The 57,671-nt window shown below is 39.9% G+C and carries 59 protein-coding genes and 3 pseudogenes; 24 read left to right on the forward strand and 38 right to left on the reverse strand.

Annotated elements, in window-relative coordinates; all coding sequences use genetic code 11:
* The 3 genes from J582_RS06855 to J582_RS06865 form a co-directional block, all read right to left on the reverse strand.
* A partial coding sequence (locus J582_RS06855; protein ID WP_000886795.1) for a thioredoxin family protein occupies positions 1–539 on the reverse strand: 539 nt, incomplete at its 3' end.
* Positions 540–721: 182 nt separating this feature from the next.
* A complete protein-coding gene (locus J582_RS06860) occupies positions 722–1,243 on the reverse strand; it encodes a chromate transporter (RefSeq protein ID WP_002049457.1) in 522 nt (173 codons plus the stop codon).
* Entirely contained in the window at positions 1,243–1,803 is a 561-nt protein-coding gene (locus J582_RS06865; RefSeq protein WP_016805788.1) for a chromate transporter, read from the reverse strand. Before J582_RS06865 ends, J582_RS06860 begins: the two co-directional genes overlap by 1 nt.
* 101 nt (positions 1,804–1,904) lie before the next feature.
* On the opposite strand from J582_RS06865, the gene J582_RS06870 reads away from it, so the two are divergent.
* Positions 1,905–2,807, forward strand: a complete 903-nt coding sequence (locus tag J582_RS06870; protein ID WP_017398236.1) for a LysR family transcriptional regulator — start codon at positions 1,905–1,907, stop codon at positions 2,805–2,807.
* An 88-nt stretch (positions 2,808–2,895) separates the two neighbouring features.
* On the opposite strand, the gene arsB is transcribed toward J582_RS06870, so the two are convergent.
* Positions 2,896–3,930 (reverse strand): ACR3 family arsenite efflux transporter, encoded by a 1,035-nt coding sequence (arsB, locus tag J582_RS06875; RefSeq protein WP_032047566.1) that lies wholly within the window; start codon positions 3,928–3,930, stop codon positions 2,896–2,898.
* A gap of 98 nt (positions 3,931–4,028) precedes the next feature.
* Complete coding sequence (locus J582_RS0104365; RefSeq protein WP_016805664.1) at positions 4,029–4,358, reverse strand: ArsR/SmtB family transcription factor; 330 nt, start codon at positions 4,356–4,358, stop codon at positions 4,029–4,031.
* An 84-nt stretch (positions 4,359–4,442) separates the two neighbouring features.
* Here J582_RS0104365 and arsC point away from each other — a divergent pair, with 84 nt between their 5' ends.
* Positions 4,443–4,871, forward strand: coding sequence for an arsenate reductase (glutaredoxin) (gene arsC, locus J582_RS06880; protein WP_016805662.1), 429 nt, complete (start codon positions 4,443–4,445; stop codon positions 4,869–4,871).
* Positions 4,872–4,938: 67 nt separating this feature from the next.
* Here the strand turns inward: arsC and J582_RS25770 are convergent, their stop codons facing one another.
* The 3 genes from J582_RS25770 to J582_RS06895 form a co-directional block, all read right to left on the reverse strand.
* Positions 4,939–5,100, reverse strand: coding sequence for a DUF1427 family protein (locus J582_RS25770; protein ID WP_000784879.1), 162 nt, complete (start codon positions 5,098–5,100; stop codon positions 4,939–4,941).
* Between the two features lie 56 nt (positions 5,101–5,156).
* A complete protein-coding gene (locus J582_RS06890; RefSeq protein WP_032047567.1) occupies positions 5,157–7,031 on the reverse strand; it encodes an amidohydrolase in 1,875 nt (624 codons plus the stop codon).
* A 109-nt stretch (positions 7,032–7,140) separates the two neighbouring features.
* On the reverse strand, positions 7,141–7,827 hold the full coding sequence (locus J582_RS06895; RefSeq protein WP_003651277.1) for a hydrolase: 687 nt from the start codon (positions 7,825–7,827) through the stop codon (positions 7,141–7,143).
* Positions 7,828–8,022: 195 nt separating this feature from the next.
* Here J582_RS06895 and J582_RS06900 point away from each other — a divergent pair, with 195 nt between their 5' ends.
* Positions 8,023–8,913, forward strand: coding sequence for a LysR family transcriptional regulator (locus tag J582_RS06900; RefSeq protein ID WP_032047568.1), 891 nt, complete (start codon positions 8,023–8,025; stop codon positions 8,911–8,913).
* Between the two features lie 49 nt (positions 8,914–8,962).
* Here J582_RS06900 and J582_RS06905 read toward each other — a convergent pair whose 3' ends face one another.
* Positions 8,963–9,703: a GntR family transcriptional regulator gene (locus tag J582_RS06905; protein WP_080746824.1), complete on the reverse strand. Its 741-nt coding sequence runs from the start codon at positions 9,701–9,703 to the stop codon at positions 8,963–8,965.
* 398 nt (positions 9,704–10,101) lie between these two features.
* Here J582_RS06905 and J582_RS06910 point away from each other — a divergent pair, with 398 nt between their 5' ends.
* Both J582_RS06910 and J582_RS06915 read left to right on the forward strand, forming a co-directional pair.
* On the forward strand, positions 10,102–11,571 hold the full coding sequence (locus J582_RS06910) for an NCS1 family nucleobase:cation symporter-1 (RefSeq protein WP_032047570.1): 1,470 nt from the start codon (positions 10,102–10,104) through the stop codon (positions 11,569–11,571).
* Entirely contained in the window at positions 11,568–12,302 is a 735-nt protein-coding gene (locus tag J582_RS06915) for an aspartate/glutamate racemase family protein (RefSeq protein ID WP_032047571.1), read from the forward strand. The genes J582_RS06910 and J582_RS06915 overlap by 4 nt, the downstream gene beginning before the upstream one ends.
* Before the next feature lie 66 nt (positions 12,303–12,368).
* Here J582_RS06915 and tauD read toward each other — a convergent pair whose 3' ends face one another.
* From tauD to tauA, 4 genes are read right to left on the reverse strand one after another with little or no spacing between them, the layout of a single operon-like run.
* Complete coding sequence (gene tauD, locus J582_RS06920) at positions 12,369–13,250, reverse strand: taurine dioxygenase (RefSeq protein ID WP_032047572.1); 882 nt, start codon at positions 13,248–13,250, stop codon at positions 12,369–12,371.
* Positions 13,251–13,258: 8 nt separating this feature from the next.
* Positions 13,259–14,128 (reverse strand): taurine ABC transporter permease TauC, encoded by an 870-nt coding sequence (gene tauC / locus J582_RS06925; protein ID WP_001092656.1) that lies wholly within the window; start codon positions 14,126–14,128, stop codon positions 13,259–13,261.
* Entirely contained in the window at positions 14,125–14,919 is a 795-nt protein-coding gene (locus tag J582_RS06930) for a taurine ABC transporter ATP-binding protein (RefSeq protein WP_032047573.1), read from the reverse strand. Before J582_RS06930 ends, tauC begins: the two co-directional genes overlap by 4 nt.
* Before the next feature lie 9 nt (positions 14,920–14,928).
* On the reverse strand, positions 14,929–15,969 hold the full coding sequence (gene tauA, locus J582_RS06935) for a taurine ABC transporter substrate-binding protein (RefSeq protein ID WP_000651495.1): 1,041 nt from the start codon (positions 15,967–15,969) through the stop codon (positions 14,929–14,931).
* Between the two features lie 442 nt (positions 15,970–16,411).
* Between tauA and J582_RS06940 the strand changes: the two genes are divergently transcribed.
* Complete coding sequence (locus J582_RS06940) at positions 16,412–17,596, forward strand: hypothetical protein (RefSeq protein WP_032047574.1); 1,185 nt, start codon at positions 16,412–16,414, stop codon at positions 17,594–17,596.
* Between the two features lie 61 nt (positions 17,597–17,657).
* On the opposite strand, the gene J582_RS06945 is transcribed toward J582_RS06940, so the two are convergent.
* From J582_RS06945 to J582_RS06955, 4 genes and pseudogenes are all read right to left on the reverse strand, one after another.
* Positions 17,658–19,124 carry an MFS transporter gene (locus tag J582_RS06945; protein WP_000104664.1) on the reverse strand — a complete coding sequence of 489 codons (1,467 nt, stop codon included), beginning with the start codon at positions 19,122–19,124 and terminating at the stop codon, positions 17,658–17,660.
* 195 nt (positions 19,125–19,319) lie between these two features.
* Positions 19,320–20,711, reverse strand: coding sequence for an LLM class flavin-dependent oxidoreductase (locus tag J582_RS06950; RefSeq protein ID WP_032047575.1), 1,392 nt, complete (start codon positions 20,709–20,711; stop codon positions 19,320–19,322).
* Between the two features lie 177 nt (positions 20,712–20,888).
* A pseudogene (locus tag J582_RS0104370) lies at positions 20,889–22,185 on the reverse strand (acyl-CoA dehydrogenase family protein).
* Positions 22,186–22,303: 118 nt separating this feature from the next.
* A complete protein-coding gene (locus J582_RS06955) occupies positions 22,304–23,122 on the reverse strand; it encodes a hypothetical protein (protein ID WP_032047578.1) in 819 nt (272 codons plus the stop codon).
* A gap of 654 nt (positions 23,123–23,776) precedes the next feature.
* Here J582_RS06955 and J582_RS06960 point away from each other — a divergent pair.
* From J582_RS06960 to J582_RS06980, 5 genes are all read left to right on the forward strand, one after another.
* Positions 23,777–25,222: a cytochrome ubiquinol oxidase subunit I gene (locus J582_RS06960; RefSeq protein ID WP_004709299.1), complete on the forward strand. Its 1,446-nt coding sequence runs from the start codon at positions 23,777–23,779 to the stop codon at positions 25,220–25,222.
* On the forward strand, positions 25,215–26,219 hold the full coding sequence (cydB, locus tag J582_RS06965) for a cytochrome d ubiquinol oxidase subunit II (protein ID WP_032047579.1): 1,005 nt from the start codon (positions 25,215–25,217) through the stop codon (positions 26,217–26,219). The genes J582_RS06960 and cydB overlap by 8 nt, the downstream gene beginning before the upstream one ends.
* 14 nt (positions 26,220–26,233) lie before the next feature.
* Positions 26,234–26,368 (forward strand): hypothetical protein, encoded by a 135-nt coding sequence (locus J582_RS25780; RefSeq protein WP_000749814.1) that lies wholly within the window; start codon positions 26,234–26,236, stop codon positions 26,366–26,368.
* 100 nt (positions 26,369–26,468) lie between these two features.
* On the forward strand, positions 26,469–27,887 hold the full coding sequence (locus tag J582_RS06975; protein WP_032047580.1) for a PLP-dependent aminotransferase family protein: 1,419 nt from the start codon (positions 26,469–26,471) through the stop codon (positions 27,885–27,887).
* A 100-nt stretch (positions 27,888–27,987) separates the two neighbouring features.
* Positions 27,988–28,905 carry a LysR family transcriptional regulator gene (locus tag J582_RS06980; protein WP_032047581.1) on the forward strand — a complete coding sequence of 306 codons (918 nt, stop codon included), beginning with the start codon at positions 27,988–27,990 and terminating at the stop codon, positions 28,903–28,905.
* Between the two features lie 54 nt (positions 28,906–28,959).
* Here J582_RS06980 and madM read toward each other — a convergent pair whose 3' ends face one another.
* The 9 genes from madM to mdcA are packed head-to-tail and all read right to left on the reverse strand — an operon-like array spanning position 28,960 to position 36,302.
* Complete coding sequence (madM, locus tag J582_RS06985; RefSeq protein ID WP_002114328.1) at positions 28,960–29,721, reverse strand: malonate transporter subunit MadM; 762 nt, start codon at positions 29,719–29,721, stop codon at positions 28,960–28,962.
* Positions 29,722–29,765: 44 nt separating this feature from the next.
* Positions 29,766–30,167: a malonate transporter subunit MadL gene (gene madL, locus J582_RS06990; RefSeq protein ID WP_000587899.1), complete on the reverse strand. Its 402-nt coding sequence runs from the start codon at positions 30,165–30,167 to the stop codon at positions 29,766–29,768.
* Between the two features lie 54 nt (positions 30,168–30,221).
* The gene (mdcH, locus tag J582_RS06995; protein WP_032047582.1) at positions 30,222–31,157 is read right to left on the reverse strand and encodes a malonate decarboxylase subunit epsilon; all 936 of its coding nucleotides are present in this window, start codon (positions 31,155–31,157) and stop codon (positions 30,222–30,224) included.
* 12 nt (positions 31,158–31,169) lie between these two features.
* Complete coding sequence (locus tag J582_RS07000) at positions 31,170–31,778, reverse strand: malonate decarboxylase holo-ACP synthase (protein WP_080746802.1); 609 nt, start codon at positions 31,776–31,778, stop codon at positions 31,170–31,172.
* Positions 31,769–32,596, reverse strand: a complete 828-nt coding sequence (gene mdcE, locus J582_RS07005) for a biotin-independent malonate decarboxylase subunit gamma (RefSeq protein ID WP_032047584.1) — start codon at positions 32,594–32,596, stop codon at positions 31,769–31,771. Before mdcE ends, J582_RS07000 begins: the two co-directional genes overlap by 10 nt.
* Positions 32,593–33,444 carry a biotin-independent malonate decarboxylase subunit beta gene (locus tag J582_RS07010; protein ID WP_032047585.1) on the reverse strand — a complete coding sequence of 284 codons (852 nt, stop codon included), beginning with the start codon at positions 33,442–33,444 and terminating at the stop codon, positions 32,593–32,595. Before J582_RS07010 ends, mdcE begins: the two co-directional genes overlap by 4 nt.
* A complete protein-coding gene (locus tag J582_RS07015; RefSeq protein WP_032047587.1) occupies positions 33,437–33,736 on the reverse strand; it encodes a malonate decarboxylase subunit delta in 300 nt (99 codons plus the stop codon). Before J582_RS07015 ends, J582_RS07010 begins: the two co-directional genes overlap by 8 nt.
* 2 nt (positions 33,737–33,738) lie before the next feature.
* Positions 33,739–34,623: a triphosphoribosyl-dephospho-CoA synthase gene (locus J582_RS07020; RefSeq protein ID WP_032047588.1), complete on the reverse strand. Its 885-nt coding sequence runs from the start codon at positions 34,621–34,623 to the stop codon at positions 33,739–33,741.
* Positions 34,623–36,302: a malonate decarboxylase subunit alpha gene (gene mdcA, locus J582_RS07025; protein ID WP_032047589.1), complete on the reverse strand. Its 1,680-nt coding sequence runs from the start codon at positions 36,300–36,302 to the stop codon at positions 34,623–34,625. The genes J582_RS07020 and mdcA overlap by 1 nt, the downstream gene beginning before the upstream one ends.
* 403 nt (positions 36,303–36,705) lie before the next feature.
* Here mdcA and J582_RS07030 point away from each other — a divergent pair, with 403 nt between their 5' ends.
* Entirely contained in the window at positions 36,706–37,893 is a 1,188-nt protein-coding gene (locus J582_RS07030; protein ID WP_032047590.1) for an MFS transporter, read from the forward strand.
* Positions 37,894–37,900: 7 nt separating this feature from the next.
* Here the strand turns inward: J582_RS07030 and J582_RS07035 are convergent, their stop codons facing one another.
* Positions 37,901–38,494: a GNAT family N-acetyltransferase gene (locus J582_RS07035; RefSeq protein WP_032047591.1), complete on the reverse strand. Its 594-nt coding sequence runs from the start codon at positions 38,492–38,494 to the stop codon at positions 37,901–37,903.
* Between the two features lie 42 nt (positions 38,495–38,536).
* Entirely contained in the window at positions 38,537–39,172 is a 636-nt protein-coding gene (locus tag J582_RS07040; protein WP_032047592.1) for an FMN-binding negative transcriptional regulator, read from the reverse strand.
* A 115-nt stretch (positions 39,173–39,287) separates the two neighbouring features.
* On the opposite strand from J582_RS07040, the gene J582_RS07045 reads away from it, so the two are divergent.
* Positions 39,288–40,778 carry a PLP-dependent aminotransferase family protein gene (locus J582_RS07045; protein WP_032047594.1) on the forward strand — a complete coding sequence of 497 codons (1,491 nt, stop codon included), beginning with the start codon at positions 39,288–39,290 and terminating at the stop codon, positions 40,776–40,778.
* 7 nt (positions 40,779–40,785) lie between these two features.
* Here the strand turns inward: J582_RS07045 and J582_RS07050 are convergent, their stop codons facing one another.
* Both J582_RS07050 and J582_RS07055 read right to left on the reverse strand, forming a co-directional pair.
* Positions 40,786–41,475, reverse strand: coding sequence for an LrgB family protein (locus J582_RS07050; protein ID WP_032047595.1), 690 nt, complete (start codon positions 41,473–41,475; stop codon positions 40,786–40,788).
* Positions 41,476–41,488: 13 nt separating this feature from the next.
* The gene (locus tag J582_RS07055; RefSeq protein ID WP_032047596.1) at positions 41,489–41,920 is read right to left on the reverse strand and encodes a CidA/LrgA family protein; all 432 of its coding nucleotides are present in this window, start codon (positions 41,918–41,920) and stop codon (positions 41,489–41,491) included.
* A 110-nt stretch (positions 41,921–42,030) separates the two neighbouring features.
* On the opposite strand from J582_RS07055, the gene J582_RS07060 reads away from it, so the two are divergent.
* The 3 genes from J582_RS07060 to yghU all read left to right on the forward strand — a co-directional run bounded on the left by J582_RS07060 (position 42,031) and on the right by yghU (position 44,577).
* The gene (locus J582_RS07060) at positions 42,031–42,936 is read left to right on the forward strand and encodes a LysR family transcriptional regulator (RefSeq protein WP_032047597.1); all 906 of its coding nucleotides are present in this window, start codon (positions 42,031–42,033) and stop codon (positions 42,934–42,936) included.
* Between the two features lie 120 nt (positions 42,937–43,056).
* Complete coding sequence (gene yfcF, locus J582_RS07065) at positions 43,057–43,683, forward strand: glutathione transferase (RefSeq protein WP_032047598.1); 627 nt, start codon at positions 43,057–43,059, stop codon at positions 43,681–43,683.
* Positions 43,684–43,716: 33 nt separating this feature from the next.
* Complete coding sequence (gene yghU, locus J582_RS07070) at positions 43,717–44,577, forward strand: glutathione-dependent disulfide-bond oxidoreductase (RefSeq protein WP_032047600.1); 861 nt, start codon at positions 43,717–43,719, stop codon at positions 44,575–44,577.
* A gap of 36 nt (positions 44,578–44,613) precedes the next feature.
* On the opposite strand, the gene J582_RS07075 is transcribed toward yghU, so the two are convergent.
* Positions 44,614–45,534, reverse strand: a complete 921-nt coding sequence (locus tag J582_RS07075; protein WP_032047602.1) for a LysR family transcriptional regulator — start codon at positions 45,532–45,534, stop codon at positions 44,614–44,616.
* 125 nt (positions 45,535–45,659) lie between these two features.
* Here J582_RS07075 and J582_RS07080 point away from each other — a divergent pair, with 125 nt between their 5' ends.
* The 5 genes from J582_RS07080 to J582_RS07100 all read left to right on the forward strand — a co-directional run bounded on the left by J582_RS07080 (position 45,660) and on the right by J582_RS07100 (position 51,215).
* Positions 45,660–46,397: an SDR family oxidoreductase gene (locus J582_RS07080; RefSeq protein WP_032047603.1), complete on the forward strand. Its 738-nt coding sequence runs from the start codon at positions 45,660–45,662 to the stop codon at positions 46,395–46,397.
* Positions 46,398–46,634: 237 nt separating this feature from the next.
* Complete coding sequence (locus J582_RS07085) at positions 46,635–47,144, forward strand: rhodanese-like domain-containing protein (protein ID WP_000992245.1); 510 nt, start codon at positions 46,635–46,637, stop codon at positions 47,142–47,144.
* Positions 47,145–47,162: 18 nt separating this feature from the next.
* Positions 47,163–48,104 (forward strand): serine O-acetyltransferase EpsC, encoded by a 942-nt coding sequence (epsC, locus tag J582_RS07090; protein WP_080746801.1) that lies wholly within the window; start codon positions 47,163–47,165, stop codon positions 48,102–48,104.
* Positions 48,105–48,346: 242 nt separating this feature from the next.
* Positions 48,347–49,279 carry a family 2A encapsulin nanocompartment shell protein gene (locus J582_RS07095; protein ID WP_001107594.1) on the forward strand — a complete coding sequence of 311 codons (933 nt, stop codon included), beginning with the start codon at positions 48,347–48,349 and terminating at the stop codon, positions 49,277–49,279.
* Positions 49,254–51,215, forward strand: coding sequence for a family 2A encapsulin nanocompartment cargo protein cysteine desulfurase (locus tag J582_RS07100; protein ID WP_032047605.1), 1,962 nt, complete (start codon positions 49,254–49,256; stop codon positions 51,213–51,215). Before J582_RS07095 ends, J582_RS07100 begins: the two co-directional genes overlap by 26 nt.
* A gap of 262 nt (positions 51,216–51,477) precedes the next feature.
* Here the strand turns inward: J582_RS07100 and J582_RS27225 are convergent.
* Together J582_RS27225 and J582_RS07105 are read right to left on the reverse strand one after the other, a co-directional pair.
* A pseudogene (locus J582_RS27225) lies at positions 51,478–51,598 on the reverse strand (hypothetical protein).
* An 88-nt stretch (positions 51,599–51,686) separates the two neighbouring features.
* Positions 51,687–52,325, reverse strand: a complete 639-nt coding sequence (locus J582_RS07105) for a LysE family translocator (RefSeq protein ID WP_032047607.1) — start codon at positions 52,323–52,325, stop codon at positions 51,687–51,689.
* Positions 52,326–52,416: 91 nt separating this feature from the next.
* Between J582_RS07105 and J582_RS07110 the strand changes: the two genes are divergently transcribed.
* Together J582_RS07110 and J582_RS25790 are read left to right on the forward strand one after the other, a co-directional pair.
* Positions 52,417–53,352, forward strand: a complete 936-nt coding sequence (locus J582_RS07110; protein WP_031960362.1) for a LysR family transcriptional regulator — start codon at positions 52,417–52,419, stop codon at positions 53,350–53,352.
* A gap of 77 nt (positions 53,353–53,429) precedes the next feature.
* Positions 53,430–53,550 (forward strand): annotated as a pseudogene (locus J582_RS25790) (hypothetical protein).
* A gap of 37 nt (positions 53,551–53,587) precedes the next feature.
* On the opposite strand, the gene J582_RS07115 reads toward J582_RS25790, so the two are convergent.
* The 5 genes from J582_RS07115 to J582_RS07135 all read right to left on the reverse strand — a co-directional run bounded on the left by J582_RS07115 (position 53,588) and on the right by J582_RS07135 (position 57,476).
* A complete protein-coding gene (locus tag J582_RS07115) occupies positions 53,588–54,454 on the reverse strand; it encodes a cysteine ABC transporter substrate-binding protein (protein ID WP_032047608.1) in 867 nt (288 codons plus the stop codon).
* Between the two features lie 83 nt (positions 54,455–54,537).
* Complete coding sequence (locus J582_RS07120) at positions 54,538–55,398, reverse strand: transporter substrate-binding domain-containing protein (protein WP_032047609.1); 861 nt, start codon at positions 55,396–55,398, stop codon at positions 54,538–54,540.
* Positions 55,399–55,427: 29 nt separating this feature from the next.
* Positions 55,428–56,159, reverse strand: a complete 732-nt coding sequence (locus J582_RS07125) for an amino acid ABC transporter ATP-binding protein (protein WP_004747520.1) — start codon at positions 56,157–56,159, stop codon at positions 55,428–55,430.
* Positions 56,160–56,161: 2 nt separating this feature from the next.
* Complete coding sequence (locus J582_RS07130; protein ID WP_000418067.1) at positions 56,162–56,827, reverse strand: amino acid ABC transporter permease; 666 nt, start codon at positions 56,825–56,827, stop codon at positions 56,162–56,164.
* Positions 56,817–57,476: an amino acid ABC transporter permease gene (locus J582_RS07135; RefSeq protein WP_032047610.1), complete on the reverse strand. Its 660-nt coding sequence runs from the start codon at positions 57,474–57,476 to the stop codon at positions 56,817–56,819. The genes J582_RS07130 and J582_RS07135 overlap by 11 nt, the downstream gene beginning before the upstream one ends.
* Positions 57,477–57,540: 64 nt before the next feature.
* Here J582_RS07135 and J582_RS25795 point away from each other — a divergent pair, with 64 nt between their 5' ends.
* On the forward strand, positions 57,541–57,645 hold the full coding sequence (locus J582_RS25795; RefSeq protein ID WP_079378143.1) for a hypothetical protein: 105 nt from the start codon (positions 57,541–57,543) through the stop codon (positions 57,643–57,645).
* Positions 57,646–57,671 lie beyond the last annotated feature (26 nt).

Here is a 57,671-nt window from a genome sequence, read left to right on the forward strand (position 1 = left end):
ATGTGTTCATTGTCCTGGAACACCATTGGCACAGCCATGATTTTGCGTTGTTCCACTTCGTCTTGGAAGAATGCACCATCAATCATGGTTGCCGTAGTGTTCGGGTTATAAATGGCAATCAGGTTAAGCGCCTGTACCACGTCAGGACAGTTATGACAGCTAAGTGATACGAATACATCAAAGTTGGCTTTGAGGTTTAAACCTTTAATTTGATTTAAAACCTCATCTGACACCTTAGGTGCATAGCCAGACACTTGTAACAGTGCCAAGATCAAAGATGTAAACTCATGGCCCATTGGTAAGCCTGCAAAGAACACACGAGGCTGTTCACCTGCTTTAGCCACACCAAAGCTTGGACGACGTGTATTGTTACCGTCAAAACGGGCTGTTACCTTGTCAGAAAGCTCAGCGATTTCAGTTACTAATTCTTTAATTTGGGCAGCTTTATCTGATTCATCCAAAGCAGCAACTAATTCGATTGGACTTTCTAAACGTTCTAGGTAAGCTTTTAATTGAGTTTTAATGTTTTGATCTAACATCTGTTTTTACTCCAATGCATCCAAATTCTTTCAATAGATGCATAGTACGTGAAAACAATGAATAGGTAAAACAGTATGTTTTTATGTATTTGATCGGTTTTTTAGATTTTATTATTACTTACTTCAAATTAAAAAAAAGCCAACCTGAACTTATCCCAGCGCAGGTCAGCAAACTGGTTCAACTAGAGCAACATCACACCAAATACAGCCCCAGCAATCAAAACATGCAAGGGATGAACTTTTTTAATTAAAGACAATAAAGTCGCAATGACTACCATAATGATAAGTAAAGTATTTATTGCTGCTGCCTCAGAAATAATCCAAGCACTGGCAAGCACTGTTCCAACTGTCACAGGCTGTAAAGCAAGCTGTAAAACACGGCGCCATTTTTTGTCTTTAAACTTAGACCAGCCTCTCATTACAAATACAGTAATAAGAGATGACGGTAAAAATTTAGCGGTAGAAGCTACAAGTAAACCTGACAATCCCGCTACGTGCCACCCTACCAACGGTACAATCATCATGTTTGGCCCAGGAGCTGCTTGCGCCATGGCAAACAAAGCACTAAATTCCTGCGCAGTCATCCAATGATGAATGTCGACTACTTGGCGTTGCATTTCAGGCAAAATTGTATTCCCTCCACCAAATGCAATAAGAGACAATTGAGTAAAAATGATCGCTAAAGCAAGTAGAACTGCGCCCATTACACACGTCTCCAAATAATAGATGAATAAAGTGCCAATAAAATCAACATAGTCAAAAGTAAAGGAACTTTTAGAAAAGCAATACAGACAATTGCAGCTACGACAACACACATCGCTATTGGATTACGTAATAAAGGCTTAATCATTTTCAATCCAGTTGCAACCAAAAGCCCAGCTGCTGCTGCCCCTAAACCTTCGAAAAGATGCTTAACCATCAAGTTATCTTGGAACTGTTCATAAACATAATGTAAAAGTACAACAATTACGGTAGGGGCAAGAATCAAACCAATAAGTGAGCTCACTGCTCCACGGACACCGCGAAATTCAATACCAATCGCAACAGATAAATTAATAATATTGCCACCCGGTAAAAATTGACACAAACCAAGTAACTCGGTGAACTTTTCAGGACTTAGCCATTGCCTTTGCTCTACAATAACTTTGCGGGCTAAAGGCAAAACACCACCAAATCCCATTAAACCTAATGTTAAAAAACCTAAAAATAACTCTGTGCAGGTAGGTACACTCTCCTTCTGCACGGCAATCTCAACATGGTTCATTTTCGTTACTTTTCACTTTATCTGACCAAGATAGAATGATACTTTTGTGGTATATCTACAAATGCTTTTATTTTCGTTAACCATACCCTAAAGGTATTTCTATGCTCGATTTACATAAGCTTCATGCCTTTGTTGTAGTGGTTGAAGAAAGAAACATTACGCATGCAGCAAACCGATTGTTTATCCAACAGCCGCCTCTAACGCGTTTACTCAAAAAACTTGAAGAAGAACTCGGTACACAGTTACTTATTCGTCAACCGCGCGGGATTGAACCAACAGAAGCGGGTTTAGCATTATTTAAAGAAGCACAACTTTTATTAGAGCATGCTCGCCATATTACCAAATTGGTCCAAGACGTTAGCCAAGGTAAAACTGGACAGCTTAATATTGGTTTTACAAGTTCCGCAGGTTTGCATCCACTCATTTCACTTGTATTACGTTCATATCGGGAAATGTACCCTGCTGTACAAACTAAACTTGAAGAAGCAGGTAGTCAAAAGCAACTGGACTGGTTAATTTCAGAAAAACTTGATATTGCTTTTCTAAGAGCACCAATTAGCCGCGATATTGGATTGAAGCATCTTCATATATTAGATGAACCCATGGTGGTGGCCTTACCTATCGGTCATCCGCTTACACAGAAGAAAAAAATTAGTTTAAGTAACTTGTCAGAGGAAAATTTTGTTTTATACCGTCGCTCTTCAGGGCAAGGCTTATATGACAATATTTTATATAGCTGCTATCAAGCAGGATTTAGTCCACGCATTATTCAAGAAGCACCGCGTCCTACTGCGACCCTCAATTTAGTGGCTGCCGGTATTGGAATTAGTATTGTACCCGCATCAATGCATAACTTTTGGGACCATGAAATCGTCTATCGCGAGTTTGATGATTCGATAAAACTAAATGCGCCTATTTACTTGATTACTAGAGAAAATGAAAACTCAGCTAAAGTTTCAAACTTCATTGAACTCATGCAAAAACTTTTACCGACAATGACCTAAGTTTAAAAGCCAGACAATAAAAAGTGCCTATATAAAGGCACTTTTTTAGCGATCTTTAGAAAATAGTTCAAATAAATTTTGCGATTTTTTAAGAGTAATACTTTTTCTTTAACCAAAGCGAAACCGAAACCAGTGAGATCAGCACTGGTACTTCAACCAATGGCCCGATCACTGTAGTAAAAGCAACTGGTGATGCCAAACCAAAAGTTGCAATGGCTACAGCCAATGCCAACTCAAAGTTGTTTCCCGCTGCAGTAAATGAAATAGCAGTGGTCCGTGGGTAGTTATTCCCCATCCGTTTACTCATAAAGAAACTGATAAAGAACATCACCACAAAGTAAATCGTCAGTGGAACCGCAATACGTAATACATCTAAAGGTAAACTCACTACATCTGCACCTTTTAGACTAAACATCGCCACAATGGTAAAAAGTAATGCGATTAAACTTAATGGACTAATTTTTGGCAAAAACTTGGTTTGATACCACTCCAAGCCTTTTAATTTAACTAAAATCAAACGAGTTATGAATCCCATTAAAAATGGAATACCCAAATAGAGCAAAACAGCATGGGTGATGGTCCAGAAATTGACATCAATCACTTGCCCTGCCACACCAAAATATGGCGGCAAGAAAGTTAAGAACAACCATGCATAGGTGCTAAAAAATAAAATCTGAAAAATACTATTAAAGGCGACCAAAGCTGCAACGTATTGGTTGTCTCCACAAGCTAAGCCATTCCAGACCAATACCATTGCAATACAACGTGCTAAGCCAATTAAAATAAGGCCTGTCATATACTCCGGATAGCTATGCAAAAAAACAATTGCAAGAATAAACATTAAAACTGGAGCAATAATCCAATTTTGTACCAATGATAAAGTTAAGGTCTTTTTATCTTTAAATACTTCCGGCAAAGCTGCATAGTCCACTTTTGCCAATGGCGGATACATCATTAAGATCAAACCAATCGCAATTGGAATATTAACGTTATCTACACTTAACTTATTTAAAGACACAGATGCCTGAGGAAAGAAAACTCCAATAGCTAAACCTAAAGCCATTGCAATAAAAATCCATAGCGTCAAGTTTCGGTCTAAAAAGGAAAGCCCTTGTTTGGTCATGTTCTACTCGAAGAAGAAATTAATTATGTTCGATATGCTCTTAGCTCATAAACTTATGCTAAGAAAATCCGAATTTTTAAGACAGAAATCTAGAAAGATTAATCACAACATGTTGTAGTAATAGAAGGCTGATCTTGTTGTTTTACCCTTGTCTCAACCTCGTCATTTTCTATCACTTTTAAAATGTCTAAAGCCCATATAGGTAAATCAGGATTTAAGCTGTAATAAACCCACTGTCCTTTTCTTTCATCCAGTAATATGCCATGAGTTCTTAGTAAGGCTAAGTGTCGAGAAATTTTGGGTTGGCTCAACTCGAGTTGTTCGGTGAGCTCACAAACACAAATATTTTGTTTGTTTAGAACTAATTTAAGAATGTTTATCCGAGTTTGGTCAGATAGACATTTAAAGAAATCGACTTGGTTGATCATATCTTCAACAGAATATATTCGTTATTGCAAATATACGGATATCCATATATAAATGCAATATCTTAATTTGAAGATCAATTTATCATGAGCGATCAAGTGAAAATCTATCATAACCCTGCTTGTGGAACCTCACGAAATACATTGGCGCTTATTCGTCATGCCGGGGTTGAGCCTATTGTTATTGAATATTTACAAACACCTCCAAGTAAAGATGAACTAATCCAACTCATTAAGGATTCAAACTTAAATGTACGGGAAGCAATTCGTAAAAATGTTGATCCGTATAAAGATTTAGAGTTAGAACAAGATCATTGGACCGATGAACAGTTAATTGACTTTATGGTGCAGTATCCCATTTTAATTAATCGCCCATTTGTGGTTACACCAAAAGGCACACGACTTTGCCGCCCTTCTGAAGTGGTGCTCGACATTTTAGATTCAAAAAACTTAGGCTATTTTGCAAAAGAAGATGGCGAAGTGATTATTGACGAACAAGGCCATCGTATAAAGTAATTGAAAATACTTATTAATATAAAAAGCTAAATGGCATAGCACCATTTAGCTTTTTGAATGAAACAGGTTAAAAATAGGACTTAATAAAAGGAAGCAGTTGCTCTCCTATTACCATGCCTAATAATCCGACTAATGCAACAAGAGGTGGAGCTGGTGACTTAACATTTAAAACGTAATATAAGACACCAACAAGCAACCCTACAGCCAAAGATAACAAGTACATTTTCATCGTACATACCTTAGAGAATCCAGCCATTTAATCAGCAGGTTCCCATACTGTTTTATTTAAAATGCGAAACACGAGCACCCTAGTGCGCCCCAGAATGATTTTTTGTCCTTATCATTTACAGGAACATCAAGCATCCAAGCGTGGCTGTGTCCATGCATGCCACAGCTGCTGGCACATTCACACAATGAACTTTGTGACTGTAATGATTGATTCGACGGTGCATTACGATTTTCAGATAAACGCCACTGACCACCAAAGCGTTTTACTGGCGACCATGTTGGAGATGCTGGCGGCAACGGCGGATCATCTTGCTTAAACTCTGCACCTGCATATACCACTTTTCCACCTAAAACAGTGAGTACAGACTCAATCCACTGGATATCTTCTGCTTCAACTTTGAAGTAGTCATCTGACAGCACAACCAAGTCAGCAAGTTCACCTGCTGTGAGTGAACCTTTGATATCTTTTTCACCCGAAAACCATGCCGAACCTTTGGTCCAGAGTTTGAGGGCCGTTTGACGGTCTAATAGATTTTTTTCATCATAGAGAGGTAAACCACCGACTGTTTTACCCGTACTTAGCCAATACAAACACACCCAAGGGTTATAAGAGGCAACACGAGTCGCATCTGTCCCGGCACCCACAGGAACACCGAGTTCTAACATTTTTTTAACTGGTGGCGTTACCTGAGCGGCTTCGGCGCCATAACGTTTTACAAAAATCTCACCTTGATATGCCATACGGTGTTGAATGGCGATACCACCACCCAAAGCACCAATACGTTCGATATTACGCTCAGATACAGTTTCGGCATGGTCAATAATAAATCGGGTCGCAAATGGCTGTTTAGCATTTACTCGCTCAAATACATTGAGTAACCGACTAATGCTTTCATCATAGGTTGCATGAATACGGAATGGCCATTTCTTTTCAGCCAAGTGCTCTACAATGGCTTCGAGTTCACCTTCCATTTTTTCTGGTAAATCCGGACGTGGCTCATAAAAATCTTCAAAGTCACCTGCAGACCACGTCAAATTCTCACCGGCTCCATTCATTCTAAATAGTTCATCACCATCGCCCGGAAATGTCATTTCTGTCCAGCGGCGATAGTCATCAAGCTCTTGGCCTGCCTTCTGAGCAAATAGATTATAAGCAATACGTACGGTCATTTGATTTTGGTCGTGTAATTGCTTAATCACATCATAATCTTCAGGATAATTTTGACCGCCACCGCCTGCATCAATTGCAGAAGTAATGCCTAATCGGTTCAACTCACGCATGAAATGACGAGTTGAATTAACTTGATCTTCAACTGGCAATTTCGGTGCTTTACCTAAGGTTGAATACAAAATCATAGCGGATGGCGTTGCGAGCAACAGTCCTGTTGGCTCACCTTTTTCATCTCTTACAATCTTGCCACCCGGCGGGTCGGGCGTGTCTTTGTTAAAGCCTAATACATCAAGCGCAGCTCGGTTGAGCATTGCACTGGCATATAGATGTAAAACGAATACAGGAGTATCTGGCGCAGCTTTATTAATTTCTTCTAAAGTCGGTAAACGCTTTTCGGCAAACTGGAACTCAGTCCAACCGCCTACTACACGAACCCATTGGGGAGCTGGAGTATTGTCTGCTTGTTCTTTGAGTAAGCGTAATGCATCTGCAACGGATGGCACACCTTCCCAGCGCAGCTCCATATTGTAATTGAGACCACCACGAATAATATGCAAATGACTGTCATTTAGCCCCGGTATAACACGACGACCATTTAGGTCTACAACTTTACTTGTTGGTGTTACGAGCTTCATGATCTCATCATTTGTACCCGTGCGGAGAACTTTACCATCTGCAATCGCAATTGCTTGTACTTCGGGGTTCTGAGGATCTAGTGTTGTGATTTTACCGTTTATGAGTATGAGGTTTATTTCGGTCATTCTGAACTCCATTCTTGTGAATTATCGTTCTAAAAAATAAAGGCATGTCTGTATTAATATCACTTAAATATTGAATACTAGACATACCTTTACCTAAATCAGTACTGTTTTATTTTGCAGGAACTGGTGCAAGTACTTCGTGTTTTGAAGTTGTACGTTCAGGTGCCTTATGTACCATCGTATAGGCATAATCAACGCCCATACCATAAGCACCAGAATGCTCGCGTACAATTGCCATAACTGCATCATACGTATCACGGTGTGCCCAATCACGTTGCCATTCAAGTAAGACTTGCTGCCAAGTTACCGGAACAACACCTGCTTGAATCATGCGTTGCATAGAATAATCGTGTGCTTCTTTCGATGTGCCACCCGAAGCATCCGCGACCATATAAATTTCATAATCACCTTCAAGCATGGCACCGAAAGCAAAGGTGTTATTGCACACTTCAGTCCATAAACCTGAAACGATTACTTTTTTACGATTATTTTTTGCAAGTGAATCACGTACTTTTTGGTCATCCCATGAATTCATTGAAGTACGTTCTAGTAATGGAGCATCTGGAAATACATCTAAAAGTTCTGGATAGGTATGACCAGAAAAGCTTTCAGTTTCAACTGTGGTAATGGTGACAGGAATATTGAATGTTTTAGCTGCTTTTGCTAACCCGACCGTATTATTTTTTAATACTTGGCGATCTATTGACTGTACCCCAAAAGCCATTTGTGGCTGATGATCAATAAAAATAACCTGACAATTCGTTGGTGATAGTTGTTCTAAAAGTGATTTATTCATGGGTAAACTCCATTATTTCTTAATTGAGGTTTTTAAAACTGCCTTCTGCTTATTATCAAAACAGATAAAAATGTAAAAACATAGACAGCAAATCAGCTCGAATCTGTATGCTGTACGAATACAATCAAAACAATGATTGCTTTTTAATTTTTATAGTTTAATCATAGATATATATTTTTTAACTTTCGCTTATCCATGGATCGATTAGACTGTATTTCCACTTTTGTAAGTGTCGTAGAACATGGGAATTTTAGTAGCGCAGCCAGAGCACTCGACATCTCTCGTGACTTAGTGGCCAAACGTGTTTGCTACCTTGAAAATGACCTTAGAACTACACTATTAACCAGAACAACAAGACAGATGAACCTGACCTCTTGTGGGGAAAAATTTTATCAACATAGCAAAGTCATTTTAAGTGAGTTTGAATGGGCTGCTTATGAAATTAGCTACAATCAGCAGTACCCTGAAGGCGAACTCAAGCTTAATACTCCAATGTCTTTTAGTAATATTTTTCTTCAACATATTATTTCAGACTTTATAGAGAAATATCCCAGCATTAAAATTGATTTATTCATGACTGATCAGCTATTAGACACGAATAATAATAAATTTGATTTAACCATTCGTGTAGATGGCTCGCCTCCAAACTTAGCAAATAGTAAAATATTAAATACCTATCAACGATATTTATATGCAACACCTGAATATTTTAATCAGCATGGCCTGCCAACCTCTTTAGAAGAACTTAAAGAACATAAATTTCTGATTTACTATCAAGATAGCCGACATAAAAAATTGATTTTCCAAAAAGATCAAAAAGAAGTGTCCTTTAATTGCTTCCCTGTTATGACCTGTAATAATGGGGAATTATTATTAGATATGTGCTTGAAAGATCACGGTATCGTTTTTCTTCCAGAGTTTATTGCAGAGCCTTATTACAAAGAAGGCAAATTACAGAAATGTTTGGAGGACTACACCAGTCAGCCGCTTCACTTATATGTCACATGGCCAAACCGTAAGATTTTATCGAAGAAGGTCAAACTATTTATTGATTTTCTAACGCGTCAAATCGTTCCTGTAAAATAACCAATCTGGGCCTTTTCCATAGGAATTGGCCCGTTATTTTTTAGTTATTTTAAATAGTTTCAATTTTTTTATTTTTAAATAAATTTAATAAATTTTGATCTGCTGTTGCTGTGTGGTCTTCTTCAACAAATGCCGTCGCGTAGTGTTCTAAATGCTCTTCCATCAATTGAGTTGCTCGCTTTTCATCGCCTTGTTCAATCGCATCTAAAATTGCACGATGTTCATCTGCCGAACAATTATTATGTTTGGAAATTTCATATAACCCAATTAATAACGAAGTCCTTGCAATAAGCGTCTGCAAATAACTGCTCATAATTGTATTTTGATTTGCTTCAATCAGTTTTAAATGAAATTGCCCTGATAGCTTAATCCATTCAGCCCAATTGCCAGCTAAACGCTCATGAGACTCTTGATCTACTAAACCTCGAAGCTCACTAAAATCTAGGCTATGTGACTTTTGAGCTAGCTTTTTTACAGTAGCGATTTCAAGCATGCTGCGTGCTTCAAAGACCTCTTTTGTTTCATGAGCACTATGTTTTGCGATGAGTGCTCCACGATTGGGCTGAATTTCGATGACCTTATCATGTGCAAGTTTGACGAAAACACGTCTTAACACTCCTCGCGTTACACCAAATGCTTCACATAAGGGTGCTTCGACTAAACGTGCACCAGGGGCAAGTTGTCGATTTAAAATAGCATCTACAATAGCGTTATATATATGGTCATCAATTTCATCATTGCTCATTTCTACGGCTTTTTTTGGTGCACTCGATGACATTGATTTCTCCATTTTTATTAATGTCCCCCTTTTTTAGAACTTTATCTATTTTGAATAGTGTAAGTTTAACTTAAGCATTTGGAAATATTTCTCTAACTTTCACAACATCTATGCTGAGCTGAACAATTCAATATTAGACCTCTAAATATCTACTTATACACCTAAATTTATTTACTTTTTATAAAAAATTAAGCCCGTCTCAGCTTATAAATCTCTCTCTTCATACTCCAAAATCATTTCAAGTGAAATCACACATCAATACTACATCTCAAGTTTGGCATAACTTTTGCTCAATGAATTGTGCACAATTTAAATATCACATTGTGCACAATTTTAATTTCATTCTTTTAGTCAGAATTTCAAGCTGCTGAAGAACGTGCCCGCCCAACATAGGGAAGTGAGTGTTCAAGATGAATAATAGCGAAGCAATAATTAAACCTTCTTATGATACGAAGTTAACAAATCAAGATTTAGCTCCTTTAAAAAAGCAAACTTGGGGCACTTATAATATTTTTGCCTTCTGGATGTCGGATGTTCATAGTGTCGGCGGTTATGTCATGGCTGGGAGCCTTTTTGCACTAGGGCTCAATAGCTGGCAGGTACTTCTCTCTTTACTCATCGGCATTGCCATAGTTCAGTTTTTTACCAATCTGATTGCCAAGTCTAGCCAACAAACTGGTACGCCCTATCCTGTTATTTGCCGTGCAACCTTTGGTGTGCTTGGTGCAAATATTCCTGCTGTTATCCGTGGGCTTATTGCTGTCGCATGGTATGGCATTCAAACCTATTTGGCCTCAAGTGCTTTCTTATTGGTTATTTTAAAGTTCTTTCCAGAATGGTCAGTCTATGCCGATGTTTCAACTTATGGCTTTCTTGGGCTTTCCTATTTAGGATGGGTTGGCTTCATGCTGCTTTGGCTACTACAAGCGATTGTTTTCTGGTCTGGCATGGACAGTATTCGTAAGTTCATTGACTGGGCGGGTCCGGCTGTCTACATCGTAATGTTTGCCATGGCAGTTTGGCTGATCTGGAAAGCTGGCTGGCAAAATATTGATTTAAACTTGAGCGGTGTTCAATACGACGGTTTTGCGGTTGTACCAGTCATGATTGGTGCTATTGCGCTTGTTGTTTCATATTTTTCAGGGCCTATGCTGAACTTTGGCGACTTCTCTCGTTATGGCAAAAGCTTTAACGCGATTAAAATGGGGAACTTTCTTGGGCTACCGATTAATTTCTTAGGCTTTTCTTTACTTACTGTGGTGTGTATTGCGGCAACGCTTCCAGTCTACGGCAAGCTCATTACCGACCCTGTCGAGATGGTTGGAAAACTTGATAATACATTTGTAGTCATTTTAGGTAGTTTGACCTTAATGATTGCCACCATTGGGATTAATATTGTTGCTAACTTTGTTTCACCTGCCTTTGATTTTTCTAATATTTCACCAAGCAAAATTAGCTGGCGTATGGGTGGAATGATTGCAGCAGTAGGTTCAATTTTCATTACCCCATGGAATTTGTTCAATAACCCTCAAGTGATCCATTACACCATTGATATTTTAGGTGCATTTATCGGTCCACTTTTTGGTGTATTGCTCGCCGATTTTTATCTCGTTAAAAAACAAAAAATCGTGGTAGATGATTTATATACTTTAGATACTCAAGGCTTGTATTGGTACAAAAATGGTTATAACCACTCTGCCTTTTATGCATTAATCCCAGCTTCATTAATTCCTATTCTCTGCGTACTCTTACCACAACTATCGGGGCTAGCTAATTTCACATGGTTTATTGGGATGGGATTTGGTTTTGTTATTTACCGATTTCTTAACCAACCGCTTACCCATGCTAAATCGGCAATGACTAAGGTAAAAGTACAATGAAAATTAAAATTATTAATCCCAATACTACTCAAAGCATGACTGACAAAATTGCTGCATCAGCAAAGATAGTCGCAAATTCTGGTACTCAAATTATTGCTGTAAGTCCTCAAATGGGACCTGCAACGATTGAAAGTTATTATGATGAAGCTCTAAGTGCAGTAGGTGTGTTAGAAGAAATACGCCAAGGTGAACAGCTAAATGTAGATGCCTATATCATTGCCTGTTTTGGTGATCCTGCGCTTTATGCTGCCCGTGAAATGACGTCAGCACCAGTGATTGGTATTGCCGAAGCAGCTATGCGAACTGCAAGTTATGTAAGTACTGGTTTTAGTGTGGTCACAACCTTACAACGCACAGTGAATATGAGCTGGCATCTGGCTCATCGCTATGGTGCTCACCCCTTTTGCAAAAATGTTCGAGCTTGTGACATTGCAGTTGAAGAGTTGGAGCTTCCTAACTCAGACGCTTATCGGACCATACGAGATGAGTGCAAAAAAGCGCTCGCAGAAGATAAAAGCGATGCGATTGTTTTGGGCTGTGCAGGTATGAGTGATTTATGTCTAAAGCTACAAAACGAGTTGGGAGTAATCGTTATAGACGGCGTTACAGTAGCCGTTAAACAAGCTGAAATGCTAGTTCAGTTAAATTTAAAAACCAGCAAAGTTGGTGATTGGGCCTCACCTCCTGTAAAGAACTACACAGGCATATTGTCAGGATTTGGAATGCTCTAAAGAGTTATTGTTTCAATTCCAACTCAAAACGCTGCGTTGGAATTGAAACGGCTGAAAACTAAAGAATTAAACTTCGGCTAACTCTGGCTGTTGTTCTTCTTTATAAAATGGCACATCACCGTTAATAGTTGCACGGTGCATGATGCGATGAGCATCGCCATAATCGAATAATGCTTTATGTTGTGTGCAACGGTTATCCCAAATCGCGATATCACCATCTTGCCACTTCCAACGCAAATGAAATTGCTCTTGGGTCGCATGTTCAAACAAGAAATCAAGTAATTGCTCACTTTCTTGTTCAGGTAACTCATTAATGCGAGTGGTAAAGCCTTCACTTACGAACAACAAAGGCTCACCTGTAACCGGATGAGTACGAACCACTGGGTGAACCACTGGTGGGTTACGCTTAAATGTTTGCAAAAGCTTTTCACGTTCTTCTTCGTTATGGGCAAAACGTTCAAGTGGAAAAGACTTCCGAATATCGTGTGTTGCAGTTAAGCCACGTAGTTTTTGCTGTAACTCAAGCGGGAGCCCTTTAAAAGCTGCTGTGTTGCTCGACCATAATGTATCGCCGCCTACAGGTGGAATTTTAATGGCTTGCAACACACAACCTAAAGGTGGAGTTTTACTAAAAGTCACATCTGTGTGCCAAAGTTCATTGTCACGCAAATCTTGTTTCCAACTGTCGAGCACCATCACCTCAGGTACATCTTCAATTGAAGGATAAATCGGGTGCACATGTAAGGTGCCAAAACTACGTGCCAAGTCTGCTTGTGCTTGTGGTGCTAATTGTTGCTTTCGAAAAAAAATGACCTGATGATCAAGCAAAGCCTGCTGGATTTGTTGCGTTGTCTGTTCATTTAACACATTCAAATCTATATCGTGAATAATTGCGCCAATGGTAGGCTTGATCACTTCTATATTTAAGTTTGCTACTACTGTATTCATCTTCTTTACTACAACTGCTGACCATACCAAGGAGAAAACTGTTTTTGTAACCAACGTAAAAACAGCTCAAAACTAACTGCGACAATCGCAATCACAATAATGCCCAGAATCACCGTATCGGTAATTAAGAACTGTGCTGCCGATTGCACCATAAAACCAATACCACGGTCCGCTGCAACCAACTCAGCTGCAACTAATGTTGACCAGCCCACCCCAAGACCAATACGAATACCGGTAATAATATGAGGCAAAGCGGTTGGTAAAATGACATGCCAAAAGACTTGTGACTGACTTGCCCCTAATGACAATGCCGCACGTTCACGATTTAGCTGATGGCTTAACACACCATGCGCACTACTAATAATGACAGGCGCCAAAATCGAGAAGAAAATCAAAAGTACTTTTGTGGTTTCACCAATACCGAACCAAATAACAAGTAAAGGCAAATAAGCTAACGGCGGAATTGGACGTAATAATTCAACCAAAGGATCTAGAACAGCACGAACCCATTTGTTCAGACCCATCCATAAACCCAGCGGAACACCAATCACCACGGCAGCAATCAGAGCTAAAAATACACGAGAGATACTGGCTGCCAAGTGTTGCCACAAAGTTGCTTTCATAAAGCCTTCTTGGCTGACCGATATAAATTTTTGCCAGACTGCCTGTGGACTCGGTAAAAACAGTTCAGGTACAACATGCAAAGCAGTAATGAGAAACCAGAGTGCAACTACACTTCCCACACTGATTATGCTGACCGCCAAAGTACGATGCTTCTCAAAAAATGACGATAGAAATGAAGCATTTTCTGTTTGCACATTTAACTCAGGTTTAAGTTCTGCTTTGTCATATTCATAGACGTTATCTTTAGTGTTCATGTAGGTAACGCCTCCTTACCGCTTTGTTTTTGTGCCCTTAAACTTTCAAATAGCTGTTCTCTGAGCTGAATAAATTGAGGATCCGATTTAATTGAGCGAATAGCCTCACCCTGACGATATCGATTAGCAAAATCGAGATGTAGAGTTTCTACAATTTTGCCTGGATGCGCTGTCATTAGTACCAGCTGATTGCTGAGCAATAATGCTTCTTCAATGTCATGAGTAATCAAAAAGAAGCTTTTATTTTGTTGAATCCATAAATCGAGCACTAACTGCTGCATGTTTTCACGCGTAAAAGCATCTAATGCGGCAAAAGGTTCATCTAATAAAATAAACGGCGCGTGACTGATCAAAGCTCTGGCAATACCAACACGTTGTTTCATACCACCGGAAAGTTCCCAGATATTGGCTTTTTCAACGTGACTTAAACCCACAATTTTTAAAATTGCACTCACTTGTTTCTCAATCTCTGCACGCTTTAAACCTTTTAACTGCAAAGCGAAGCCAACATTATCTGCAACATTCAACCAAGGAAGTAAGGCGTGATCTTGAAATACAACAGCACGAGTTACATCTGGTCCAGTTACGACTTCATGATTTACAAGCACATCACCAGAACTTGGCTGTTGAAACCCTGCCAAGATATTAAGCAAAGTTGTTTTGCCACAACCCGACTCACCTAAAATCACGGTTAAAGAACCTTCTTCAATGGTTAGGTTAATGTCTTGTAAAACTGGCTTTTGCTGTTTAGGAAAAGTCAGATGAATATGTTTGGCTTCAAGTACACTCATGACAACTCCTTAAGGCTGCAAAAATGAAGAATTCACATTGCCTTTATAATCGGCTTTAAGTTGATCGACTTTGCCCTGACCTTTTAAGAATTTCGCTGTATCAAAAATATTTTGCGCAAATTCACCATCTAACGTTTGTTTTTGCTGAGCGTGGTCAAGGTAAATATTTCCACTTAATAAAAGCGGGATATCTTTTGCATCGGAACCTGTGAGCTGCGCAATTTTTTGCACGTTATCAGCATCTTTAACGTAAGCGGCTGGGTCTTGGTTATATTTTTCGAGTTGCTCAAGTGTGGTTTGGACAAAAGCTTTCAAAAAGTCAGGATTTTTCTCTGCAAAGTCTTTACGTACAACCCATAAGTCATAAGTTGGAGCACCCCATTCACCGACTTGTTTTGAGTCGGTTAAAACCGTACCAGATGCTTTGGCTTTACTTAAAGCAGGTTCCCACACATAGGCAGCATCAATATCACCACGTTCCCAAGCAGCTGAAATTTCAGGTGGACGCAAGTTAATAATTTTTACTTTGTCTTCTGGAATGTTCCAATGTTTAAGTGCAGACAAAAGGCTGTAATGGGTTGTCGAAACAAACGGTACAGCAATGGTTTTGCCAATTAAATCTTGAGGAGTTTTAATGCCTGATTTATTACTCACCACGAGTGCTTCAGATGCACCAAGTTTTGAAGTAATTAAGAATACTTCAATCGGTAAATTACGGCTTGCCGCGGCAGCAAGTGGGCTTGAACCAATATTACCAAGTACCACATCACCTGAAGCAAGCGCATTGACAACATCTGAACCCGCATCAAATTTTTTCCATTGAATAGTACGTTGACTATGTTTTTCATAGTCTCCATTCGCCTGTGCAACTTTGCTTGGGTCAACCCCAGTTTGATAAGCAATCACGACAGGTTTATTGTCACGAACTGAAGCACTTGTATTATTGTCTTTTTTATTTTGCCATACGATAAATGCAACAATTGCGACTATAACAATTGCCGTGATAATCAACGGTTTGGTCTTCGTGCTCATAATTTCATGATCTTTCAATAATATAAGCTCATGGTATGCAGCTGGCCTTATAATGAAAAATAAAAAAATATGAGTTGCTTATCTGGTTTTTATAAATAACTTTTCTTCATAAGTTTTTATCTTTTGGTAAAAAGCAAATTTCAAGCAAACTTACAGATTAGTGGTAAAATTAAATTACTTATATATCAATAATTAAAAACGATATTCCCAAATCATATGATTAGAAGACCCTGACATCCCCCTTTTAATTATTTTATCCTACTCATATTTTATCATTTTTATTTTTGTCTCTATACCCAGATTTTTGCATCTAATTAATTTTCGAGATTTTTTATAACGGTCAGATTTTTATTATCTTTTTATCTTAAAACTTCTGCAAATATTAAGATTTGGACAAATCTTTTTCTGGTTTATACATGACGCAAATTTAATTTTTATTTTTAAGAGGAGAAAAATTCTTTTGTTTAAACATTCTCAAATTTTGAAAAAAACATTAATTACAACGTCTTTAATTACATTCAGCCTCTCAAGTCATGCAGCGCTTACCTTTGGCAATGCTGAAGAAGGTCAACTTAAAGTAAGCGGTACTGTTCGAGCCAAATATATTTATGATTTTGACTCTGAACCGTCTACCAGTAAATTTTCCTTTAATGACGCCGTATTATGGTTAGATTACAACTCCCCGAAATGGATTGGCCGCCTAGATTATCGGGTTTATGAATATTACGGGCATTTAGGTGATGCCAATTGGCTTACCGATGCGTGGTTGGGTTATAAAATTAATGACAACAGTAAAATTATTGCTGGCTTAAACCCCGTTCCTTTTGGCTTGGGTCGCTTTTGGGGAAATACTTATTATTTAGGCATTGCCAATAGTGCCGGTTGGGAAGATGTACACAACCTTGGGGTGAAATATGATTTCAATGATGGAACCAATGAAGCACAACTCGCCTTTTATCCTACAGATGGTGGCACCTATAGAGGTAAAAGCAAAGACTCGAGTCGTTTTAGTATCAACCCTGTCAATGCAGATGACTCTGTACCGCAAGGCACTAATACCAAAGAAAAGAACTCCATTGTTGTTCGCGGTGCTCATACCTTTAAGAATATCTTAAGCCAAGAAAATTTCTCTACTCAACTTGGCGCCTCCGCATGGTATTCCACCATTGAAAATAAGCGTTCAGGGCAAGATGGCGATCGCCAAGTTTATTCGGTTTTTAGCAATACCAATTACAACCAATGGAATTTACAGCTTTTGGCTGGTTATCAAGACATTGATAATGCCGACACCCAATATAAAGATCATCTGACTTTGGGCGGTTTCGATTATTCATTTAACTCGGCAACCAAAGGTCAGATTTATTCAGCAGAACTGAGCTATTTATTTCCTCAGCAGTTTGGCCCCATTACCTCTGTTCGTCCGTACTTGAACTATAGTTCTTATCGAAAAGAGCAAGATGGTTTTAAAGACTCTACCCGTTTTATTCCCGGCATTGCCTTTAACTATCAAAAATTGACAGTACAAGCCGAGTTGCTGATGGGTAAACACGATCCATATCTAGGAGACAGTGAAGGCCTTGCGGCTGGTGGAAGCAATGATAAATGGAATAAAAAAGCATTTGTGATTTTTGCTTATTACTTCTAATTCTAAAAATAAAGGCCAACATCTGTTGGCCTTTATTTTTATCTAGATATTTATTTTTACTCTAGTCGATTACTGGTGAATTATTGAGAGGAAGTTCTGTTTTATCTTCATCAATAACATCAACATCTTGGGCGGTAGGCTCAAACTTAATTAGTAGTCCAATCACAATTAAAGGAATAAACGCAAAGATAGAAATAATCAGATAAACATCGGTTTTATATCCCGCCATCCAGATCGGTAAAACAAACAAAGCAATCGCTTGAGCAACACCTGTTACCGCACGGTTAAAGCCAACCCCAACGCCACGAATCGAAGCTGGATAAGCCATAGTTGGATAAACCATCATTTGTGCCCCTGGTCCAAAGCCTTCGGCAAAAAGCCACAAACCGAGCATACCAATTGCGGTGTAGAGTAAAAAGCTATTACCGGGTTCACCAATGAATGCCAAAGCAATCAGGGCAATAAACTGGAGTAAAAAGCCTGTAAGCAATACATGACGAGATTTAAATCTGCTGGCAACAAATACCCCTAACAACCCACCCGTAAATGCAAATAGTAAATTAAGTCCAAGCGTGGTGGTAATGGTCGTCAAGACATCGGTATGAAAGAAACGCGTTAAAATAGAAGGTAAAAAGAAAGCAATGGTCGTGTACTGAAATGCCACCGAAATATGAATCACAATGGCCACAATAGTTCTTGGCAAATAGGTTTTATTAAATAAAACTGTAAAACCCTCGCGCTTTTTCTTTTCAGCAGTTCTTTCTACTTTTTCAACTGTAGCGACTGCATGAATTGCATAGGATTCTTGTAGAACTTGAGCGGCTCCTTTTAAATCGCCTTGGTTTGCAAGCCAGATTGGTGACTCAGTTAAATATTTACCGCGAATAAAAATAATGAGTAATGCTGGCACTGCTCCAAAAATTAAAGATGCTCTCCATAACCAGTTGCTATGCTCAGGGGGTAAAAGAAAATAAAGCGCCAGAACTAGGCCAAAACACACCGAGGAAGCGGCATACCACATTGGGCACCATGCGGCTAAACGCGCTGCCTTATTGCTACTACCGTTAAATTTGGAAAACTCAGATAAGTATGACATTGCAACGGGTAAATCAATACCAACACTAATTCCCATAATAAATCTGGCTAAAATCAAAACCCATACATTCGGTGCAAAGCCTGCAACAATTGCCGCAATAACAAACAGCACCATGTCCGCCATGAAGACCCGATAACGGCCAATTTTATCTGTCAGCCAACCACCAATCAGGTTACCCACAATGGTTCCGCAGACAATTGCTGAAGCCACCACACCAGTCATGACAGGGCTTAAGGAAAACTCTGAGATGACTTGCTCAATACCGAAAGAGAGCGTTGTTAGATCATAGGCATCAATAAATACACCAATCAGTGCCAACCAAATAACTTTATTCGATTTACCCTTCCCTGCAAATTTGGAAATTAATTGTGAAACATCATCGGGAGATTTAATTTCATAACGGTGGTTATGATCGAGTTCTTTTGTGCTCACTTAATAATTCCTGTATTTTAATCACAGGAACAAAATAATGATTATTCACACCATACAAAAACAAATTAATCTGATGTTTTAATCTAAATTATAGAATTATCTTTTCATTATTAACTCAGCAATAAAATCGATATAAAAAGACAAAATAAAAGCTGGCATTTAACCAGCTATTTATTTAAAGACTTTCCAAAATATTTAACTCGCCTCAGCAAGTTTTAACTCTTTTAGATTACGATATTTTGCACCTCGGTGATTTTCAGGCAAATATGGCCCAGCACCAAATAGTTTTTCTCTTAATGTTCCTTGTGCATATGAGGTTTGATATACCCCACGTTTTTGCAACTCTGGCACAATAAACTCAACCACATCAGCAAAGGTTTGATGCGCCAAAATATAGGCCAAGTTAAAGCCATCGACATCGGTATCTTCAACCCATTGCTGTAAAGCATCCGAAACGGTTTCTGCCGAACCCACCAATACTGGCCCATTACCGCCTAAGCTGTTCCAGTTTGCAATTTCCTCAATGGTCCAAACACGTTTTGGATCTGCATTTACATAAGAATCCAATAAAGATTGAATGGCATTGGTTTGAATATATTCAACTTTGTCCGTTGGCTGGTATTGTGAAAAATCTACACCAGACCAACCAGACAGCAATGTTAAAGCGCCATCGTAGCTTCCATAGCTTTGATATTCTTTAAACTTAGCTTGTGCTTTTGCATCGGTTTCATCAGTGACAATCGATAGAAGTGCATAAATTTTAACTGAGTGCGGATCGCGGCCTTCCTGAGCCAATTTCTGGCGAATGCCCTGCACCACTTTTTTTGTAGCAATTTTAGACGGCGCTGCGATGAATACACACTCGGCATTTTGACTAGCAAACTTCTGTCCGCGTGAAGATGCGCCTGCTTGATAGAGTACTGGCGTTCGCTGTGGTGATGGTTCACAAATATGGATGCCTGGTACAGTAAAGTATTTACCTTCGTGCTGAATTGGATGCACTTTTTTATGGTCAGCAAAGATACCGCTTTCACGGTCACGAAGTACCGAACCTTCTTCCCAAGAGCCTTCCCAAAGTTTGTAAAGGACTTCTAAGTATTCATCAGCAATATCATAACGATTGTCATGATTCACCTGAGTTTTTAGACCCAAGTTTTTCGAACCGCTTTCCAAATAAGACGTCACGATATTCCATCCAACTCGCCCTTTGGTTAAATGGTCTAACGTGCTAATACGTCTAGCAAAAGGATAAGGATGTTCAAAGGAAATCGAAGTTGTGACACCAAAACCCAAGTGCTTTGTGACTGCTGCCATCGCTGGCACAATCTGTAGCGGATCATTGACTGGAACTTGTACTGCACCTGTTAAGGCATGTTCAGCACTTTGATGATAAACGTCGTAAATGCCAAGTACATCTGCAATAAAAATACCGTCAAAAAAACCACGCTCAAGAATTTGAGCTAAATCTGTCCAATATTCTAAATCTTTATATTCAACAGATCGGTCTTGAGGATGTCGCCATAATCCAGGAGATTGATGGGCAATACAATTCATTTCAAAAGCATTAAAACTAATTCTCTTAGTCATAAAATATCAGCCAGCATTTTATTTAATTTTTATACTAAAGCAATTTTTATATTTTCTTTATAATATATACCCCAAACAAAATATGATTTTATTCTAATAGATTTTTATAATTTATTTTAAGAAATAAAAATAATATTAAGCCGCTGAAAATAGCAGCTTAATATCTAAAACTATAATTTATTGTTTAGCAACATTCCCTATTCGCCATTGATACGGTGGTAATGTACCGTTTACACTAAAATCACCGACAATTCGGTTTTTAAATACTCTCGGGTTATGTGAAGATAAAGTTCGTACATTACGCCAGTATCGATCTAGGCCTAAATCTTTGTCTGTTGCGGAAGCACCTAAAGCGTCAAATAAAATCGTAGAAGCATTTAAAATCAAATCGGTAATAACCGTTTGAGACTGTGCACTTTCAAGCTCGGCAAGTGCATTTTGCTCTTCTTCAAGCTGCTCATTGTTTTGAAATGCAGCCAAGTAAGCACGCTGTAAGCTTTGCGCGACTTTTTCAACAATCGCCCCTGCACTATAAGCCGCGCTACGAATTTGTCCTACGACTTGTAAAATTTGTGGATCCTGTTTTACAAATTGGGCATTTGCATGCGTGTAGTTTCGGGTACGTTTCGCCACAGCTTGAGAAACATCATAGGTTGCAGCACGCCCTAGACCTGTAATGATTGCCAGCTGGACCAGTTGATAGTAAGCCGCTGAATATTTAAAACGGTCATCGTCAGGTAAAATTTCAGTTTCATCCACCAATACATCATGGAAATATGCTGTACCACTCGCGGTAAGTTGCTGACCAAAGCCATTCCAGTCATCAACAATTTCAACACCTTCATCTTCACGGCGAACAACCACCGAGCCAGACTCACCCTTTAAATCTGTTACACCAACGTCAACCCAGTCTGCATATAGGCTCCCTGTGGTGTAGTATTTTTTACCTTTAACGCGAATTTTTCCTTCACTGTCTCGATATAAGTGCGTTTCAAACTGATCGATTGACTCTTTCCCTCCTTCAGACCATGCACTACCGACTGTTTCCCCCATTTGCAATTCGGCTAAGCCAACGCTGTTGAAACGCTTTGTCTTTACTTACCAAGACATCTTCAGTGAAACCAAAGTGCACACGTAAAGCTTGCGGTAAGTTTGAGTCGGCCTCTGCAAGTTCAATAAGTAATGCAAATAATTCAGGAATGGTTGCATCAAAGCCCCCATGGGCTTTGGGAAGTCGTAAACGCGTAAAACCAATATCTTTGAGCCACTGGAGTTGTTCATATGGCAAAATATGCTGCTGCTCACGGATTAAAGCTCCTTCTTTAATACGGGCAAACGTCGGTCTGAAGTTACTTGCCAATTCATCATACCGTTCAGAAGGTCCTTCACCCCATACCCGCGAAATGATTGAAGCCTGACTCAGTGCAGCGTGAGTTAATGAACCGAGATGATGCTCAAAATTTAAATTTGTCATGTAAGTAAAACCAATATTGCTTTGCTTTTACCATAAAATATTTATTTCACATGAAAACGATTATTTTTTTATAACAGTATTCAATCTTGATATAACACCAATTAAAAGCATGACAGCCCTAAGCGATCTCTTTCTTGGTAAGACTATGCTGACTTTGCAATAAGGTTTGCATATATTCTGAATAGACAGATAACTTTTCAAAAATATGTTCTGAATAAAACATATCATCGATTAAGTGCGTCATTTGACTAGTAGTAAAGGTATCGCACAAACCGACCAGGGCTGCATTCATTTGCGCAAAATGAGCACATAACTGTACATATGCTTCATCTTTATTTTTAAATAACAATTTACGCATATCTAGCTGATCTAAGCCTTTTAGACCCTCATGTTTTACGACTTTCACCCAAAAAATTTTTATTTTTAAGAACTGTTCAAGTTCTTTTAATGCGTCTAAATCAAGCTCTAAATGAGTGATCAAAAAAATTGTAGAGATATCACTTCGACAAAATGCTTTGATTAATTTTAAATAAATAAAGTCAGCTTCTCCCATCTCTATTAATTCTAAATCAAGATATATTTTTAGGCTTTCTAAAACTTCATCTATCTTAAATACGACCTTCTTGTCTGCTTGATAGTATTTATTCAGAATAGTAAGCACAGGTGGTGTTGCTGGTGTTGTATAAATAGCAGCCTTGTTTAAGTTCGCGAAAATAAATGGCGAGAATAGATAAGCCAGACTACTTTGCTGTGGCTCAATATGAGACTGAATTAAATACACGATTTGAGTTTTAGAAAAATCCCTGAGTACTTTCGCTCTAAGTAGGGTTGCTTCAAGATTCACATAAGACTGTTCCAACTGATCTACTACCGAAGTGGAAATAGACTGATTTTTAATAATTTTATGAATGATATTCAGTTGAGACGTGATAAACATTTTTTAACATCCAAGCTATTTTAGAAGCGCTACACTTACACTTAGGTCTTTAAGAAACACGCAGCAACCGGACCCTACGCAAAACAACAATGGAAATAGAAAAGAAGAACATAATCATGTGCTTAAATAAAATCTAAAGCAGCGTTCACATTGAGTCTTGAAAGTTGGTTTAGGTCGACGGTAAATCCTGTTCATTTTTATTCTGAACTTTAGAGGACTGAATATATAGCTACAGATGATTGAAAAAAAACTATAGCACACCTTCGAAACCATACTGAACTGTTATAGTTTTATAAAAAATTTCTGTATCTACATATACAAATAGAGCGAGTGCATGATTAAGAAAACTTCTTAAGGTAGGTAGTTTTCATGAGACGATCTATTGCATATCGCCAGATATTTCATCAATGTTTCAATGCAACATGCATTTTTACAAATGCAACATCAAGCATAAACTTTGCTAACAGATTGAAAACAATCAATCGCCCTATTCTATTGAAATATCAAGCAATTATATTGCTTTACCCTGTTGGCATTTTACTTGCTAAGAATATTTATCACAGCAGTAAGTTTAATCGCCAGAGTACTTTTTTGCCTGAAAATAAGTATTTAACTCATTCAATCATCATCAGCTAGTTCACAGGGGGAAAGTTTATGAGCCTCGGTCTAACCGCTCTAGAATTAGCGCGAATACAATTTGCTTTTACAGTATCCTTCCATATTATTTTTCCAGCCACATCCATCGGACTTGCCTGCTTTTTGGCAGTTTTAGAGTGGAAATGGTTAAGAACGCAAAACCCAATTTATAAAGATCTATTTAAATACTGGATTAAGATCTTTGCTGTTGCGTTTGGTATGGGAGTGGTTTCCGGTGTCGTAATGAGCTATCAGTTTGGTACCAACTGGAGTGAATTTTCACGAGTAGCCGGAAGTATTACTGGTCCTTTACTTACCTATGAAGTGTTAAGTGCCTTCTTCTTAGAAGCAGGTTTCTTAGGCATTATGCTGTTTGGCTGGGGCCGTGTTGGTCCTAGAGCCCATTTCTTTGCAACGCTTATGGTTGCCATCGGAACATGTATTTCGATGTTCTGGATTTTATCGTCCAATAGCTGGATGCAAACACCGCAAGGTTTTGCCATCGAAAATGGCATTATTGTGCCAAAAGACTGGCTAGCTATTGTCTTCAACCCGTCCTTCCCTTACCGCTTTGCACATATGGGTGCTGCTGCCTTCTTGGTTTCATCTTTATTGGTGGTGGGAACATCTGCTTGGCACTTGGTAAAAGGTCGTCGTGATGAATTGGTTAAAAAATCATTCTCGATGGGTTTATGGATGGTACTGGTGACTTCTTGTTTACAAGTAGTAATTGGCGATAACCATGGTTTAAATACTCGTGAGCATCAACCTGCCAAACTTGCTGCGATGGAAGGTCACTGGGAAACCAATCATAACGAGCCTATGCCGCTACTGTTATTTGCCATTCCAGATATGAAAGAAGAACGAAATCACTTTGAAGTGGGTGTTCCATATTTGGGTAGTTTAATTTTGACTCACAGTTTAGATGGGCAAGTGACTGGCTTAAAAGAATTCGCACCTGAAGATCGTCCAAACTCGACGATTATTTTCTGGAGTTTCCGAGTCATGGTAGGTCTTGGCGTCCTTATGGTCACCTTATCACTCATTGCTCTTTGGCTGCGTAAAAGTGGAAAACTTTATGAAACATCATGGTTTCATAAATTTGCTGTAGTAATGGGGCCAGCAGGTTATGTGGCAATGCTGGCTGGGTGGATTACTACCGAAGTAGGCCGTCAACCTTGGGTGGTATACGGCATTATGCGAACCAAAGATGGTTTATCGCATACTGTTTCGGCAGATCAGGTGGGTCTAAGTCTCTTTATTTTTGTGGTGGTTTACACCATCGTTTTTGGTAGTGGTATCTACTACACCTTAAAACTCATTAATAAAGGCCCTGTATTTATTGACACACCAAATATGGAAACAGGTGGCGTAGGTCACTTCAAAACACCGATGCGTCCACTTAGTGCGGTCGATGAAAATATTGACAGCAAACAAAACTCTGGGGAGAACCGTCATGATTGATCTTTCTTTAATATGGGTCGGTATTATCGGTTTAGGTGTCATGATTTATGTGGTCATGGATGGCTTTGACTTAGGAATCGGGATTATGTTTCCCTTCATTAAGAATAGCCAAGAACGTGACGTGATGATGAATACCGTTGCTCCTGTCTGGGATGGCAATGAAACCTGGATGGTACTTGGGGGTGCTGGCTTGTATGCAGCCTTCCCACTGGTCTATTCAACGGTTTTATCTGCGCTCTACCTGCCTATTATTTTCATGGTGATTGCCTTGATTTTCCGTGGAGTTGCTTTTGAATTCCGTTTTAAAGCTCATCGAACCAAACATCTTTGGGACCTAGCTTTTATTTGGGGTTCGGTTTTAACAAGCTTCCTCCAAGGGATTATTTTAGGTGCCTATATTCAAGGCATTAAAACCGAAAACGGTATTTTTGCCGGTGGTCCTTTTGACTGGCTTACTGCATTCTCCATTTTCACAGGTATTGGTGTAGTTGCGATGTATGCCACTTTAGGCTGTGGTTGGCTCATTTTGAAAACTGAAAAAGGCTTGCAGCAACGTATGTATGAGCTTATGCCAAAGTTAATTATTGCGCTGCTCATTATCTTTGGTGCCGTTAGCTTATATACACCTTTAACACACCCTGAAATTGCAGATCGCTGGTTCTCTTTACCAAATCTGTTCTATTTTAGTCCTGTGCCTATTTTGGTCTTATTGTTTGTTGGCCTGATTTTATCCGCTTGTAAAAAGCAGCAGGACCACAAACCATTTATATATACCTTGGCATTGGTCTTCCTTGCCTTTACTGGTTTTGTAATTAGCTTATGGCCAAATATCATTCCACCATCAGTTACGATTTGGCAGGCGGCAGCGCCTCATTCCAGCCAAATGTTTGCTTTAGTGGGTGCACTTATTCTGATTCCAATCATTATTACTTATACGGTTGTGTCTTACTGGGTATTCCGTGACAAAGTTCGTGTAGGTGATGAAGGTTATCATTAAGGTCTGGGGGTGTTATGAAAAAGTCGTCAGTTAAACTCAGTCAAACCCAATGGTTTATTCTGTTATGGCTTGGTGGTTTTTTAGCCTTAGCTGTGATTGCAGGTTTGTTTAAAGTGATATTGATTTATGCTGCCCCTTACTTAAAGTAAAAACCCATCTTTATAAACAAATGCCGTTTGTAGATTCTACAAGCGGCATTTATTATGGGTTCAGTGCATCTTTTATTTTATTCTTTCGTGCAGCTCATACATGTATAAATCAGAACAACTCGCGCATAGCATTCGCCAACTTATTGAAAGTGGTACTTTAAGTGCACATGAGAAATTACCTTCATTAAGAGATCAGGTCCAACGTTCTGGTTTTAGTTTAATGACTGTGATGAATGCTTACCAAGAACTTGAATCACAAGGTTTAATCTATTCAAAAGAAAAATCGGGATATTTTGTTGCGGAGCAAATTGTACTTAAACCACTGGAACAATATTCGGTCGTTTCGCTCAATTCTAAAATTGAAATTAATTCCTTAGTTTTTAAATATCTTAAGTCAATTCAACATGAGTCTGTTGTGCCTTTTGGGTCAGCTTTTCCTGATAGTCAACTTTTAGCTGCTCCCAAACTTATTCAAATTATGGGGCAACTTGCACGGCAAAGGCAAAGCTATGACCAGACAGCAAGCCTACCTCCCGGTAATTTAGCGTTAAGAAAACTAATTGCTCAGCGCTACTGTATGCAAGGCATACAGACCGATCCAGATGACATTGTCATTACATCAGGAGGATTAGATGCGCTCAATCTTTCTTTACAAGCAGTAGCCAAACCGGGCGACTATATTTTATTGCAACAAACCGTGTTTTACGGTGCTTGGCAGGCTGCTGAACGTTTAGGACTTAAGGTCATTACCATTCCCGAACATCCTCAATATGGTTTTGACTTAGAAGCTTTTGAGCAAGTTATTCAAACATATCCTATCAAGGTGTGTTGGCTCATGCTGAATACCCATAACCCGATTGGATTTACGGTCAGTGATGAGATTAAATATAAAATTGCCAAACTACTTCATGAACATCAGATTTACTTAATTGAAGATGATGTGTATGAAGAGCTTTATTATGGCGGGCATAAACCACTTTCGATGAAGTACTTTGACCAACAAAATCTGGTACTGCACTGCTCTTCATTTTCTAAAACTTTAGGGGCAGGCTTTCGAGTCGGTTGGGTCTATGCGGGTAAATTTTCGGACCATATCCAACATTTGCAGCTCATGAGTACTATTTCAGTAAATGCACTCATTCAAAATGCACTGGTTGAATTCTTATCTCATCATCATTATGAAAAGCATTTGCGCACCCTTAGACTTTCACTTGAACGTTATAAAAAGCAGTTTTACCACTATTTGAAGCAACATCTGCCCGCAACCTGCGAGATTTATTATTACCCAAGCGGTTATTTTCTATGGGTTAAATTGCCTCATAAACTCGATAGCATGCAAATTTATGAGGAACTCATCCAACAAGACATTGGCGTTGCGCCAAGCCCACTCTTTAGTGTTTTACCCGCACAGCAGCATTATTTAAGAATCAATTGTTCTTTTGAGTGGAACGAAAAAATTCAAGCTGCTTTAGATCAAGTCATCAAAACTATTCAACAAAAAGTTGAAGCAAGTTTATAAAGATATGGTTCGACCTAAGCACAATTTTATAGACTTTATTTTGTGGTAACTTTATAGCTCAAATCTATAGTTTTAAGGGAAACAGGCTCAAGGAATTAAGATGGAAATAGATGAAGAACTGACCCTTAAAAAAATACAGATTTTTTTAGCTTTTATGCGCTGTGGTAATTTGTCTAAAACCGCGGCAGAAATGCAGCTCAGTAATGTCAGTGTTCATAAAGCACTACACTCTTTAGAAAGCGCTTTACGTTGCCCTCTTTTTAAAAATGAAGGCCGTAACCTCATTCCTTTAAAAAGTGCTTATGTATTTGAAGAGCGGGCGCAAAAAGTCGTACAAGACATTTTTATCACCGTAAATAAAACTAGAGAAGCTGCAGGCTTTGCAGCTAAGGTTTTACATTTAGGTTCCCTTTATTCTTTAACGGTAAACACAATTCCAAATGTAATTAGCGGTCTTAAACTCAGACGTAGTGAGCTTGATATTCAATTATTACTCAGTTCAAATCAGGATTTGGTGAAAAAGCTTAAAGCAACTGAACTTGATGCCATTATCGTGGCTTTAAATGAAACTACTCAAGATGATGACTTTGAAATTTTACCAATGTTTTCAGACGACATTTTTTTGGCCGTCAATAAAGATTCAAAATATGCTGAGTTTAAAGATATTGATTTAAGCCTTTTAAAAGAAGAAACTTTTTTAACTTTAACCAAGGGTTTTGCAACTCATAACGACAGTGACATTATTTTTAAAAAAGCTGGTTTTTCACCTAAAGTTGCTTTACAGGTCAATGATATTTTTACCCTCATTAGTATGGTCAGCTCAGGGGTAGGTTTTGCTCTATTACCCGGTCGTATTTCTGCCGTCTATGAAAGTTCGGTCAAACTTATTCCGCTAAAACAGCAATACCACATGCAACAAGAAATTGGTCTGGTCTTTTTAAAAAGTAAAGAGCGCGATCCAAACTTACTTGCTCTTATTGCTGAATGTCGTATGTTTGCCACTAATTTTGAAAGATAAATATCGGCAACTTATTAAAAAATAATGAGTTGCCGTTATAAGATTTTCAAGAAATTATCCAAAAATCGCATTAACCGTTAAGAAAAATACAGAAGGTCCAAGTAAGCAGCCTAGTCCTGTATAGAAGGTTGCAACTAAAGCGCCATAAGGTACCAATCGTACATCTGTACCTGCCAATCCAGCAGCCGTACCACTGGTTGTTCCTGCCAAGCCACCAAACACCATGGCAGAGCGTGGACTTTTTAGGTACATAAATTTAGCAAGTAGCGGCGTACCGACCATAAAGAAAACTGACTTGATTAAACCAATTGCAATAGAAAGTGCGATGACATCAGAACTTGCACCAATTGCAGTGCCTGTAATTGGACCCACAATATAAGTCATTGCGCCTGCACCGATCGTTGTCATAGAAATAGGATCTCGATAGCCCATAACCCATGCAACCATAACCCCAATTGCAAAAGGCACAACACAACCAAGCATTAATGCAATTAGACCAATTTTGCCTGCTTTCTTCACTTCTTTCACATCAACTTCAAATGCAGTTGAAGCAATAGCCAAATCACGAATCATGGCTCCGCCCAACAGCGCAAAACCAGAAAAAATAGCGATGTCAGAAACACCTTTGGTTCCTTGGGTATAAACCCCTGCAAAGTAAGCAACAACCAAACCTAAAGTAATCGCGATTGCAGAGCTTTGTAGTTTTCCCTTCGTCAAATATTTTGAGAGTAGATGGGAAACAAACATCATTAAACCCGTTACGGCAAGAGCAGTAACTAATGCATTTTTTGATAACACAGCAATTATAGCGTCCATCATTTAATTCCTTTTTGATTGAACTTTTTGTAGTTTATATTTGCTTAGGCTATTTTTTCCTTACTTTCTAACGTCCATTCATAAGTTTCATAGTCGCCACTAATTCTATTTAAATAACGGATGACTAAAACCGTGCCAATTAACGATGCAATAGAGACAATTAGCCCTAACATGCCACCTGATAAAGCTGCAACGACATTTTGACCTGCCGACATCGCAACAACGATTGGAATATACATACCAGACCAATATAAAACGCCAAATTGTGTGACTTGAGGTAAGTAACCTTTTCTTGCCAACAATTCTTTAGACAAAATTAAGAGAATCATTGAAATAGCAACGCCACCGACATTTGCTTTAACACCTAATAGCATGCCTAAGGTGTTACCAAGATAGTCGCCTAATAAATGGCAGATCGCTAATATTGCTGTTCCATAAATAATCATTGTAAATCCCTCATATCCTTGGGTTATTACTCAGTTTTTTAATCTGTATTGTGGCTAAGAACCACTATCGGCATTTTGATTGCGCATTGCCATCTGAATGCTGTCTAGACGTGTTCCCTGAAATGACAATACAGTTCCTTCTTTAAATATTCGACGTGCAAGTGTAGTAAGCACCGTTCCCGGCAAAGCTTCAATCTGCAACCTTACACCTCGCTCCCATGCAGCTTGGATGGTACTTTCCCAATCTACAGTTCGACTCATGTTAAAAGCTAAGTCATCTCTAATCTGTTCTGGCCTGCTAAGTGTACGAGCCGTTGAACCACTTAAATATCGAATTTTAGGTTGATTTAAAGTGACTCCCTCCATAGATGCTGCAAGTTGCTTTGCTTGCTGACTTAATAATTCACAGTGCGATGGCACCGATACATCTAATTTTTTTGCCACCACCCCTTGTTGCTTTGCCAAAATAGCAACTTGGTCCATGGCTTCAAAACTTCCTGAAATAACGATCTGGTTATGTGCATTAATATTTGCGACAAACACCTCTGGCGTTATTTCATAAACTTGTTTCACCCATACTTCTACTGCTGAACGATCTGCACCAATCAAGGCGGTCATACCATAGCCAGTTGGATAAGCGTTTTGCATAAGTTCACCGCGATAGGCAACCAAACGAACGGCATCTTCATAGGCTAAAACTCCTGCTACAACCGCCGCTGACCATGCACCAATTGATAAACCTGCAACATAATCTGGTGTTAAGTTTTCCGCACTTAATAGTGCAGAACTCACCACACCGGAAATAAGCAAACACAGCTGTACTGCACGCGTTGACTGTAATGCTGCCGAACTGTCCAACATCAAGACTTCTTCTTTAAGTGCATCCGACGCACGCTCAAGGTATTCTTTGACCAGAGCGGTTTGAGGTAAATCGTGCAACATATTACTTCGTTGCACACCTTGTCCCGGATATACCCAAATTGAAGCCATGATATCTATTCCCTAACTCCATGGGTTTTCTACTAAAACAGCACCATCAGGACGTTTCAATAGAACTTTTCCGCTATTTCTCGCCCATTCTTTTAACGCCAAACCACCTTGTGGAAGTTGAAGCTGTATATCCACATTGAGCCCGGCTTGGTGAAAATTTTCGAGTAGCTCAATCGCCTGCCTTTTAGCAAAAGGTTGTTCAGCTCGAATCAACAGATCTATGTCACTTTGAGGGGTAACTGTTTCAATGCCCGTTGCCAGTTCAAACCCAAAACTTCCTGTATATCCCCAACATCCTGAAAAATTTTTCATAATGCTAGAAATGCTCTGTAAACGTTCTGCCAAGTGTTTAAAGTGACTTGGATTTACTTCAGCTAGTGCTTCAGGTTTAAGTTGTCTGCTAATTAGAGATCTTGGCATTTGCGCTGCATAACGTTGATAGCGAAATTGTCCTCTTATACCCACAGCCACCTGATCTTCAGGAGTAATTTCCCGTCGAACTACAACGGGATCACCGCGTAGTAACACCTCTTTCGCCCAAAGCGGAGCATCATCGGCCAAGCAATTGACCGTTATACCCCATAGTAAATCATGGGCTTCGAGCTTAAGTTTCATGACCATTGCTCACGCAATAATTCACGGACCCTTTTAGACATTTGACGGTTTTGGCCGTAAAGTCTTTGTTCCAGTCCTTTAGATTGATCAGCATTAATTTCTTTAAACGTTTGAGCAATCACCTGCTTTGCTAACAAAAGATCATCATTTGTCGGTTGTTCAGGGTTTTCAACAGATAACAGTTCAGATAACAAACCAAGCGTGGCATAACTTTCAATGTCATAAGCCATTGGTGGAATGCTTGATGCCAATTGCTCTAACTCATCAACTGATCGTAAGGTAACGCGTGCAGCAGATTCTTTACCCATTGCATGCACCATAACACCTGAATCTTTTAAGGCAATAATACGATTGGCTTGGTATCCATGCGCCAAGAAAGCACCAGACATCGACTTACCAATTAATAAACTCACAATTGGATGACCTGCCAATCTGGCTCTAGCATAGCTATCTACTGCACCCGCTAAAGCTTGATGAATACCTAATAATTCTTCGCGGCGCCCATAGGCCTGACTTGGGACATCAACCAGACATAAAATACCGCGTTTAGTTTCAGCCTTTGCATCGGCTTGAATCACGTCATCAACTGCTTTTGCCAAGCTCCAGCCTTCCAAGAGTCCAACTTCCCCTTGTCTTGCCCGTGGGAACAGATTATTGGTATCTTGCACAACGGTAATCACGCGCACCGCTTGCTGATCGATCTGACCATCAGCTACCCAAACAGAAGCTGGAAAACCTTCAGCTGTCTTAAAACCCTGCGTAAGTGCTTTAAACCAATGTGCACCACGAGTAGATGCTTTTAATGTATCAACGGCGATATTCATGCTTGCTCTCCTTGATACAAAGCTTGAACTTGTGCTGGGGTAATCTGCTCAGCAGTATCAACTTGTTGTAGCTTTTCTAAATAGAATGAGTAATTTGAACTACGGTGCTGCTGAGGCACACCTTGAGTTAAATAATCGATAACTTGCTGACGAATTTTCTGGCGATCATCATCTACATAAGCATCTACCAAACCACTCGCGAAACGCTGATTACCACCCGTAATACTCCATATAAATGGACGATCTTTGGCGTTATATTCTTGTACACCAGCTTCTTGTTCTATCACTTGGGGACCATTTAAGCCTAAACGTCCTTCTTGTGTCATTACAATATAGCTACATAGTCCAGCCGCAATTGACATTCCGCCGAAGCACCCTACACTACCTGCAACTACTGCAATCACAGGTTGATACTGACGTAAGTTCACTATTGCAGCCTGAATTTCAGCAATTGCAGCCAAACCCAGATTTGCTTCTTGTAAGCGAACGCCGCCTGTCTCTAACAATAAAATTGCCGCTGTTGGAATGCCTTTCAGATTGTCTTCAACCGCAAGTTCTAAGGCACCCGCAATTTTGGCACCGCCCACCTCGCCTAAACTTCCACCTTGAAATAAGCCTTCAATAGAAATTAAAACTACTGGGCGTTCTTGAATAGTTCCCTTTGCAATCACTACACCATCATCGGCTTGTGAGACAATATTTTGCTGAATCAACCAAGGCGACATAACACGGGCAAATGGGTCGAGTAACTCTCGAAAAGTCCCTTCATCTAATAATGCTTTGGCACGCTCTCTTGCGCTGAGTTCAATAAAATCTTGTTTATTTAACAAGCTTTGAATATCAGTCATGGGCAATCACCTCTAATGCTTGTTCTAGACGTAAACGAACGACACCGGGAGTTGCACCAAAGTCATGAATATCAATATTGACCGCTGGCGGTATTTGCGCAGTAAAAATTCGTTCAAAAAGATTGTGCCAACGTGCTGCACTGCCATCTACCGAAGTCACCACGTGAATAGAAGCTTTTCCTGTTTCACCAGGTTCCATCAAAATTTCTAAATCACCCGAGCCAACACATCCTACTAGTGCTTTTTTTACAGGTGGCTCTGTGGCCACAAATTCAAAATGAAGTGTTTCCATAATCAAAATCCCTTTTTATTTTTCACAGATGACTGCTCAGCACGATCTATAAACAAGGTTGCTGCCAACAAATCTGCGGCACCACCAGCAGAAGCCTTCATCCTAAGCAGATCAATCTCTAAAAGATGTAAAGCACGTCGACCTTCCAAGCTTGAGCTGCCGCCCAAATCCAGTACTTGCTGAGCACCTTGTTGCATACGCTTTAAGCCATTTGTTCCAGATCGATAAAGCACGCAGGTATCGGTTAGATCAGTCATCATCCCAAGTAAGGCATCTAAGCGAGCGAACTCTTCTTTCATTGGTTTACTACGACTTTGATGAAGTTGCTTTAAGCCAAAATTTACGATGGTTGGAAAACCTTGTTGCGCCTGTTCTTTGGCACCTAAGATGCCTAATTTCTTTTGTACTTGCTGTCCATGACTCAAGGCCTGCTTTGGAATAAAACGATCTTCAAGCTGAGCAATCTGACCTGCTAACTGGCATAGTTCAACAGCTGATAAATATTTTTGTTTCGCACGCGCCAATGCCGCCGCCGTAACCATTAAACCCAAGGCCCAAATTGCACCGCGGTGTGTGTTAACACCATTTGTTGCCAACATCATGGTTTTTTCACCTTGACGGCCAATTTCACCAATGTCTTCACGCAAGGCTAAACAGACTTTTCCATGATGCTTTGCAGCTTGGGCCATCGCTTCAAACATGGGTCCTAAACTTTTCGCAGAACGCTCCATTAATTCCAAAGTCAGGTCATTGTGTGCACCACTGCCACGGCGATCTACCAAGGCTGGTTTAGGCGTCAGATTAACTTCATCAATTAAAGCCTCGACCGCCATATCTGCTAAAAGCTGACTATCGCTAAGTGTTTGATATTGAACTTGTGCCATCATTACCAACTCCTGAATTTTGCAGGTGGTTGATATAAACCATCTGACCATGTCACCAAGTCGGCAATATTTTTTGCGGCTAAAAGCTCACGTGTTGCATCGGTGCGGCGAATACCTAAATCTTCAGGGAATACCACCAAGCCTTCGCTTCTTAAACGTGCTGTTGTTTTAGGGTCCTGAGTTAAACCAATACTAGTCACGCCTGCCACCGCAGCAATCATGGCTTGCCGCTCTTCTTGGCTGCTTGCTTTATATAGATAAGCAATGCCTTCTTCGGTGAGTAAATGGGTCACATCATCACCATAAATCATGATCGGTGCTAAAGGCAGGCCTGCTGTTTTAGCCACATCAATTGCATCGAGACGATCCACAAAAGTTGGCTTGCCACCCTCTTGGAAGGTTTCCACCATTTGTACAACGAGTTTTTTACCACGTGCCAAATAAGTTTCTGTTTCATTAGCACCTTGCAAACGCATATCTAGCCATGCTGGCGTATCGTGACGACGGCCACGTGGATCATGCCCCATGTTTGGTGCACCGCCGAAACCAGCTAAACGGCCTTTGGTAACAGTCGAAGAATGGCCCATGCCATCGACTTGCAAAGTTGCGCCAATAAATAGATCAACGGCGTACTGACCTGCAAGCTGACACATCATGCGATTGGAACGTAGCGCACCATCACGACCTGTAAAGAAAACGTCGGGACGAGCAGCAACATATTTTTCCATACCGAGTTCGGTACCAAAGCAATGCACGCTTTCTACCCAACCTGTTTCAATGGCTGGAATCAAGGTTGGATGCGGATTTAGTGTCCAATTTCGGCAAATTTTTCCTTTTAAACCTAAAGACTCACCATAGGTGGGTAAAATCAGCTCAATTGCCGCAGTGTTAAAACCAATGCCATGATTTAACGATTGCACATTATGCTTTTCATAAATTCCACGAATTGCCATCATGGCCATAAGCACATGCACTGGCTTGATATGTTTCGGGTCACGGGTAAACAAGGGTTCGATATAAAATGGCTGATCTGCAACCACTACATAATCCACCCAAGAAGCAGGAATATCGACACGTGGTAACTCTGTTACGTCATCAACCAGTTCATTCACCTGAACAATCACAATACCGTCACTAAAAGCGGCAGGTTCAATAAGTGCTGGAGAGTCTTCGGTACTTGGGCCTGTATAGATATTGCCTTGGCGGTCTGCCATAAAACCCGCCGAGAGCACGACATTTGGAATGAGGTCAACCACCAAACGCGAATACAATTCAATATAAGTGTGGATAGCCCCGATCTCTAACAGTCCATCTTCAATTAACTGGCTAATACGTAAACTTTGTGGGCCAGCAAAAGAAAAATCGAGCTTACGCGCAATGCCTTTTTCAAACAGATCGAGATGTTCCGAACGTCCCACACTTGGCATGATCATATGTAAATCATGCAAAATATCTGGGTTGGTTTGTGCCAAAGAACGCGATAAAAAATCTGCCTGCTTTTGGTTATTTCCTTCGAGTACAACTTTGTCACCCGGTGTAATCAGGGTTTCTAAAACTTTAATAATGTCTTGAGTTGGAATAACTACACCATCGGTATATTGGTTTGCCATCTCTAGTTTTAGTTGTTTGGCATGACGCCGCTTTGTCCATAACCGTTCTTTATTCTGAACTGATCCTTCCATGTACTTACCTATAGATCGCAGTTTTGTTCTGAATCTATAAAAACGCTTTATGAACTTCCGATCAATCAACCTACATGAGTTGTTATTAACTTCAGGTTAACGATTAAATGTAAATTGACTAAAATGATCTGAAAGAATAAATCCAATAAACGTCGTGTATATCAATGCTTATTTAGAAAAAACGATGCTCAAATGTTTTGTGTCAAATTATCAGATGATAGAATATCAACCCTGATTATTCAGCTACAATTACTTGATAAGAAATAGTTTATGAAAAAGAAATATTGTTATGCCTGCCGCCAGAAACACCTCAACATTTTCAAGCTGAGCTATTGATACTTGCTTACTATATAAAAACTCAGCACCCATACTCATCGATTAACACATATAATTAAAGGCTCTCATGCTTCAAAACACCATGCACCGCCAAGTATTAATTTTGGCGAGTTCCCAATCACTTTTTCAAACTGTTTCTGTCATGGTCATGACCATTGGTGGCTTGGCTGGGGCCAATATCTCAAATACCCCTACACTTGCAACCCTACCCATCGCATCTATGTTTTTGGGTACGGCTTTAATGATGTTCCCTGCTTCAATGTTGATGGCACGTATAGGGCGGCGTAACGGTTTTCTATTCGGTGCTTTTTTAGGTGTGCTCGGCGGCATTATTGCATCAATCGGTATTTTTTATAGTTCACTCATACTTCTTGCCTTAGGCACACTATGTGTTGGCGCATATCAATCCTTCGCTCAGTTTTATCGTTTTGCTGCCAGTGAAGTTGCAGATGATGCATTCCGTTCGCGTGCTATTTCTTGGGTGATGGCAGGTGGAATTGTTGCAGCATTGATTGGCCCGACTTTGGCGCGCTTTGGTGGGCCCTTATTCCAACATGTGGAATATGTCGGTTCATTTTTAATTATTAGTATCATTTCACTTGTGGCAATGGGCATTTTATCTAGCCTACATATTGCCGATACAGTTGAACAAAAGTCTGACTTTACTGCTGGTCGCCCATGGCATCAGATTGTCTTTCAACCCACTTATTTGGTTGCTCTGTTTGGTGCAATCACAGGTTATGGCATTATGATTTTAGGTATGACTGCTACACCCATTGCTATGCGACATTCACAGCATGAACTAGGCACGATTACGACAGTCATTCAATTGCATGTACTTGGTATGTTCCTACCTTCATTCTTTACTGGAAACTTAATTGCTCGCTTTGGTGTGCTTAAAATCATGTTTGCAGGTCTTTTATTATTTGCCTGCTATATCGGATTTGCTCTCTCAGGTATTCAGTTCACATCTTTTGCTATTTCTTTAATTTTATTAGGCGTGGGATGGAACTTTTTATTTATTGGCAGTACTTCTTTACTCACAGGAACTTATTCTGCGATTGAAAAAGCCAAGGCCCAAGCCATTAACGACATGACCGTTTTTGTTGTCGGTTTGATTTGTTCGTTTAGTGCAGGTGCTTTACTGGATTTATTTGGCTGGAAAGCAATGAACATAGCGTTAATACCATGGTTGATGATTGCCGCAGCTTCTCTCTTTTGGCTAAGCCAAAAAAGAGAAAAGCAGTTTGTTTAAATCTTTTCTATCGAGGTTTATTCAACATCCATTCCAGATTTTGGCGAACCGCAGGCCACTCATGTTTTAAAATGCTATAAACATGAGTGTCCCGTAAAATATCATCTTTCACAATTTGATGGCTTCTTAGCACACCATCGAGCTTTGCACCTAAGCGTACAATCGCGGCTTGACTTTGAACATTTAAAGAAGATGTGCGTAACTCAACCGCAATACAGTTTAAAGTCTCAAATGCATGAGCCAACAATAGCTTTTTACATTCAGTATTGACAGGTGTACGCTGTACAGATTTTCGGTACCACGTCGAACCAATTTCGACACGGCGATGCGCTTCTTCAATATGCATTAAAGTTGTCATGCCCAGCGCTCGTCCCGTTTTTCGGTCTTCAATATAAAATGGCAACATAGAACCAGATTTTTTTAAACCAAGACGTCTTTCAATTTCAGCAGTCATCTGTTCAGGTCTTGGCACACGGGTATACCAAAGATTATAGAGTTCCCCATCGCAAACGGCCTCTTTGAGCGCTTCAGCTTGAGTGACATCTAGCGGCTTTAAAATAACGTGCTCACCCACTAATTCAACAGGTGTAGTCAAAGACATCTTTATCTCCTCCATTAATATTAAGCTTTTATATTTTCAAAATTATTTATTTAACTCAGCCACACTGTACATGGCATTCGCTATAGTTTGATGACCAGATTTTGATAGGCCATCTGCCGCACCTAAAATGTCTCGACGTTCTTTGTTTTGCCCCAATTTTAATTGGCCTTGCAGCTTAGTAATTTCAATTTCTATTCCCACAATCGCCTTTAACATCGGTTCAAGATAGTCCTTTGGTGCATCTGACATTTTCCAGGGTTCAGGTTGAGAAGCTTCATGGCTACGGGTTAAACGAGCCACCACACCGCGAACATAACGTTCATCATCGTGAACTGTTACTTTGCCATGAGCATGCACAACCCTATAATTCCACGTCGGCACTTGTCTGTGCTGTTCATGTTTGGATGGGTACCAGTTTGGTGAAATATAAGCATCACCGGCTTGGAACACGACCAACACCTCATCTCCATTTTTAATGTTATGCCAGACAGGATTCACTCGAGACACATGCGCATGTAGAGCGCCAAACTTCCCTTCATTTTTCTGAAGTTCAAAAGGAAGATGATTTGCATCTAATCCATTGCTTCCATGAGTAAAAAGCACACCAAACGGATATTCTGTAATAAGAGAATGCAAAACATCCAAACGGTTTTCTGCATAATCATCGGGGATATACATGGCTCAAAACCTCACTGTAAATCTCAGGGTTATTTATATTTTGTGTTGTAAATTTTCTGGTTTATGTGGTTTATTAAAAAGAACCACTTTGTATTTTTTTAAGTAGACCAGAATTATGGCAAGAATGGCAAAAGTTGTTGAACTTCCGTCTATTGCAAAGATTAATAAAAGCCAAGGAAAGATAAGTGCTCAACTGACCCAAGCCTTGCGTGAAGCTGTACAAAGTGGTGATTTACAACCCGGCGACCCTTTACCATCTTCGCGTGAGCTGGCTCAAACACTTGAAGTCGCTCGCGGAACCGTTATTGAAGCGTATGATCAACTTCTCGCTGAAGGTGTTTTTTCTTCACAAGCCCGAACTGGCACTTATGTATCTCATGCTTTAACTAAAAAAACTGTATTGGAATCTTCCCAGAAAGAAACAATTTCTAGCTCAATCCCTTTAACCAAATCAGCTCTTTGTTATGCCGAGGTACTCAAAGAGTTTAAACCCCTTCCTCATGCCCCTTTTGCAGTGTCTGTTCCGATTGCTCGTACTCAACCGAGTGATATTTGGCGTAAGTTTGGTAATAAATTTAGATCTCGGGGTGCTGGTGCTCCATCAGGTTATGGTGAACCTCAAGGGGTATTATCATTAAGAATCGCTATAGCAGATTATGTACGTCGATCCCGCTCTGTACACTGTGAACCTGAACAAATCGTGATTACACCAGGCATTCAACAGGCACTTTATATTTGCAGCCAGATTTTATTTGAAGCGAAAGATGAAGTCTGGATAGAAGATCCGGCTTATCGTGGTACCACAGCCATTTTTGAACATGCCGTAAAAAATATCCGTACGGTACGTGTTCCTGTCGATGAAGAAGGTATTCAAGTTGAAACTGGGATTAAACTTTCAAAACATGCGCGTGCTGCTTTTGTGACACCATCTCACCAATATCCACTTGGCATGCCAATGAGTCTAGCAAGACGCACGGCTTTATTGGCTTGGGCAAAACAGCAAAATGCATGGATCATTGAAGATGACTATGACAGTGAACTTCGTTATAACGGCCAGCCCTTTCCATCTTTACAAGGTATGGCACCCAACCAGGTCATTTATCTTGGCACTTTCAGCAAAGTTCTATTTCCATCGCTTAGGCTTGGCTATGCCGTATTGCCTAAAGAACTGGTGGCACCTTTTTGTGGGCTGAGAGTATTAATTGATAGACACCCACCTGCTGCTGACCAACACGTTTTAGCTGCTTTTATTCAAGAAGGCTATTTAGAACGACATATTCGACGTACTCGACATGTTTATGCGGAAGTTCGGCAATACATTATTGGCTTGATTGAAAAACATATACCTCAAGAACTGGCTTGGTTACAGCCGGGTGATCAAGGCATGCATATGGTGTTATGGCTTGCTCATCATATTAATGATATTGACGTTGCAAGCTCGGCAGTCGATGCAGGTATTGCCGTTAAAGCAATTTCACCAACATTTTCAAAAGAGCAGCAACGTCCGGGTTTAATTGTCGGCTTAGGTGATTTTGAACCCGAACAGATGCAACAAGCCATTAAAAAACTATCAAAAATTATTCAACAACATGACAAACCGTCTTAATCCAAGCTTACAACATTAACCATAGATGAATCGCAAATGGCCCAATCAGCACCATTAAAATACCGGCGATGACCATAGTTAAACTGGCAATTACACCTTCTTCGCTATTACGCTGCTGAGCTCTAACTGTACCAAAACCATGAGCTGCATTACCAAAGGCAGCTCCATTTGCTACATTAGAACGGATTTTAGTAATCGCTAAAATCGCATCGCCGCAAATCATACCAACCAAACCGGTAATAACGGTAAATAGTGAAACCAATGCTGCCGAACCATGAATATCTTCCGCTAGAATCATGGCAAATGGTGTTGAAATAGAACGTGCCATCAAACTGTTGGTCACTTCAGGGCTAAAATGGAACCACTGTGCCATTTCATAGGCAGACATCACACCTACACTCATGCCGACAATAATCGCAATCGAAAGGACCCCAAGGTTTTTACGAATCGTTTCCCGATAGCGATAAATCGGTACAGCAAAAGCAACCGTTGCTGGTCCTAACAAATTAACAATCCACTGTGTATCTTCTGCATAAGTTTGATATGAAATTCCAAAAATCGTCATCAAAATAATGGTGAGTACAGGCACACTAATTGCGGGTGATAACCAAAGTTTCGGATTTCTCTGATAGATTCGCTTTGCCACAACATAGGCGGCCAAAGTCCAGATGAGACAAAGAATTGACCAAATATTCATGTCGTTTTGCTCTTTAGATATGCTTATGATGAAGACGTTTTCGAGCTTGTAAATAAGCTTTTAAACGATTGTAATAGTGAATAGTCAGCGAAGTACTTAGCATGACTAAAATAGTACCAATGGCAATACTCAAGACAATTTGCCATCCTTCGGTCATAAACAGCGTTTTATACTGGACGACAGCAACGACTACAGGGACAAAGAACAGTAATAGCTCACCTAAAACCACAGTTGCTCCGATTGCCACCTGATCCATTTTGATAATTTTAAAGAACAGACATAAAAGCAATAAAAACATACCTAAAATACCCGCCGAGACAGGGACGCCGAGTTTTTGATGTAAGAGATATCCGATCCACCAAAATCCAGCCAAAAAGAGAATTTGTTTAACTAATACGAACAGTGATGGTTGTAAGGGTGTTCCAGAAGCAGATTCAGTACTCATTTTTCGAAATTAAATGGTTAACTACATCATTATGCTATCTTGCTTAAAGCTGCTAAATATGAATTATTCATGTTAATATTATTCCAAAATGGAATAATCTATTCTTTATTATGCTTTCTCTAAAATCATTACAGTGCTTCGTTACACTGGTAAAAACTAAAAGTTTTACTCGCACTGCTGAAGAGTTGTATCTGACTCAGCCCACCATTAGTAAAATATTACAACAACTCGAAGAGCAGCTTCAGGTACAACTTTTGGTCAAACCCGATCATGGACGGAAAAGACAAATTGAATTAACTGAAATTGGAGAGCGTATTTATCAACATGCGGTCGAACTTCTTCAGGCAGAGCAAAACATCTTTCTTGAAATAGAAAACTATCAACAATTAAAAACAGGTACTTTAAAACTTGGCGTTCCACCTTTAGGTTCCCAGCTCCTAACAACAGCCCTGTTTGACTTTCATCGCCAATGGCCAGCTATTGAATTAGCTTTTATGGAAGTAGGTTCACGCGGTATTGAACAAGCTTTACTCAATAACGAGCTAGACGTGGGCGTTTTATTACAGCCTTTTGATGAACAAACTTTTAATAGCATCGAGTTATGTAACTACCCTTTAATGGTACTTTTACGTCGTGATGCAACTTGGGCAACCCGCAAAAAAATAAATCTAGAAGAATTACAACACCAATCATTTTTAATGTTTCCTGAAAATTTTTCTTTGAACAGTATTATTCTCGATGCTTGTAAGCAGCATGGTTTTTATCCAACTATTGCTTGCCGTACCAGCCAATGGCATCTTTTGGCAGACATGGTGTTACAACGTATGGGGATTGCGCTTCTCCCTCAATATTATACCGACATGCTTGACCCTACTTTATTTGCAGCAGTACCACTTGAAAAACCAAATATTCAGTGGCACTTAGTCATGGCTTGGAAAAAAAATCTTCCTGTCTCACCAGCGGTACAAGCGTGGCTGAACATTGTTCGTGAGCATTTCCAGCACGTTAAGCCTTAACGTTGAATATTAAAATGGCTTAATTCAAAAACCAATAAAGCTTTTCCACAAAAAAGCTACCCAATCTTGGCTTAGCTCACTTAGACTAGATCCGATTGTTTTATGACATGGACAATAACAATGAATAATGAACATTTTAAGCTGTACACAGATTCACAATTTCTAAGCCCCTACGCGTTTACAGTTTTTGTAGGGCTACATGAAAAACAAATTCCATTTGAAATAGCGGCCATCAACTTAGGCCAGCAAGGCCAATTTGAAAAATCTTATGTAGCAAAGTCATTAACTGCCAAAGTGCCTGTACTTGAGCACAATGATTTTGCCTTATCAGAATCTTCTGCCATTTTGGAATATCTTGAAGAGCTTTATCCAAACACATCTATTTATCCAAAAGATATTCAAGCACGCGCAAGAGCAAGACAAATTCAGGCATGGCTCCGATCAGACTTAGTTGCACTAAGAACTGAACGACCAACCGATGTTATTTTTATTCAGCCCACCTCCACTCCACTTTCAGAAGAAGGCAAAAAAGCTGCGGAAAAACTTTTCTTTGTTGCAGAAAAACTTCTTGCGTCTGATGCCGAATTTCTTTTTGGTTCATGGAGCATTGTGGATGCTGAACTTGCCCTGATGTTGCAACGCCTTATTCAAAATGGTGATGCTGTACCAGAACGTTTAAAAAACTATGCATTACAGCAATGGCAACGTCCGACCGTACAAAAATGGCTTGCCTTGCGACATAAATAAATCCTTATATTTACACCAAACATGAGATAAAAAATGAGCGATTCAAACTATATTCCTCCACAAGTTTGGCAATGGACTGGAGAGAAAACCGATTTAAACCAACCTACCTCAGGTGCGCGTTACGAGCACACACTTCCAGTAGGGAAACATCCGCTCCAGCTCTATTCTTTAGCAACGCCTAATGGTCAAAAAGTCACTATTTTGCTAGAAGAGCTTTTAGCATTAGGTCATCAAGATGCGGAATATGATGCATGGCTGATTAAAATTGGTGAAGGACAGCAATTTGGCAGTGGCTTTGTCGAAATTAATCCAAACTCTAAAATTCCGGCATTGGTTGACCATAGCCAAAACCCACCATTAAGAGTGTTTGAATCTGGCTCAATTTTGCTTTACTTGGCTGAAAAATTTAAAGCGTTTATTCCAACTGATATTGCTGCACGTACTGAATGTCTTAATTGGTTATTCTGGCAAATGGGCAGCGCGCCTTACCTAGGTGGTGGTTTTGGGCATTTTTATGCCTACGCCCCTGTTAAAATTGAATATGCAATTAACCGCTTTGCCTTGGAAACGAAACGTTTACTTGATGTGTTAGATCAGCATCTAGCAAAGCATGAATATTTGGCTGGATCTGAATATAGCATCGCTGATATTGCGGCGTTCCCTTGGTATGGCGGTCTTGTTAAAAACTGGGTGTATAACGGCGCGGAGTTTTTAGGGGTCGATCAATATAAAAATGTTCAACGTTGGGCAGATGCGATTTTAGCGCGCCCAGCGGTTCAACGCGGTCGTATGGTCAACCGTACTTTTGGTGATTTAGCTACGCAGTTGCATGAACGCCATGATGCGAGTGATTTTGAGACCAAGACTCAAGATAAATTGCAGAACCAGTCTTAAAATATCATTCAGTTTTTGACTTACCCGCAAGATATTTCATTTTTGCGGGTATTCAAAGTTGGCAAAATACCCCGTATATAACTCATTCAGCCAAGCGACAAAAACTCGTACGCGTGGCGAGAGCTGCCGATGCTGCGGATATAGTGCAGAAACTGACATCTTCGGGATTTTCCACTCAGATAAAACCTCAACTAGTCGCCCATTTTTTAATTCATTTGCCACATGGTAGCGCGGTACTTGAATTAAGCCAGCCCCTTGTAAGGCAGATAATACATAGTTTTCAGCGTCATTTACCGCGATCCAACTTTTCAAAAAATAATCTTGTTTTTTGCCATTCACCATCAATTCAAATGGATAATTCCGCCCGCCTGATGTCGAAAAGAAATTGACACAATAATGTGATAACAACTCTTCTGGTTGCTCTGGCATTCCATGTTTATTTAAATAGTCAGGACTCGCACAAATCACTTGTGGCATATCCACCAAATGTCTAGCAATTAAAGTGGAATCATCTAAACGGCCCGCTCTCACCACACAGTCTATCCCTTCCCTAATCAGATCAACCAAGCGATCACCCGTACTAATTACCAGTTCAATGTCGGGGTACAACTCGTGAAATTGATCGATATTGGGTAAAACAATTTTAGTCGCATGTGCGCCTGATAAATCGACACTTAATAAACCACGGGGCTGAGCAATTACATTGCGTAAAGATGATTCGGCATCATCGAGTTCCGATAATATTTGTGTACAGCGTTCATAAAATGCCTGTCCATCTAGTGATGGTCTTACATGCCGAGTCGTCCGCTCTAATAAACGGCACTGTAAATTACTCTCTAACTCTTTAATGGCATTACTTGCTGTAGCACGTGGGATATTCAGTTGATCGGCTGCCTGACTAAAGCTTCCCAGCTCTACGATGCGGGTAAAAAGTTGCAAGGTATCAAATTTATCCATAACGCTATCTTTTAACCCTATCCATTATTAATGCATATGGAATTATCTTATCCAATTCTAACGATTTATCCCATATTTCTATATTATTAAAATAAGCCATACTTACTCAAACAGGCAATCTAAAAATGAATATTTCAAGAAAAACAGCTCTGGTTACTGGCGCATCACGTGGTATTGGCCGTGCTATTGCAGAACGTTTAGCTCAAGATGGCTTTTATGTGATTATTAACTATGCAGGGAATAAGGTGCATGCCCAAGCCACTGTAGAACACATTATTGAGCAAGGTGGTCAAGCTTCAGCTATTCAAGCTGACGTTGCAAATGAACATGAAGTGAGCCGTTTGTTTCAAGAGGCAAAGGCCATTAACGGTCAGTTAGATGTAGTCGTTCATAGCGCAGGCATTATGCATATGGCAAAAATTACACCTGAAAGCCTGCCAGATTTCGATACAATGATTCATACCAATTTGCGCGGTGCTTTTTTAATATTAGCGCATGCAGCCGAAACAGTGCCAGATGGTGGTCGGATTATTGCGCTTTCAACCAGTGTAATTGCTAAATCTTTTCCTTTATATGGACCGTATATTGCTTCAAAAGCTGGTGTCGAAGGTTTAGTACATGTCTTAGCAAATGAGTTACGTGGGCGCAATATCACTGTAAACGCCGTTGCTCCCGGCCCGACAGGCACTGACCTTTTTTATAATGGAAAAACTGAAGAGCAAGTGGCGGCTATTGCAAAACTCGCTCCCTTGGAAAGAATCGGAACACCTGACGAAATTGCCAGTGTAGTTGCCATGCTAACTGGTCCAGATGGAAGTTGGGTAAATTCTCAAGTCATTCGAGTAAATGGTGGATTTGCTTAATTTTAAAAACTGTGCGGATTATTTTAATCTGCACGGTTTTTACTAAATAATAAAATTTATTAAATCTATTTTACTTTAATAACTTTATAAGATTAACTAATACTGTTTTATATAAAATATTCACCGCTCTTATTTATCAAAATAATATATATAAATAGATATTCCTTATTTTTGCTTATATTTAAAACCGCGTAAATTGATCCTTAACAATCTGAATCAAAGATAAGGATATATTCAATGAACGCTAAATTAAATACTGAAACTCCACAAAGTTTTATCTCAAATGGTTCAAATACATCCTTTTCGGCCGAAGATATTCTTGCTAAAGCACAGCAATATGCACAAGAACACGAACTAAATTTTAGTGGCAGTTTATCACCTGTTGACGCATGGCAACTCGTACAACAAGGAGAAGCTGTTTTAGTTGATGTGCGTACCAATGAAGAACGTAAATTTGTGGGTTATGTCCCTGAAAGTGTTCATGTTGCTTGGGCAACAGGCACATCGTTTAACCGTAATCCACGCTTTTTAAAAGAACTCGAATCAAAAGTTGGCAAAGACAAAACCATTCTTTTGTTATGTCGTAGCGGCAACCGTTCAGCACAAGCTGCCGAGGCCGCATTTAATGCAGGTTTTGAGCACATTTATAACGTTCTTGAAGGCTTCGAAGGTGATCTAAATGATCAGCAACAGCGTAATCAGAAAAATGGCTGGCGCATCCACCAACTTCCTTGGCAACAAGACTAATACTCTAATCAATTTTCAGTGAATCAAGGAAAGCTTGTGACTCAATGGAACATTAATGTGGTTGTACAAGGTTTACAACAAGCAAGGCATGACTGGCGTCAGCAACAGCACAGAACAAAAGAATTTGGGGGCCGCGAACTTCCATCTAAAGAAGCTTTAAAGGCCATTTTAGATGACCTGTGCGGCATTTTATTTCCAATGCGTTTAGGCCCTGCTGACTTACGCCAAGAAACTGAAGATTCTTATATTGCCTATACTTTAAATCGGGTACTCACAGCCTTACATGCGCAAGTACAACTGGCTTTGAATTATGAGGCAAAACGTCATTTGGGCCATTCAAGCACAGTCCAGCAACCACAAGAACTTGCCCAAACTATTGTTCAGGATTTTGCCAACACTTTGCCCTCTATACGACGCCTTTTAGATGGTGATGTACGGGCGGCTTATGAAGGTGATCCAGCAGCACATAGTGTAGATGAGGTACTACTCTGCTATCCGGGCATATTTGCGATTATTTATCACCGAATTGCGCATCAGCTCTATGCTCAAGTGCCTTTATTATCTCGCATTATTTCGGAGTTAGCTCACTCTGCAACAGGTATTGATATTCATCCGGGTGCACAAATCGGTAAAGGCTTTTTCATTGATCATGGTACGGGTGTGGTGATTGGCGAGACTTGTGTGATTGGGGAACGCGTTCGTATTTATCAAGCCGTGACCCTTGGAGCAAAACGCTTTGAAACCAATGATGATGGTGGTTTGAAAAAAGATTATATACGCCATCCGATTGTTGAAGATGATGTCGTGATTTATGCAGGCGCGACTATTTTAGGCCGTATTACGATTGGTCGAGGGTCCATTATTGGGGGAAATGTCTGGCTTACGCATAGTGTTGCAGCAGGTAGCCAGATTTTACAGTCACCAAATGAGTCTTATCAAAAAAATCATATTGCCGGTTAAAAACTATAGATGTGAAATAAATAGATAAGGAGACAAATAAAAAAAGAAAACGTGCAGATTAATAAAATGCTTATTTCTAGTTTAAATATATTTTTATTTAGAAAATAGATAACTCATTAATAAGCTCAGTATTTAAAAAATTTATAACGCGATTTTAATTTTAAAACCAGAACTAATTCTAGTTTATATGCATCCTAGAATTTTTATTTTCAAAAAGCCAATGTAATAAGGAAAAATGATTCATGGCGAAAAATACAGACAAAGCCCAACTTGCACTTGGGGACCATGCGGCCCGTCAACTGGCCAATGCAACCAAGACAGCTCCCCAGCTTTCTACAATTACTCCCCGCTGGCTGACTCACTTACTTCAATGGATTCCTGTTGAAGCAGGTATTTATCGCCTAAACCGTGTCAATAATACCGATGATATTCAAGTAGCTTGCACACAACGTGATGAAGCAACTTTACCTCAAACTTTCGTCGATTATGATCCAGAACCACGTGAATACTTTTTAAATGGTGTATCTACTGTTTTAGATGTGCATACACGCGTTGCTGACCTTTACAGCAGCCCACATGACCAAATTAAAGAACAGCTCCGTTTAACCATTGAAACTATTAAAGAACGTCAAGAAAGTGAGCTGATCAATAACCCTGAATACGGTTTATTGGCTAGTGTGACAGATGACCAACGTATTTCGACCTTAAATGGCCCACCTACTCCTGATGATCTTGACGATTTGCTACGTAAAGTCTGGAAAGAACCAGGATTTTTCCTAGCACACCCGGATGCGATTGCAGCATTTGGCCGTGAATGTACACGCCGTGGTGTGCCACCTCCAACGGTTAGCTTATTTGGTTCGCAATTCATTACATGGCGCGGTATTCCACTTATACCATCAAATAAAATTCCTGTAGAAGATGGCAAAACTAAAATCTTGCTGCTTCGTGTAGGTGAAAAGCGTCAAGGGATTGTTGGTTTGTTCCAACCGGGTCTTGCGGGTGAACAGTCACCGGGGCTTTCAGTACGCTTTATGGGAATTAACCGTAACGCGATTGCGTCGTATCTAATCTCGTTATATTGCTCACTTGCAGTATTAACAGACGATGCGTTAGCAGTATTAGATGATGTGGAGGTGGACAAATATCATGACTACCCAGTTAACTACAAGTGATCTGCCAGGTAGTTCAACGGGGCCTGAAGTGACTGGTGTTAACCCACCAGCCAACTTCCCCGATGAGTCCACCATTGCTCGACTTGCTAATGAGTTTTTTTCAGCATTACCAAGCTCAAGCAATTCGACTTCTCCATCGGGCCTTAACTTGGACTTACCTGTCGGAGCGCCACCTCACCCACCGCAACCGGGTGAACCATTTTCTGCACTCAGTGGTCGTGCGCCCAATATCGCTTTTCAGAAAAGTCTCAATCCGGAATATCCTGAGCATATTCCCAATTTGCCAGACTACCCTGAACGCCGAATTGTAGCGTCTGCGCCTGTGGTGGGTGGAGCCAATTTGCCACACCCACCATTTGAACCACATTTGCCACAAGCTGCTCATAGTGAACCAAATGTGCCGCGCATTGAACCCAGCTTACCCACTGGTGCAGGTGAATCACCTTATTATTTTTTAAATGATTTTTCTGCCCCCACTGCAGCAGAACCATCTGTTAGAGGGGTTGAAGATAATTATTCGGTTGCGCAGTCTTTTCAGTTGCCACATGGTGACCAGCTAAAGTCCTTACTGACGGAAGATCGTTTTGCAACGAAAACGCCTACCCAAAGTTCGGCAAGCTCTGCATTTTATTTTTTAGACTTGCCTCAAAGTGGACAAAGTTATAGTCACTATCAACCATCGCAACCCACTTTTGTAGCAAGTAGTGCTCAACCACTCGATGTGCATGCCATACGTCGCGATTTTCCAATTTTACAGGAACGCGTCAACGGTCGACCTTTGGTCTGGTTTGATAATGCAGCTACTACACAAAAACCGCAGCGCGTGATTGATCGGATTGCTTATTTTTATCAGCATGAAAACTCAAATATTCACCGTGCTGCCCATGAGTTAGCGGCTCGTGCAACAGATGCCTATGAACATGCAAGAAATGTAGTTGCCCGATTTATTGGTGCACCCTCTTCTAAAGAAATTATCTTTGTTCGAGGAACAACCGAAGGCATTAACCTGATTGCAAAAACATGGGGTGAGCAAAATATTGGTGAAGGTGATGAAATTATCGTTTCTCACTTAGAACACCATGCCAATATTGTGCCTTGGTATCAACTCACTAAAAAAACTGGAGCGAAATTAAGAGTCATTCCTGTGGATGACACGGGCCAGATTATTTTAGAAGAGTTGCCAAAACTGATTAATGAGCGCACTAAACTGCTATCGATTACTCAGGTTTCGAATGCTTTAGGCACAGTCACACCTGTTGCTGAAGTGATTAAAATTGCACATGCCAAAGGTGTACGCGTTTTAGTTGATGGTGCTCAATCTGTTTCGCATATTCCTACCGATGTTCAAGCTCTTGATGCAGACTTTTTTGTGTTTTCTGGACATAAAGTGTTTGGGCCAACAGGTATTGGCGCGGTCTATGCCAAACCAGAGCTGCTAGAAAGCATGCCTGTCTGGGAAGGCGGCGGTAACATGATTCAGGATGTGACCTTCGAACAGGTAGTTTACCAACCTGCACCCAATAAGTTTGAAGCTGGAACTGGCAACATTGCCGATGCTGTCGGATTAGGCGCTGCGCTTGAATATGTCGAAAGTCTAGGCATTCATAACATTGCTCGCTATGAACATGATCTACTTGAATATGGTCAAAATGCACTGAGCAGTGTGTCTGGTTTACGCTTGATCGGAACCGCACATCACAAAGCCAGTGTAATGTCCTTTACTTTACAAGGCTATTCAACCGAACAAGTCGGTAAAGCTTTAAATCAACATGGTATTGCTGTACGTTCTGGTCACCACTGTGCACAGCCAATTTTACGTCGTTTTGGTGTAGAACAGACCGTCCGCCCATCTTTGGCTTTTTATAATACAACTGAAGAAATTGATTTATTGGTTTCGGTGTTACATCAACTGACGCGTAATAGGCGTAGTAATTAAATCTATTTTTAGACTAGAAAAGACTGCTTTTGAGCGGTCTTTTTTATGGATTATTGATTGAAGCTACTTTAGCTCAAAAGTTATATATGAAGTAACAAGTCAAAGTAGCTATCACAGAGGAGTCTTATTATTTTAATTTCGATTCCTAGATTAGCCTTCGGCTCGAGCTAAGAGTTATTAATACTCTAGACAATTTAAAGTAATTATCACGGCAGAGTCTTATGATTTTAAATTTGATTTCTGGATTAGCCTTCGGCTTGAGCTAAGAGTCATCTACAGCCTGCCCATAATTTATAAAAATAATGTTTTTGCAACATTTCCTGATAAATGAAAACAGTGAACAGGTTCTGTAGATGACAAAGTTTTTTGGTTACTTTTTCCAAAAAAAGTAACAGAATTAGCTACTTTATTATGACCTATAAACGGTAAGACTCCGTCGCGCTAACCCATCCACTTATAAATAAAACCAACTTAATTAAACAATCCCCAAATCAATCTCAATGCAATTCCAATTAATAAAACTCCCATTACCCGTTCAAAATAAACCCCAAACTCCAAAAACCGTTTACGTACAATAGGCTGTGCAAACAGTACGCTCACCACCATAAACCAAATGGCATTGACCATACACATCCATACCCCATAAAAAACCTGAACTTTCATCGGTGTGGCCGTACTTACAATCGTCGTAAAAATTGCCAGAAAAAAGATAGTGGCTTTGGGGTTTAACGCATTGGTAAGAAAACCCATTGTAAAAGCTTTAAATAAGCTCGGCGCATCACTATCTGCTTGGCCATTAATCTCAATATTGGTATTCGGCTGGCTACGTAAACACTGCCATCCTAAATACGCTAAGTAAGCCGCCCCCGCTGTTCTGATCAGAGACATGAGCCATTCACTTTGCTGAATCAAGAAGCCAATACCAACAAGTGTATAAAACACATGTACTGAAATCCCGACACCAATACCAATTGCAGTTAGACATCCAATCAAATAACCATAACGTACGCTTTGCCTTACCGTAATCACAAAATCTGGTCCCGGTAAAATCACCGCCATAAAGTGAATAAGAGCTAGCGTTAAAAACTCATGTCCATACAACTGCCACATAACAATTTAATTTCCTGAAAATCACCTAAAAGATTGTATTGCGATTTTTTAGACGCGATAATCTAATTAAAATCCAAATAACTTTTGCCTCATGAGCACCAATCAAAGTCTGGTTCTGTTAAATGAAATGGCGACTTTCGTTAAGGTTGTCGAGTCGGAAAGTTTTTCTGAAACGGCCCGCCAGCTTGGTACAACACCTTCTGCTGTAAGTCGTGCGATTGCTCGTTTAGAACGTGCTTTAGGCACCCGCTTACTCTATCGGACCACACGGAAACTTCGTTTAAGTGAAAGTGGACAACAAGTCTATCAACGTTGTTTAGATATGGTGAATGCTGCACAAGCGGTCATGGAAAGTTCAGGCCAATTTCATGTCGAACCCGAAGGTATTATTCGTATGAGTGTTCCGAAAGCTGTGGGGCATTTTATGATTCATCCGCATTTACCCGAGTTTTTAGAACGCTACCCGAAAATTGATATACAAATGCTTTTAGAAGATCGCTATGTAGACCTGATTGATGATGGAGTAGATTTAGCACTTCGAATTACAGAGCAACCACCGGGTGGCCTTATGGGTCGAAAGCTGATTGATATTGATCACTTGGTTTGTGCCACACCTGAGTATTTGGCCAAGCATGGCACACCGAACCACCCTCATGATTTAAAGCAGCATGAATGTATTTACTTGGGCGAACAAGCCAGTGACTCAAAATGGAAATTTCAGCAAGGAAACAAATCGATCAGTGTGGCTGTGCGTGGGCGTTATGCTGCAAACCATACGGGTGTGCGTTTGAGTGCGGCATTACAGCATTTAGGCATTGCAAGCTTGCCATACTTCGTTGCACGCCATGCGCTACAACAAGGTACCTTAGTTCAGGTTTTACCCGACTGGTATTTTAAGACCTATTATAGTGGCGGGCTGTGGTTACTTTATCCACCGACAAGGCATGTCCCGCCTAAATTGAGTGTGTTAATTCAATATTTGGCAGATAAATTAGCAGCAGAGCCGACTTTATTTAAGTTAAAGTAATATAGAGTCAAGGAATTAGCACGATGGAATCCTACCTTTTAACCTCTAAAGCAAGCAGCTAATTCTGTTACTTTTTTTTGAAAAAAGTAACCAAAAAACTTTCTCATCTACAGAACCTGACCACTGTTTACATCTATAAAAAATATTGCAAAAAACATTATTTTTAAAAATTATGGGCAGGCTGTAGATGAATTCTAGCACGAGCAAATCCTATCTAGAGTCCTCTTTATTAGAATTACTCAACCAATAGATCTTTTGGATTAATCGTATCGCCATAGACTGGTTTTAACGTTTTTTCATAAGCCTGATGAATTACACCTTCTTTCGCCAGTTTCTCTAAATCTTGATTCAACCAATCCAGTAACTCTTTATCACCTTTTTTCACTGCTGGTGCAATTAAGTCCTGTTCACCTAAATTGGTAATGCCAACGGTGTAGTTTGGATTTTCTTTAGCCCAAGCTAAAACCAGCAAGTTATCATGTGCAAGCGCAGCACCACGACCATCTTTTAAAGCATCAAAAGTTTCAGTGTTTTGCTCATATTTTTGTAGTTTAATTTCAGGGTGAGTCTTGGTGAAGAATGAATCAGCCGTTGTACCTTTGTTCACCAACAAAGTTTTATCTTTCAATTGAGCGACATCAGTAATCGGATGACTTTTAGGAGAAACCACACCTAGTGCCACTTTCAAATAAGGTTTAGCAAAATCGACCACTTCCTTACGTTCTGGTGTAACAGTAAAGTTTGCAAAAATAATATCTACTTTATTGGCTTTTAAATATTCGACACGGTTAGCTGCTTCAGTTAAAACAAACTCAACTTTGTTCTCATCACCCAGCAGATCTTTAGCGACATGCTTAGCAATTTCTACATCAAAGCCCTGATTTTTGCCTTGAGCATCTAAATATCCAAACGGCGGTTTATCACTAAATACGCCAATTCTTACCACGCCATTCTTTTTGATCTGTTCAATACTCGACACCTTTTGTGTGGTATCGGCCGCTTTTTCAGTAGAATGAGTTCCTTTGTCACATGCAACCAAACCTAAACTCAGTAAAGAGGCAGCTAAAATATGTTTCACGTTTTGAAATGTTAATGTTGTCATTATTTCACCCTATCGTTTTTGTAAAAGTCTTATTTAAAAATAGCAGCGCCTACTTTTAGGCACTGCTCTAGCGATATCGAAAATTATTGGCCTACATCTAAAAACACATTTGGATTGACCGAGTCACCGTAAATTGGCTTCAAGGTTTCATCATAAATTTTCTTAATTTCACCGCTTGTTCTTAGCTGCTTAATTTCAGTATTGAGCCAATTCAATAATTGGGTATTGCCCTTTTTAACTGCTGGTGCAATAAACTCTTGATCACCAATAGACTGAATACCTGCAACATAACTTGGATTCTTCGCGGCCCACGCCAAAGCATATGTACTATCTTGTGAAATTGCGTCACCACGACCGTCAGTTAAAGCTTTGAAGGCATCCGAATTTCTTTCAAACTTGAGTAAATTTACTTTCGGATAATGCTTGGTAAAGTAGGTATCCGAACTTGTGCCTTTATTGACAATTAAAGTTTTACCTTCTAATTGAGCAATGTCGGTAATCGGCTTGGCTTTAGGCGAGACAATACCAAAAGCACCTTTTAAATAAGGCTCAGCAAAATCGACAACTTGCTTACGTTCTGGCGTTACCGTAAATGTCGCAAATACCACATCGGCACGATTTGATTTTAAAAACTCCACCCGATTTGAAGCTTCAGTCACAATAAACTCAACTTTCTTTTCATCACCGAGCAAGTCTTTAGTCACGCGTTTTGCTAGAGCCACATCAAAGCCCTGATTATTACCCGCACTATCTACAAAACCAAACGGCGGATCATCAGCAAAAACAGCAACGCGTAGAACCCCATTTTTTTTGACTTGTTCTAAAGAATGGTCTTCTTGACTATTGTTTGCCTGTTCAGTTGATGGCGTTTTACTACATGCAGTTAACAACACCCCAGCAACAGCAAGACTGCTTAATATTTTTATTGAATTACGTTTAAACATTCACTTCCTCATGATTCAAATAATAAAATTTAGTATGACAAAATATTTAAGAAAGCTTTCGCTCGTTCTGTTTTCGGCTGTTCAAAAAATTCTTCTGGTGAAGCCTGTTCAATAATCTTGCCCTTATCCATAAAAATAATGCGGTCAGCAACCTTACGGGCAAAGGACATCTCATGTGTCACAATTAGCATCGTCATTCCTTCATTCGCCAATTTAAGGACTACATCAAGCACTTCTCTGACCATTTCTGGGTCAAGCGCAGCAGTAATTTCATCAAGTAAAATCACTTGAGGTTGCATGACCAGTGAACGGACAATGGCAATACGCTGTTTTTGTCCACCAGAAAGTTGTCGTGGATAATCAAGTTTTCGCTCAAACAGTCCCACTCGCTTTAACAACTCATCTGCTACTTGTTCTGCTTCGTCGCGATGGCGTTTTTGTACTTTAAGTGGCCCGAGCAAAATGTTGTCAATAACGTTCATATGCCCAAATAGCTCATAGTTCTGAAAAACCATGCCAATTTTTTGACGAGCATTAGTCCAGTCCACATCTTTACCGAGCACACCTGAACCGGTTAAACGGATTTCACCGCCCTGAATCGGTTCTAGGCCATTAATACAGCGTAATAAGGTACTTTTACCGCAGCCCGATGGACCTAAAATAACAACCACCTCTCCTTGTTCTACATCCAGATCAATGCCCTGTAAAATATGACTTTGTGCAAATGATTTCTGTAATTGTTGTATCGATAACAAAGGCATAATTACTCCCAGACCTTTTCTAAATGTGCTGCCAAACGAGATAAGGGATAGCAAATCAGAAAATACAAAATAAAAATAAAGCCATAAATCCAAAGAGAAGCGCTCGGCACGGTCAACAGCGAATTTTCAATAATTTGCTGGCCAACTTTAATGACCTCAACCACACCAATCAGGACTGCCAAAGAGCTGGTTTTCACCATTCTCGTAAATAAATTAATCGCGCCTGGTGTTACTCGTTTTAGACTTTGCGGAAAAATGACATAGACCAAAGCTTGAACATGGGTAAGTCCAAGCGCATAAGCCGAATCGCGTTGATGCTGGTCAATTGAAGTAATGGCTGCACGAACCAAATCGCCCATTTCTGCCGTACCCCATAAAACAAACACAACAACACACACCCACATTGCTGAAAACTGCCAGTTAAACCATGTCGCAAAGCCGAAATAAAACACGAACAGCAAAACTAAAATTGGAATGATTCGAATGGCTTCTAGATACAGGCGGCACAGCGCTTTAACGACTATGTTTTTAGAAGTCATAATGACGCCGAAAACTGTGCCAAAAATTGCAGAGAAAAACACCGAAATAAAAGCAATTTTTGCAGTTGCCCAGAGTCCCCACATTAAGCGTTCGAGGTGACTCGCTTGAAATAGATAATCAAGTTCCATGGCTCACCTTCCGACTTCTGTGCTCCAGATAACTGGTTAAAATAGACACGGGCAATAAAATAATCAGATAAGCCATGATGAGTAAAAACAGAGCTTCGGTGGTTTTATAATCCATGCCAATTAAGTCTTTGGTCACAAAAAGTAGCTCAACGACAGCAATCGCACTGACCACAGAACTTTCTTTAATTAGAAATAGGCAATTTGCCCCTATTGCCGGAATTGAAATAGCCAGTGCTTGAGGGAAAATGACATATCTAAAAATCTGAATGGGTTGCAGACCAATACTTTTTGCTGAGTCAATTTGCCCTTTTGCCACAGACTGTAAACCTGCTCGGAAAGCTTCAGCCATATAGCTTCCGCCTAAAAAGGTCAGTCCGATTACACCGCAAGTGAAACCATCGATTTTGATACCGAGTTTTGGCAAACCGTAATACAAAAAGAACAGTTGGATTAATAAAGGGGTATTTCGAGATAACTCAATATAGAACTGGGCAATTCTATTTAGTACCCGCACGCGATATGTGATTAAAATGCTGCAAATCAGCCCTACAACAATCGCCAAAATAATGCTGATAATTGAAATTTTCAGCGTGGTCAAAGTTGCAGAGAAAAATTGCGGCAACACACTATGGATATACTGCCAGTTCAAGGAAAATTCCAACAAATAATATTAAAACGTTATAAATATTTAGCTTTCGTCAGCCATTAAATATTTGTGTAACGAGTTTATTTTTTTCCCAATTGGTCTAAAACTATTTTTATTAGATAAGCTTTTCTATAAGTTTGATAAATTCGATCTGGCAATCGAAAAGTGTTAAATCAGTTGAAGACAACCGCTTAAAAC

This window comes from Acinetobacter sp. 1566109, assembly GCF_000582255.1.
Lineage (GTDB): Bacteria > Pseudomonadota > Gammaproteobacteria > Pseudomonadales > Moraxellaceae > Acinetobacter > Acinetobacter nosocomialis.

Excerpts from the sequence above, each read along its gene's own strand:
- J582_RS06860 (WP_002049457.1), bottom strand. The coding sequence starts at position 1,243 with ATGGGCGCAGTTCTACTTGCTTTAGCGATCATTTTTACTCAATTGTCT.
- J582_RS06865 (WP_016805788.1), bottom strand. The coding sequence starts at position 1,803 with ATGAACCATGTTGAGATTGCCGTGCAGAAGGAGAGTGTACCTACCTGC.
- J582_RS06870 (WP_017398236.1), top strand. The coding sequence starts at position 1,905 with ATGCTCGATTTACATAAGCTTCATGCCTTTGTTGTAGTGGTTGAAGAA.
- arsB (WP_032047566.1), bottom strand. The coding sequence starts at position 3,930 with ATGACCAAACAAGGGCTTTCCTTTTTAGACCGAAACTTGACGCTATGG.
- J582_RS0104365 (WP_016805664.1), bottom strand. The coding sequence starts at position 4,358 with ATGATCAACCAAGTCGATTTCTTTAAATGTCTATCTGACCAAACTCGG.
- arsC (WP_016805662.1), top strand. The coding sequence starts at position 4,443 with ATGAGCGATCAAGTGAAAATCTATCATAACCCTGCTTGTGGAACCTCA.
- J582_RS25770 (WP_000784879.1), bottom strand. The coding sequence starts at position 5,100 with ATGAAAATGTACTTGTTATCTTTGGCTGTAGGGTTGCTTGTTGGTGTC.
- J582_RS06890 (WP_032047567.1), bottom strand. The coding sequence starts at position 7,031 with ATGACCGAAATAAACCTCATACTCATAAACGGTAAAATCACAACACTA.
- J582_RS06895 (WP_003651277.1), bottom strand. The coding sequence starts at position 7,827 with ATGAATAAATCACTTTTAGAACAACTATCACCAACGAATTGTCAGGTT.
- J582_RS06900 (WP_032047568.1), top strand. The coding sequence starts at position 8,023 with ATGGATCGATTAGACTGTATTTCCACTTTTGTAAGTGTCGTAGAACAT.
- J582_RS06905 (WP_080746824.1), bottom strand. The coding sequence starts at position 9,703 with ATGGAGAAATCAATGTCATCGAGTGCACCAAAAAAAGCCGTAGAAATG.
- J582_RS06910 (WP_032047570.1), top strand. The coding sequence starts at position 10,102 with ATGAATAATAGCGAAGCAATAATTAAACCTTCTTATGATACGAAGTTA.
- J582_RS06915 (WP_032047571.1), top strand. The coding sequence starts at position 11,568 with ATGAAAATTAAAATTATTAATCCCAATACTACTCAAAGCATGACTGAC.
- tauD (WP_032047572.1), bottom strand. The coding sequence starts at position 13,250 with ATGAATACAGTAGTAGCAAACTTAAATATAGAAGTGATCAAGCCTACC.
- tauC (WP_001092656.1), bottom strand. The coding sequence starts at position 14,128 with ATGAACACTAAAGATAACGTCTATGAATATGACAAAGCAGAACTTAAA.
- J582_RS06930 (WP_032047573.1), bottom strand. The coding sequence starts at position 14,919 with ATGAGTGTACTTGAAGCCAAACATATTCATCTGACTTTTCCTAAACAG.
- J582_RS06950 (WP_032047575.1), bottom strand. The coding sequence starts at position 20,711 with ATGACTAAGAGAATTAGTTTTAATGCTTTTGAAATGAATTGTATTGCC.
- J582_RS06955 (WP_032047578.1), bottom strand. The coding sequence starts at position 23,122 with ATGTTTATCACGTCTCAACTGAATATCATTCATAAAATTATTAAAAAT.
- J582_RS06960 (WP_004709299.1), top strand. The coding sequence starts at position 23,777 with ATGAGCCTCGGTCTAACCGCTCTAGAATTAGCGCGAATACAATTTGCT.
- cydB (WP_032047579.1), top strand. The coding sequence starts at position 25,215 with ATGATTGATCTTTCTTTAATATGGGTCGGTATTATCGGTTTAGGTGTC.
- J582_RS25780 (WP_000749814.1), top strand. The coding sequence starts at position 26,234 with ATGAAAAAGTCGTCAGTTAAACTCAGTCAAACCCAATGGTTTATTCTG.
- J582_RS06975 (WP_032047580.1), top strand. The coding sequence starts at position 26,469 with ATGTATAAATCAGAACAACTCGCGCATAGCATTCGCCAACTTATTGAA.
- J582_RS06980 (WP_032047581.1), top strand. The coding sequence starts at position 27,988 with ATGGAAATAGATGAAGAACTGACCCTTAAAAAAATACAGATTTTTTTA.
- madM (WP_002114328.1), bottom strand. The coding sequence starts at position 29,721 with ATGGACGCTATAATTGCTGTGTTATCAAAAAATGCATTAGTTACTGCT.
- madL (WP_000587899.1), bottom strand. The coding sequence starts at position 30,167 with ATGATTATTTATGGAACAGCAATATTAGCGATCTGCCATTTATTAGGC.
- mdcH (WP_032047582.1), bottom strand. The coding sequence starts at position 31,157 with ATGGCTTCAATTTGGGTATATCCGGGACAAGGTGTGCAACGAAGTAAT.
- J582_RS07000 (WP_080746802.1), bottom strand. The coding sequence starts at position 31,778 with ATGGTCATGAAACTTAAGCTCGAAGCCCATGATTTACTATGGGGTATA.
- mdcE (WP_032047584.1), bottom strand. The coding sequence starts at position 32,596 with ATGAATATCGCCGTTGATACATTAAAAGCATCTACTCGTGGTGCACAT.
- J582_RS07010 (WP_032047585.1), bottom strand. The coding sequence starts at position 33,444 with ATGACTGATATTCAAAGCTTGTTAAATAAACAAGATTTTATTGAACTC.
- J582_RS07015 (WP_032047587.1), bottom strand. The coding sequence starts at position 33,736 with ATGGAAACACTTCATTTTGAATTTGTGGCCACAGAGCCACCTGTAAAA.
- J582_RS07020 (WP_032047588.1), bottom strand. The coding sequence starts at position 34,623 with ATGATGGCACAAGTTCAATATCAAACACTTAGCGATAGTCAGCTTTTA.
- mdcA (WP_032047589.1), bottom strand. The coding sequence starts at position 36,302 with ATGGAAGGATCAGTTCAGAATAAAGAACGGTTATGGACAAAGCGGCGT.
- J582_RS07030 (WP_032047590.1), top strand. The coding sequence starts at position 36,706 with ATGCTTCAAAACACCATGCACCGCCAAGTATTAATTTTGGCGAGTTCC.
- J582_RS07035 (WP_032047591.1), bottom strand. The coding sequence starts at position 38,494 with ATGTCTTTGACTACACCTGTTGAATTAGTGGGTGAGCACGTTATTTTA.
- J582_RS07040 (WP_032047592.1), bottom strand. The coding sequence starts at position 39,172 with ATGTATATCCCCGATGATTATGCAGAAAACCGTTTGGATGTTTTGCAT.
- J582_RS07045 (WP_032047594.1), top strand. The coding sequence starts at position 39,288 with ATGGCAAGAATGGCAAAAGTTGTTGAACTTCCGTCTATTGCAAAGATT.
- J582_RS07050 (WP_032047595.1), bottom strand. The coding sequence starts at position 41,475 with ATGAATATTTGGTCAATTCTTTGTCTCATCTGGACTTTGGCCGCCTAT.
- J582_RS07055 (WP_032047596.1), bottom strand. The coding sequence starts at position 41,920 with ATGAGTACTGAATCTGCTTCTGGAACACCCTTACAACCATCACTGTTC.
- J582_RS07060 (WP_032047597.1), top strand. The coding sequence starts at position 42,031 with ATGCTTTCTCTAAAATCATTACAGTGCTTCGTTACACTGGTAAAAACT.
- yfcF (WP_032047598.1), top strand. The coding sequence starts at position 43,057 with ATGAATAATGAACATTTTAAGCTGTACACAGATTCACAATTTCTAAGC.
- yghU (WP_032047600.1), top strand. The coding sequence starts at position 43,717 with ATGAGCGATTCAAACTATATTCCTCCACAAGTTTGGCAATGGACTGGA.
- J582_RS07075 (WP_032047602.1), bottom strand. The coding sequence starts at position 45,534 with ATGGATAAATTTGATACCTTGCAACTTTTTACCCGCATCGTAGAGCTG.
- J582_RS07080 (WP_032047603.1), top strand. The coding sequence starts at position 45,660 with ATGAATATTTCAAGAAAAACAGCTCTGGTTACTGGCGCATCACGTGGT.
- J582_RS07085 (WP_000992245.1), top strand. The coding sequence starts at position 46,635 with ATGAACGCTAAATTAAATACTGAAACTCCACAAAGTTTTATCTCAAAT.
- J582_RS07095 (WP_001107594.1), top strand. The coding sequence starts at position 48,347 with ATGGCGAAAAATACAGACAAAGCCCAACTTGCACTTGGGGACCATGCG.
- J582_RS07100 (WP_032047605.1), top strand. The coding sequence starts at position 49,254 with ATGACTACCCAGTTAACTACAAGTGATCTGCCAGGTAGTTCAACGGGG.
- J582_RS07105 (WP_032047607.1), bottom strand. The coding sequence starts at position 52,325 with ATGTGGCAGTTGTATGGACATGAGTTTTTAACGCTAGCTCTTATTCAC.
- J582_RS07110 (WP_031960362.1), top strand. The coding sequence starts at position 52,417 with ATGAGCACCAATCAAAGTCTGGTTCTGTTAAATGAAATGGCGACTTTC.
- J582_RS07115 (WP_032047608.1), bottom strand. The coding sequence starts at position 54,454 with ATGACAACATTAACATTTCAAAACGTGAAACATATTTTAGCTGCCTCT.
- J582_RS07120 (WP_032047609.1), bottom strand. The coding sequence starts at position 55,398 with ATGTTTAAACGTAATTCAATAAAAATATTAAGCAGTCTTGCTGTTGCT.
- J582_RS07125 (WP_004747520.1), bottom strand. The coding sequence starts at position 56,159 with ATGCCTTTGTTATCGATACAACAATTACAGAAATCATTTGCACAAAGT.
- J582_RS07130 (WP_000418067.1), bottom strand. The coding sequence starts at position 56,827 with ATGGAACTTGATTATCTATTTCAAGCGAGTCACCTCGAACGCTTAATG.